We start from the raw sequence: 57,671 nt of genomic DNA on the forward strand, positions 1-57,671 counted from the left end.
TGGCCAGAAGCTTGGCGTAATCAACCAAGGGGTATCCTGGACAATCCATATCTGGGATATGAAGACCAGGACTTTCAAGCCGTTGCGGGCGGCGCGCAATGAGCCCATTAGCTCGCTGGCTTTCAGCGGCGACGGCAGGTACCTGGCCATGGGACAGATGATCAGCATGGGCGGTGTGGATTTCAATACGGTCAAGTATTTGGTTGATGTGGACCTGGTTGATTTGACCACCGGGGGTAGACGAATGTTACAACGCAAAGAACCTCTCAGCTTTTTGCTGAATAAGGGTCCGGAGGTTTTAACGGTGGCGTTTAGTCCGGACAGCGCGTATCTGGCCTGCGCCAGGGGAGATATTGATGTCCAGATTGAGCTTTGGAATACCAACACCTGGGGCCTAACGCGCACCCTGGATACAAAGGCAGTCAATATGGATTATCATCCTATGGCCTACAGCCCGGACGGGAAATACCTGGCCACGGAAATGAGAAAGGCGGCGATCGGCCTATGGGATGTGGCGACGGGCACTCTGGTCAGCACCCTTAGCGAAGGCTATGGCGGATACATCAAAGAAATCGTCTACAGCCCGGACGGCCGCTATCTCGCCGTGGCGTTTAACAAACGCTGGTCCGCGTCCAAGGCCGGTACGGAAAAAGGGTTTATCGACATCTGGGATACAAATACCGGCCAAATCTTCAAAACCATTGCGTGGGATTCCGACAGCAGGATCGGAGGCCTGTCCTACAGCCCGGACGGCAAATATATTGCCGCCTTTTTGCAACGGGAAGATTACGTAAGAATTTGGGATGTGGCCAGCGGCAGCCAGGCAGAGACCTTGCGGGGCCCGGTAATCGACAGCCCGGTGGTTGGGGTGGCGTTTAGTCCGGACGGCAAATACCTGGCGGTGGCCAGTGAGCAATATATCAAATTATATGACGCCCAAAAAATCAGCCAGTGACAGGCTAGTTCGGTGCCGCCAGTCTCAAGGGGGGATTTTACAGGGAAAAACTATATGGCTGTGGCTGACCATAATGGGGGGTAAATGGTTTTATGAAGCGAAACAGGCTGGGACTATGGCTTGTAAAAATTAGCGTTCTGTTGTACGGCGCTCTCATGCTCTACTGGCTGGCCACAGGGGTCAGACACTATTGGGCGGATTTAACGCTGCCGGTCCTGGCAACGCCGGCCCTGTGGATACTGCGGCCGGAAAGCTGGCTGTTTCTGCGGCTTGCGTTCTTCATGCAGTTTTTGTACTACAGTTTCCGTGGCGTCCCATTTTTAATCTACGGTCTCATTGCGGCGGGACGGCCGTTGCCGTTTACCGGGGAAGACAGGATCATTCTCCTCTGGCTGTTTCTGGCTGGCGCGTTTCTTGCCTGCGCCGTATTCATCCATAAAAACCGGAAGCTGTTTGCCGTAGAAGAACAAGAGGCCTCTAGGGAGCCGGAACAAGTTTCGTGGAAGCAGACCGTTGCCGTATTGCTGGCGTTCAGCATGCCGTTTCTGCCGCTGGCGGAACAAACCGCCTGGGCCACACTGGACCCCAGGGTGCTTGACAATCGAGTGAACGTTAACGGGATACGGTTCAGTCCGGATGGCCAGAAGCTTGGCGTAATCAACCAAGGGGTATCCTGGACAATCCATATCTGGGATATGAAGACCAGGACTTTCAAGCCGTTGCGGGCGGCGCGCAATGAGCCCATTAGCTCGCTGGCTTTCAGCGGCGACGGCAGGTACCTGGCCATGGGACAGATGATCAACATGGGCGGTGTGAATTCCAATACGGTTAAGAATTTGGTTGATATGGATCTGGTTGATTTGACCACCGGAGGCAGGCGGATGTTACAACGCAAAGAACCTCTCAGCTTTTTGCTGAATACGACTCCGGAGGTTTTAGCGGTGGCGTTTAGCCCGGACAACACGTATCTGGCCTGCGCCAGGGGAAATGACGATGTCCAGATTGAGCTTTGGAATACCAACACCTGGGGCCTGACGCGCACCCTGGATACAAAGGCAGTCAATACGGATTATCATCCTATGGCCTACAGCCCGGACGGGAAATACCTGGCCACGGAAATGAGAAAGGCGGCGATCGGCCTATGGAATGTGGCGACGGGCACTCTGGTCAGTACCCTTAGCGAAGGCTATGGCGGATACATCAAAGAAATCGCCTACAGCCCGGACGGCCGCTATCTCGCCGTGGCGTTTAACAAACGCTGGTCCGCGTCCAAGGCCGGTACGGAAAAAGGGTTTATCGACATCTGGGATACAAATACCGGCCAAATCTTCAAAACCATTGCGTGGGATTCCGACAGCAGGATCGGAGGCCTGTCCTACAGCCCGGACGGCAAATATATTGCCGCCTTTTTGCAACGGGAAGATTACGTAAGAATTTGGGATGTGGCCAGCGGCAGCCAGGCGGAGACCTTGCGGGGCCCGGTAATCGACAGCCCGGTGGTTGGGGTGGCGTTTAGTCCGGACGGCAAATACCTGGCGGTGGCCAGTGAGCAATATATCAAATTATATGACGCCCAAAAAATCAGCCAGTGACAGGGCTAGTTCGGTATCGCCAGTCTCAAGGTTTTCAATGTTATAGTAAATTGTAGTAAAAAAACACTTAAAGAGTACTTTATTTAGAGAGGAGATTAAAAAAAATGGGTGGAGGCGGATGGGTAGCCCAGGCGCTGGGGATCATATTTCCCCCCTTGCAGCCGATAGTCCAATACTATAGCGCGGCGGTAGCCATAGAACATGGCGATGTACTGGGCCTGATAACCAATATCGGCGCAAGTATCGGCATACCCCAGGAAACAATCAATTATATTGCGGAGGCGCAATCTGTCGTAACTGCCAGTCAGACCAACGATTGGGCGAGTATCCTGGCCGGCACGGTCGGCAAGCAGCTCGGCATTGACGTGGGTACACGCAAATTCATTTCGGAAGCCCAAGTGGTTTATAACACGGCCGAGAACGGCTTGGAAGGATTTCTGGCAAGCGGTTTTGTCCAGCAACAGACTCTGAATTATCTTAGTCATGTTTTTCCCCCGCCGCCGAAAGTTATGCCGGACGGCACTCTTCGGCAGACCTTCTATGACGGCAGCATTAGGGATGTTGCCCCGGACAACACGATAAGAGAGATTTCAGCAGAGGGCGTTATAACGGTCACTGAAACTGACGGCACCAAAACCGTCTATATACCCAACGGCCCGACAACGGTCTATACGCCGGACGGTTCCGTAATCACTTGGAGGGATGGCATTCAAATTTTGACCGGCCCGGACGGCACCACTGTAACGACTTACCTGGACGGCTCCCGGCACACAATTATGCCGGACGGAACGCAATTAATATGGGCGGCCGACGGCAGCCAAACCGTGATCGCCCCGGATGGATCCCGAATCGTGTACGGGTCTGACGGTTCCAGCACGATTTATGCAGCGGACGGCAGCATCGATATGTTTGCGGCAGACGGCACCGAAACGTTGTACGAGATCGACGGAACGACAACAGTGAAGACGTCCGACGGCAGAGTCACAATCACAACAGCCGACGGCGCTGTAACGGTGCTTGACTCCGACGGTAAGCGGACAAAGTATGACACCAATGGCACTACAACGGTGTTTGAGACCGATGGCACGCAGATCAGTACTTTGCCGGGCGGTACTGAGACGGTGGTTGAAGAAAATGGTGCGAAAATGGTGCAAGGGGCGGATGGCAGTACAACGGAGTATGCCGTAAACGGTGACCGAACAATAGCCATGGCGAACGGTTGTCAACTGCTGACAACGGCTGATGGCAACCAAGCATTGACAACGGCAGACGGCAACCAGGTGATATTTGATGACAACGGTAACCTGATGGTGACAACGGCAGACGGCAATCAAATTAATTTGACAACGGTAGACGGCAGTCCTGTATCGACGACGGTGGGTGACGCCCAAGTGATCAACACGGCTGAAGGCTTCCGGGCAGTAGCAACGGCATCAGGCGACTTATTATTGGCGATGGGAGACGATGCCCAGGCGTTGGCTGGGGGAAGTGGCAGCGATGTGGTGACTGAGCAGGATGGTGACCTGCTGGCGACTGCACCGAACTATACCGGGGATGCATCTGATACGACGCTAACGGTGCAGGGAGAAGGAGATGAAAGTAGCCCGACTTATAATTTCCAGATGAAGGTGACTGATCCGGAAGCCATTAGGCAGTTTCTTAGTAATAATAACACCGGTACTGCACCGGAGAACAATAGTGTTAATCTGTTCCAATGGATTGGCGGAAACGGTAAAGATGTAACGACGAATATGGTGTCAGTTTTAGGTGGCGCCCGTGCGGGATTTCTTACTACAGCAACATTGCTGGCATTTGACCCAGCCAATCCCAAACGGGCGGAGAGAGTTGGTGCTGCTGTGGGAGTAACGGCGGCTTATGGGATAAACCTGGGTCTAACGCAGAGATACCATCCGGGTGATAACTGGCTTTTAAGTCAAACGCTCGATCTTGGGGGAACTGCAGTCAAGTTGTATACAAAGTCTGAAACGGTGGCAAGATTTTTCTCGTATCTTTCCGTAGCAACAGATTTAGGTCAGCCTATTCCTGATGATACCGGCACCCAGCCCCCGGAAGCGGATAAACCGACGATTGACATATATGTCGGTGACGATTTACCGCAAACCTCAGAAGGGACTCTGCTTCTTCAGGGCACGTTAACCCCGTCTATTCAAAATAATCAGCCACCTCCGGTTTCCTTCCAGTTGCAGGTAAACTGGCCTGTCCAACAAAATAATATACAATTAAACGGCAATGATGTTGTACCTGATTCTAATTTGCTGTTGAGCGATACCCTGACCAGTTATATCGCCAGCTTTGTGGCGGAGAGTAATGATACGGGAGCATTGCTGACATCCAATAATTCTGGAATACAGGGAGATGGCTCTACCAATCCGCTTATCATTGCTGCTACCGGCGCTGAACTTTTTAACCAAAATCAATCTAAGGTGGCCTAGCATCTTTGGCTGTGTTTCGTAGAACTTCCTTTGCGACTATCGGTAGGAATGCCGGTAAGACCAAAGGAGTTCTACGATTCGCCCTTGGGTCACCAGAGTTGATTTATTTACGGAGGGATTATGATAATTCGCTGGCTTTCTTTTGGCCGTTCTCTGGCCAAAGGTATCGGGCACTATCAAAGAGGCGCCTATACAGAGGCATTAGACGCACTGAACGCGGCTGTCAAAATAAAGGAAAGTGATTTTCTGGTCCAATTCTGGCTGTTGCGGACCAGCGTGCGGCTGGGGCGCCGGGAAGATGCGCGCAGGTATGCGGCCAACTGCATGTCCTGGAGAGTGGATCTTGCTGAGTTGGTCAGTCCCTGGCAACAAGCCGCCAACGGGGAAACTATGTCCGATGACGGTCTGGCAAGACTGGACACGGCAGCAGACCAACTATTGGCTTACCACCAATGGGAGGACAAACCGATAAGCTTGTCCCGGGTAGCTGCAATGTTTGGCCTTTGGCTGGGTTTATTAATGTTAATAAGTGTTGTGTATAACGTAGGCAAATACTTGATTTTTTCCGTTCCTCCATTTACACGTGCGCCGATTCAACACCTTCTTTACATAGAGTTAGTATTCAAAATTCTTTCTATTTTGCTTTATTGGAAATATTTCTGGCGACCAAACATTCGTACGAGTGGATGGCTAACACTCAGACGCCATGTTGAAATCAGCTTTAGTCTTATGCGAAATAGAGCGTTCATACGGCTATGTGTTATTGTGGTCGCGTGGAGTATTATAACAGTGATACTTATGCAATTGTTTGGTGAAGGTCTGGCCCCACAGGGCTATTTGCAGTTTCCGATAATTAACATAATTACAGGATTAATAATAGCTCCAATATGTGAGGAACTAATGTTTCGTAAAGTGCTGTTTACCTATCTGAGACAGTATAGCAGAACAGGAGCCTACGTTGTCGTTACTCTAGCTTTCTATTTGGCTCATGGTATTAATAGTGGATTGTGGCTTATGGTTGCTTCTGTTATTTTGTGTTTTGCCTACGAGCAGCAGAATACTATCGATGCCGCCATAATATCACATATTTTAATTAATTTAGTGATTATTATTCATATTTATCTTTATTATTAACCTGGTTGCAAAAAAACAAAGATAATTCTCGGCTAGCCGTACTATCGCAGTGCTCAGCGGTATAACTAAATCAATCGGAGGAAGCGTAACATTTATTTACGGAGGGATTATGATAATTCGCTGGCTTTCTTTTGGCCGTTCTCTGGCCAAAGGTATTGGGCACTATCAAAGAGGCGCCTATACAGAGGCATTAGACGCACTGAACGCGGCGGTAAAAATAAAGGAAAGTGATTTTCTGGTCCAATTCTGGCTGTTGCGGACGAGCGTACGGCTGGGGCGCCGGGAAGATGCGCGCAGGTATGCAGCCAACTGTATGTCCTGGAGAGTGGATCTTGCTGAGCTGATCAGTCCCTGGCAACAAGCCGCCAACGGGGAAACTATGTCCGATGACGGGCTGGCAAGACTTGACGCGGCGGCAGACCAACTATTGGCTTACCACCAATGGGAGGACAAACCGATAAGCTTGTCCCGGGTAGCTGCAATGTTTGGCCTTTGGCTGGGTTTATTGCTATTGATAAGTCTGGTGTATATCGCAGGCGAATATCTGATTTTTTCAATTCGTCCATTTACCCGTGTGCCAATGCAACATCTACTGTATATTGGTTTAATATTCGAAACCCTCTCCATTTTACTTTACGGCAAATATTCTTGGCGGCCGAATATTCGTACGAACGGATGGCTGACATTAAGGCGCTATGTGGCAGTTACCCTCAGTCTTATGCGAAATGGAACATTCATACGGCTAAGTATCATTGTAATCTTGTTCTATATTAGTAAGGCAGTGCTGGGCAGTTGGGTTGGTGAAGATCAGCCCCCCCCACGCCCATTTTTTGAGTTTCCAATCATTAGCATCTTTTTAGTGTTAGCAACAGGGCCGGTTCAGGAGGAACTGATGTTTCGCAAAGTGCTGTTTACCTATTTGAGACAGTACAGCAGAACAGGAGCTTACATCCTTGTTGCATTAGCCTTCTATTTGACTCACGGTCTTAATAGTGGATTATGGATTATGGTTGCGTCCGTTTTTTTCTGCTTAGCCTACGAGCAGCACAATACCATAATTGCTTCGATCGTATTGCATGTTCTGATAAATACAATGGCAGTTATCAAAATATATTTTTTCCCATAGCCGGAGTCGGGGGCTGATGCTTTGTTCAAGGCTAAAGGTGAATCAGCAGTTCTCTTGTTTACGCTACTGTCGGCGATGAACCCCATGACCAGAACCAGTCTAAGGCTGCGTAGTATTTTTACGGAGGGATTATGATAATTCGCTGGCTTTCTTTTGGCCGTTCTCTGGCCAAAGGTATCGGGCACTATCAAAGAGGCGCCTATACAGAGGCATTAGACGCACTGAACGCGGCTGTCAAAATAAAGGAAAGTGATTTTCTGGTCCAATTCTGGCTGTTGCGGACCAGCGTGCGGCTGGGGCGCCGGGAAGATGCGGGCAGGTATGCAGCCAACTGTATGTCCTGGAGAGCGGATCTTGCTGAGTTGATCAGTCCCTGGCAACAAGCCGCCAAGGGGGAAACTATGTCCGATGACGGGCTGGCTGGACTTGACGCGGCAGCAGACCGTTTGTTGGCTTACCACCAATGGGAGGACAAACCGATAAGCTTGTCCCGGGTAGCCTCTATGTTTGGCCTTTGGCTGGGTTTATTGATGTTGATAAGTGTTGTGTATAACTTAGGCAAATATCTGATCTTTTCAATTTCTCCAGTTACTCCTGCACCGATTCAGGATGTTCTTTATTATGCATTAATATTCAAAACTCTATCAATTTTACTTTATTGGAAATATTTCTGGCGGCCAAACATTCATACGAACGGATGGCTAATATTCAGGCGTCATGTGGCACTTGCCTTCAGTGTTATGCGAAATAGAGCATTCATTCGGTTATATGTTGAGGTAGTCTTGTTTATTATTACCCTAATAATAATTAGAAAATGGGGTGGTAACGATCTATACCCGCAGGAATATTTTCAGTTTCCAATCATTCAGATTATTTTATTATTAATATTAGGTCCAATTAGTGAGGAACTAATATTTCGCAAAGTGCTGTTTACCTATTTGAGACAATACAGCAGCTTGGGAGCTTATATCTTCGTAGCGCTGGCTTACTATTTGTTCCATGATATTAGTAGCAGCGGGATATGGCATTTCGTAGCGTCCATTTTCATGTGCTTGGTTTATGAACAGCAGAATACCATAATTGCCCCTATGATATTACATTTTTTGATAAATTTTGTGATGCTTATCAACATATATATATTTTTGCATAGCCGGGAATATTGGATCAAACCAAGGCAGCATAGCATTTTTTGTGCACAGGCCGTAGAACCTTCTTGGGCCGTTGGCATAGACCAGCAGGAGCAGGGGGGTTCCACGACCGTCACATTTTCAAAAGATTGTTTTATTGTCCGCACGACTATAGATAGCCGTGGCTGACCATAATGGGGGGTAAATGGTTTTATGAAGCGAAACAGGCTGGGACTATGGCTTGTAAAAATTAGCGTTCTGTTGTACGGCGCTCTCATGCTCTACTGGCTGGCCACAGGGGTCAGACACTATTGGGCGGATTTAACGCTGCCGGTCCTGGCAACGCCGGCCCTGTGGATACTGCGGCCGGAAAGCTGGCTGTTTCTGCGGCTTGCGTTCTTCATGCAGTTTTTGTACTACAGTTTCCGTGGCGTCCCATTTTTAATCTACGGTCTCATTGCGGCGGGACGGCCGTTGCCGTTTACCGGGGAAGACAGGATCATTCTCCTCTGGCTGTTTCTGGCTGGCGCGTTTCTTGCCTGCGCCGTATTCATCCATAAAAACCGGAAGCTGTTTGCCGTAGAAGAACAAGAGGCCTCTAGGGAGCCGGAACAAGTTTCGTGGAAGCAGACCGTTGCCGTATTGCTGGCGTTCAGCATGCCGTTTCTGCCGCTGGCGGAACAAACCGCCTGGGCCACACTGGAACCCCAGGGTGCTTGACAATCGAGTGAACGTTAACGGGATACGGTTCAGTCCGGATGGCCAGAAGCTTGGCGTAATCAACCAAGGGGTATCCTGGACAATCCATATCTGGGATATGAAGACCAGGACTTTCAAGCCGTTGCGGGCGGCGCGCAATGAGCCCATTAGCTCGCTGGCTTTCAGCGGCGACGGCAGGTACCTGGCCATGGGACAGAGGATCAATATGGGCGTTGTGGATTTCAATACGGTCAAGGACTTGGTTGATATGGACCTGGTTGATTTGACCACCGGAGGCAGGCGGATGTTACAACGCAAAGAACCTCTCAGCTTTTTGCTGAATACCAGTCCGAAGGTTTTAGCGGTGGCGTTTAGTCCGGACAGCGCGTATCTGGCCTGCGCCAGGGGGAATTTTGATGTCCAGATTGAGCTTTGGAATACCAACACCTGGGGCCTGACGCGCACCCTGGATACAAAGGCAGTCAATACGGATTATCATCCTATGGCCTACAGCCCGGACGGGAAATACCTGGCCACGGAAATGAGAAAGGCGGCGATCGGCCTATGGGATGTGGCGACGGGCACTCTGGTCAGCACCCTTAGCGAAGGCTATGGCGGATACATCAAAGAAATCGCCTACAGCCCGGACAGCCGCTATCTCGCCGTGGCGTTTAACAAACGCTGGTCCGCGTCCAAGGCCGGTACGGAAAAAGGGTTTATCGACATCTGGGATACAAATACCGGCCAAATCTTCAAAACCATTGCGTGGGATTCCGACAGCAGGATCGGAGGCCTGTCCTACAGCCCGGACGGCAAATATATTGCCGCCTTTTTGCAACGGGAAGATTACGTAAGAATTTGGGATGTGGCCAGCGGCAGCCAGGCGGAGACCTTGCGGGGCCCGGTAATCGACAGCCCGGTGGTTGGGGTGGCGTTTAGTCCGGACGGCAAATACATGGCGGTGGCCAGTGAGCAATATATCAAATTATACGATGCGCGAAAAATTGGTAAATGGCTATGAACCGAGACAACGATAGGCCTATGGGATGTGGCGGCAGGCACATTGAAGGCTATGGCGGATTCATCAAAGAATCGCCTACAGCCCGGACGGCCGCTATCTTGCCGTAGCATTTAACAAACGCTGGGTTATTCAGTTCATTTATTAGCGCTTTCTCCGACTCCGCTCCTCCTTTTGGCTGCGGATGGGTGTAAAAGTCTTCTCGAAAGAGAATAAAGAGAATATTGTAGTGGGATTAGAGTAACGTATATAAAACAGAGCATTACGTTTCCGTGTTAGCGTTTTTTATTATAATGATTTTAATGATAGGATTTACAAGATTTGCCAAGTAATAGCGGCTGAGATATTTTACGAACGGAGAAGTCAATAATGGCAGAAAGAACGCTTGTCGACTGGATCAATTAGTATGAAAAAAACCGGCGAAAAGTTTGTTGGTCGGATTTGATGTCTGTTCTGGCAACGCCGGCCCTGCGGCCTGAAAGCATCTGAGAAAAACTACTAATTTTACATTAACTTACAAGAAATTTTTGAGAGGGAGGGAGAATTTTGGGAAATAGAGTTACTTGGCTGCTTTTAATTACGGTTGTACTTTTTTGGGCGAATGCCCCAGTTGTCGCCGCGTACGATTGGTTTACCATGGTAGAGACAGGCGGGGTAGTATACCAGGTTGATAAACAAACAATCAAGTTTTGGGGAGAAGATGCGGAAAGATCGCTTGAAATGTGGATAAGAATAATTGATACGAGACGGCCTGATGTCTATAGTCATGTCCATTACCTTGTCAGACAAAACGATATGACTTTTATGAAAAAAGAACATATCATGTACTCAATTTCAGGTGCGGTCATCATTACAACAGACACCAGTTCGAAAGGCTGGATGCCGCTTTCTGCCGAGTCTCCCGTCGGGATAATGGCAAAACATCTGTTTGCCGATTATCACGAAGACGAAGGAAATAGCGAAGCGCCTGCCGCTTCGGCGATAACAGTAAATCGACAGGAACTGAAACAAGCATTAGAGGATGACAGAATCAAACATAAGGTCCAGAAAGACGGTACTAAGCTGTTTTCTGTACAGGATGCGAAGATACCTGGCCTTTTTAGCGGTATTTCCCACTCTCTTAGAACCGACTATTGCTTATCAATTGATGCCAGCAATTACAGATCCACAACATTTAGGTTTAAGTTAGAAGATACACGTCCGGGTGTCCATTCGCTAAGACAGTCCGTAACCATACAAGTAGATGACAAAGAGTGGGTTCTAACGCTGCCGTTAAGTTTCAATTCCGACGGGTATAGGAGCGTAGCGTTTACAATAGTCTTCAAAATGCCGGATTCTCTGGTAAACGCTATGACGGCTACGAAAAATCCAGTCAAAATAAAGTGGAAGCATTGTTACAACGGAGAGTGGCGGGACTACGAACGGGTAATTCCGGATAAAGCTTTACATGATATTCAACTGATGTATTTAGGGATCCGTTCGTATCAGGATGCCCTATAGAGGCATACCCAATAAGAATAGGGCTTGTTTTATTATCATGATAGCATTCACCAGATTTGCCCGATACTAAAGATTTTGGAGAGATTTATAAATGGAGGAATACATAATGACAGAAAGAACGCTTGTAGACTGGATCAATTGGTATGAAAAAAAGACTGGCGAAAAGTTTGTTGAAAAACCGGGTTTTAATATTGAGTTTCACCCGGACAAAGGATTTATGCAGTGGAAACAATACGGCAAGACCTTTTTAATTGGGCAAATCGCTTCGGCCGACAATGAATATTGGGCCGAGTTCGTCAAACGCAAGGGAAAGGAACTGGGCTGTAAAGTGGCCAGAACCCTTATTCCCCGGAAAAGCCCGGGTAATAACCATTAAGGAGGATACCATGGGAGAAAGAACATTCGAGGAATGGGTTAACTGGTTCGAGCTAAAGAGCGGCGAAAAGTTTAATACGCCGCCGGGCTTTAGCCTGGAGTTTCGCCCGGATAAGGGGTTTGTGCTCTGGAAGCGGAAAGGGGACACCTTTGTGATTAATCAGGGCACAACAGATGACTGGGAATTTTGGGCCGTTTGGATCATAAGCAAAGGACTGGAACTGGGCTGCACAAAAGTAAGAACCCTCGTCAGGCGGAACGCCGCCGGCTACGCCCGCCTAACGGGAGGGAAAATAGTGAAGAAAGGTTTCGACCAAAAGGGCCGGAAGCTTGTCGCTATTGAATGGGACAAGCTTCCGGAAGTGCTGACGCAGTCAATAAGTGATTGCAAGGTAATGGAAAAACTGCGGGATATTGGTGCTGTACGGTAAATTGGACACAGGGGGATAATGTTGCATGCTGAGAGAGGAAATTTTTGATAGGGTAAAAAAAGTCGCCCAGGCTACGCTACCCGATGTAGACGTTGACAGTATTAAATTAAATGCGCATCTGCGGGATCATCTGGGCTTGGATTCGGTTGACGCTATGTCATTAATAATCGCGTTGGAAGAGGAGTTCAAAATAGCCATCCCCGACGCCAGAGTCAGAGACCTAACCACTGTGGAGGCGGCCGTAAATATTATTGAAGAGTATATAAAAGAAGCCTGTTAATCGAATTGCGGGGATGGAATGCTAACGTGACGAATGAAGCAAAAAGAAGAGTCGTAGTGACGGGGATGGGCATTATCTGCTCCATAGGTACAAGCATTAGCGAATTCTGGGAGAACTGCCTTAACGGCTTTACAAGGGTTGAAAACATTCCGGGACATTGGCGTAATTATTCCGCTTTCACATCTACAATTTTAAGCCCGTTGCCTGCCATCGATTTCCGTGCCTACGACATTTCATTAATTGACTCAAACAGGTTGGACTTGTCGACCCAAATGGCGATTGCCTCCGCTTCTATGGCTTTGGAGAATGCCGGCATAGACAAGGAAATAAGAAATGTAAGACATGCCGCCTATATTCTCAAGGGAATTGATCCGGCCCGAACCGGGGTAATTTATGGCACAGGTGCCGGGGGGGTCAATACATTGCTGGCCGGCCACGCCTTTCAAGCCCTTTCGAATCATAAAAAGGCGCTAACCGCCATGATAAAAAGTATCGATGCCGAGAAAAACCGGCTGCTGGCGGAATGTTTGGCGGGAATTGCTAATAAAATGCCGTTGCCCAATAGAGCCAATCCTTTTATCGTATCTATGATCATGCCCAGTGCCTGTTCAGGGAATATTTCTATAAAATACGGACTAACCGGCCCGTCCAATACATTATGTTCCGCCTGCGCCTCGGGAACTGTCGCCATCGGACATGCGTACAGGGCGATCAAATCCGGTATGATTGATGTAGCCGTAACTGGCGGGGCTGAATATTTACACGATGATTATGGTTCAATTTTTAGAGGTTTTGATATGATAGGGGCCTTGGCGCCGGATAACGGGGATAAAGATAAATCTTGCCGGCCCTTTGATAAACAGCACGCGGGGTTTTTATTTAGTGAAGGGGCCAGCGCTACTTTGATTTTGGAGGAACTGGATCACGCCAGGAACCGGGGCGCCGAAGTACTTGGCGAGATAGTAGGGTTTGCGGAAACATGTGACGCCAGTAATATCCTGGCAATTGAAAAAAACGGCGCCCAAATTAAAAGAATGATAATGGCTGCCCTGGATGAATCAGGCTTGCATCCCCAGGCTATCGACTATATAAATACCCATGGGACAGGCACGGTCGTAAATGATGAGGCGGAAGCTCAGATAATAAATGATATTTTTGGCAAGCGGCCGTTAGTTAATTCAACTAAATCAATATTAGGGCATACCATTGGCGCCAGTGGGGCAATTGAAGCAATTGTTTCTATTTTAAGCATTAAAAACAGCAAGACTCATATATGCCGCAACCTGGAAGAACCCATTTTGGATCTGAATTTTGTTACGGAGGTTAAAGAAAGGGAAATAAACACCGCAATTAGTCAATCCTTTGCCTTTGGTGGCCAAAATTCGGTGTTGGTTATGCGGGGTTTTCAATATTAACTGTGGTGATTAACAGCGCTATTCATATTGGTGCTGTATGGGAAACGTCATAGATGGAGGTTGAACATGGATTCGACTCAAAGGATGAGATCTGAAGCAACTAATAGTAATCCTGCTACAAAAATTGATAGCGGTTTAATGTGTTTAGTAACCGCTGCCAGACTTCTTGGGGTTCCTGCCGACTATCAGCAGCTTAAACGGGCCTTTCTGGTGGCCGATGCGCCGGCAGATGCGGTTACGCTTTTGCGGGCCGCGAAAGAACTGAGGCTTAAGGCGAAGCAAACCCGCACAGTGATAACCAAGCTGCCCAAGTTGGCGCTGCCGTCGATTGCTTTGTTGGGAAATGGCCAATTCGTAGTGATTGTCAAAGCCGATGAAAAACGGCTGCTTATTTATGACCCATATAAAGAACGGCCGCTTACCCTTGGCCATGAAGATTTCGGTGCTGTTTGGGACGGAACGGTTATACTTCTTGCGCGCCGGTTTAGCATTGCCAGCCTGGAAAGCGAGTTTAATCTTAGCTGGTTCATTCCTGTAATCATTAGATTTAAACGCTTTTTTGGCGAGGTCCTGATCATTTCATTTTTTTTGCAAAGCTTTGGGCTTATTACGCCATTATTCTCACAGGTCATTATTGACAAAGTATTAATTCATAAAGGGGTAACGACACTGGATATTTTGGCGGTCGGTCTGTTATGTGTCAATTCGTTCGAAAGCCTGTTAGGCGTTTTACGGTCTTATCTTTTTTCTCACACAACCAATCGGGTGGATGTTCTATTGGGAGCTAAACTTTTCAATCATTTACTCGCGTTGCCTCTAAAATATTTTGAGATTAGGCGGGTTGGGGATACCGTTGCCCGGGTGCGGGAATTGGAAAATATTCGCCAGTTTCTAACCGGATCGACGCTCACGGTTGTGCTCGACTTATGCTTTGCAACCGTATTTATCGCCGTAATGTTTTTCTACAGTGTCAAGCTAAGCTTGGTTACACTGGCATCGATACCGCTGTTTGTCGGCTTGTCGTTACTGGTTACCCCCATATTTAAAAGACGCTTAAATCATAGATTTGCTTGCGGTTCCGAAGTGCAATCTTACTTAGTCGAGTCTATTACCGGCATACATACAGTCAAAAGCCTGGCGATAGAACCGCAGCTTAACCATAAATGGGAGGGAATACTGGCTAATTATGTTAAGGCTTCCTTTCAAACTACCATTTTAGGGAATATGGCCAGTAATACGGCGCAATATATTCAAAAAATTTCCAGCCTTGCGATTTTATGGTTTGGCGCCCGGATGGTGATGGATGGAACACTCACAGTCGGCCAACTTATTGCCTTCCAGATGCTCGCCGGCAGGGTCACTGATCCTGTGCTGCGGTTGGCTAATACATGGCAGGATTTTCAGCAAATTCGCCTTTCCATTGAGAGGTTGGGGGATATACTAAATTGTCCGCGGGAACCGGCGTTCAATCCCAACCGGACTTTACTTCCTCCCGTCAAAGGACATGTCGTCTTAGAAAACCTGGCTTTCCGGTATCGTGATGATGGTCCGCTTGTCCTGGAAGGACTTAATTTGGATGTTAAGCCGGGAACTACGGTAGGTATAGTGGGCCGGTCCGGATCAGGTAAAAGCACCTTGACAAAATTGATTCAAAGGTTATATATACCCGAGCGCGGCCGGGTAATAATCGACGGCATAGATCTGGCCCAAGTGGAACCGGCCTGGCTGCGCCGGCAGATTGGCGTGGTCCTGCAGGAAAACTATTTGTTCAATGGCAATGTGCGCGAGAACATCGCGGCCGTTGACCCAGGGGCTCCCATGGAAAAGATTATCCAGGCCGCCAAACTGGCTGGAGCCCATGAGTTTATTCTGGAGCTTCCGGAGGGTTATGATACTGGTGTTGGTGAACGCGGCACGGCTCTCTCCGGCGGACAGCGCCAGCGAATTGCCATTGCCAGAACTTTGCTTATCAATCCGAGGATACTCATCTTCGACGAGGCTACCAGCGCCCTGGATTATCAGTCCGAAAGAATAATACAAGAAAACCTTGAGCAGATTTGCAAAGGCCGGACGGTATTTATTATTGCTCACCGTTTATCCACTGTGCGAAAGGCGGATACCATAGTTGTAGTTGAAAAAGGCCGTATCATCGAACAGGGTAGTCACGAACAGCTGATTAAGCAACAAGGCGCGTATTACAGCCTTTATATGCAACAGGAGGGAAGTAATGCATGCGCCTAATAACCTTTGATTGGTTTAAGCGGCTTCGCAAATCAATTAAATCGACGCAAGAAAAAGTTGCGGCCTCTGAAAAACTTAGCAAAGATGAATTGGAATTTTTACCGGCGGCTTTGGAGGTTGTACAAACGCCGCCTTCACCTGTCGGTCGTTTGACTGCTTGGTTGCTGATTGCTTTATTTTCTATTGCGGTAGTATGGTCTTGTGTGGGTCATGTTGACGAGGTTGCCATAGCCCAGGGAAAAGTAATACCTTCCGGTTATACAAAGACGATTCAGGCGTTTGATACCGGCGTTGTAAAAGCCATCCACGTCAAGGATGGAAGCAAAGTCCAACCGGGAGACGTACTTATTGAGATGGACACCACCTTTACTACGGCTGATTTTACCCGTCTGCTCAAAGAACAAGCTTACTATCAACTGGAGATAAAGCGATTAATTGCAGAACAAACAGGCCAGCCTTTTGTACCGGATCCGGATTCGGCTTTTAACCCCCAGGATCTGCTTTTTCAATTGCAATATTATCGCAGCCGGATGGCGGAATATCAGGCAAAAGCTGCAACTGCGCAGCAGGCTGTTAATCAGGCCCAGGCAGCTATCGAAACGGCGCAGGCGGCAAAGCAAAAACTGACCTTGCAGCTTGAAATTGCAATCGATAAGGAATCTAAAATGGAGAAATTGACGGAAGTTGGCGCTGTTGGTCAATTCCAATACTTGGACTATAAGGAAAAACGGAATAATATCCAACAGGACCTCGTTTCGCAAACAAGTGATATTGCGAAAGCCAACTATGCACTGCTGCAGAGTATAGAATCTCTGAATAATATCGTAAGCGAGCGGGAAAACGATATTATGAGCAAGTTGGTGGAATCCCGCCATCAACTGCAGGCTGTTGAAGAGGAGTTAAGAAAGGCTGAGGAAAAGGATCGTCGGAGCACAGTTACTTCGCCGATTGCGGGAACCGTACAACAGTTGGCGGTTCACACCGTCGGTGGAGTTGTGACTCCGGCGCAGGCGCTAATGCTGGTTGTTCCCGAAGACGCGCAAATGGAAATAGAAGCATGGGTTGCCAACAAGGATATAGGGTTTGTCTATGGCGGGCAAAATGCCGAGATTAAGGTTGAGACATTTAATTTCCAAAAATACGGGACGCTAGACGCTACTCTGGTTGAAATTAGTTCTGATGCCGTGGATGATAAAGATAAAGGCCTTGTCTACAGGGCCTTGTTTCGCACCAATTTAAATTACTTTTCTCTGGCAAATGACAGAACCGTATATTTGAGCCCGGGAATGGCCGTAATTGCCGAGATTAAGACAAGAAAAAAAAGGATTATTGAATACTTCATGGATCCCTTTATTAAATATAGGAGTGAGGGATTACGAGAAAGGTAAGCTGAATTTTAACGTCCAACCTGTACACGGGTTGGACGTTTTAGCATTCTTGCGAAGGATTTTCAGTTAACAGTTAAGTAGGGAAACTGCGTGGCCGTGTAGAACTAAGAATATATATAATTTAACACGAAATACTGGTAAGCCGGATGTATAATCGCACTATATGAAACAGGGGGTAATCACAAGCCGATGTCGCTACATAACGAAAAAGAATGGGAGACTTTCAAGCAAAAATTGTATTCGAAATCCGGTATTAATCTGAACGACTATAAACCGGCGCAAATGCAGCGGCGCATCGGTAATATGATGAGTCGGCACAGTGTGACCGGGTATTTGGATTTTTTTGCCAAACTGGAGAGCGATGCCAAATTATATAAAGATTTTATTGATTTCCTGACAATTAATGTCACCGAATTTTTCCGGACGCCGGAAAAATTTGATGAACTGGAAAAAGTAGTTCTGGCTGACTTGTTAAAGAAAAGCCCCAAATTGAACATTTGGAGTGCCGGTTGTTCCACCGGTGCGGAACCATATTCCCTGGCAATTATGCTCAATGAAATGACGCCTCACACCCGCCACCGGATTTTGGCCACCGATTTGGACAAGGAAATGCTGGCTAAGGCCAAACAGGGATCTTACACCATTAACGAACTGAAGAATATTCCCGCGGCCCGGCTTAACAAGTACTTTAAACAAGTTAACGGCAGTACGGTGATTCATGAGGATATTCGTTCCCGGGTGGAGTTTAAGCAGCATAATCTGCTTGTTGACAAATTCGAATCAGGCTTCGATCTCATTTTGTGCCGCAACGTGGTTATATATTTTACGGAAGAAGCCAAGGACGCTCTCTATCGCCGCTTCTTTGCCGCTTTAAAACCCGGCGGGGTGATGTTCGTCGGCGGCACGGAGGCAATTCTCAATTTCCGTGAAATCGGCTTTCAACACTACCTACCGTTCTTTTATCGCAAACCATAATACTAAAAAAATATATGCTAAATATGCTTAGATTATCAAATGCCACGAACTGATTAGAAATCGTCAGATACCGTTGCATATGAAAAAAGCTTATCGTGATCATATTTGCTAATTATTATTCGGACTGTCATAGTCAGACCGTCTAGGCGTGACGAGAACCGGAACGGAGGCGTACTGGACGTACGTCGAAGTGAGGACCGCAGGAACAACGACGCAGATGGCGGTTTATAATCAGTTCCCCACTTAATTGTGCATAAATTATAAAAGTCCCCAGCCGGCTAATCTGCGCATAAGGTGCATCATATTGCGGAAGAGGATTTTATCGACAGTAAGTTCTTCCACCCCGCTGGCTGCAATCAAATCTACTGTTTTGACGGCTTTGTCCTGTATGTAAAAGATGATTTCGCCAATTTTTTGTCCCTGGTAGACAGGGGCTTTTATTTTTTCCGGCAAATCCAATTCCACGGTGACGTGGTCATAATCCGCAGCGCCAACCGCCAGAGCGGCAACGCCGTCGACAACGGCGTCAACCATATTGTTCATACCGCTTTCCACCGGCAAAGCCGTAAACACTGTTCCCGTTTCGGCGTATTCGTAGAGCTCAAAGTTATCAAAGCCGTATTTTAAGAGGTGCATAGAGTCCTGCCAGCGGGCGTGATCGTGAAGCACCACGGCAATGAGTTTCTGGTTACCCCTGGTGGCGCTGGATACAAGGCAGGGTCCGGCCTGGGAGGTAGTGCCTGTTTTTACGCCGTCGGCCTCTTCCAGCATCCACAGCAGCCTATTGGTGTTGCGTACATTGCCTTCTTGCGACCGGCCGCGACGGTCCAGCCATTCAATGGACGTTTCTTTTGTGCCGACAATTTCGGCGAATAACGGATTGCTGAGAGCATAGCGGGCTATCCAGGCCAGATCGAAAGCGGTGGATAGATGATTGGGGTTATGAAGCCCGTGGGGATTGACAAAACGGCTGTTGCTTGCACCTAATGCCGCGGCCTTTTGATTCATCATAGCAACAAAAGCATCCTCAGAACCTGCCAGATGTTCGGCAATGGCCACTGCCCCGTCATTTCCCGAACGCAGTAAAAAACCTGACACCAACTCCTTAAGGGTCAGCATTTGGCCGGGAAACAAATGCAGTGAGGAACCGGCAGTGGCAGCCGCCTTGGCGCTTACGCGGACCATATCGTCCAAACGGCCGCTTTCCAGGGCAATCAGAGCGGTAAGAATTTTGGTAGTACTGGCAGGCGGCAATTTCTTGTTCATTTGTTTTTCATAGAGTACTTGGCCGGTCTTTGCATCCATCAAAACCGCAGCTTCGGCTGAAATTTGCAGCGGGGCGGCGCTTGCCGGACAGGGACCAAAGCAAATCGAAAAAACAGCGATACAAATCATAAGCATTATGGGATGACTCCGCAATAAATTAGGATTCATGCTAATTCCTCCCTGTTTTGCGCTACTTCATTATATTGCAGTGTTTTTGCTATCATTCCCTTAAAAGGAATATACCTTCTTGTTGGCGCGTAAGATCAAATAGGCGCCTAAAGGTGGAGGTGTTGATATGGATATGAAGGCAATTTGGCGGCGGGGGTTTTTTAGTATTACGGTGGTGGTGACTGGCCTATTGTTGGGAACAGCCCTTGACGTGGTAAAAATGCTCGATGACAACGCGACAGTGATAAAAAAAGTACCGACTACTCACAAAGTAGTGGCACTTTCCTTCGACGACGGTCCCCACTTAAAAACCACGCCGGAAATCTTAGCAGTGCTCCAAGAAAAAAACATCAAGGCCACTTTTTTTGTGCTGGGATCCAACGCGGCGAATCACCCTGAAATTGTAGCCCAAGCGTCTGCCGCCGGTCACGAAATTGCCAGCCATGCTTTTAGCCACAAAAGAATAAACAGTTTGTCGGCAGAAGAAATTAAGCAAGAAATAGAACGGACTGAGGCAATCATCACGGCAGTGGCGCCCAAACCCAACCTGTTTCGCCCCCCGGAGGGGGCATATAACGATAAAATCGTCGCTTTACTCAGGGAAAAAGGCTATACTACCATCCTCTGGTCGGTAGACGCTGGTGACTGGCGCCGGCCGCCTGCCGGTCAGGTTGTGAAAAATGTAATGGATGCCATTGCCCCGGGAACAATTATTCTCATGCATGACGGGCAGCCTGCTTTACCCACCGCCCAGGCGCTGCGGGAAATAATTGATCGTTTACGGGAGCAGGGATACCAGATTGTTACTGTGGGTGAACTCTTAAAATATTATGAGATACGGCAGTAGCCGCGGTAAATGGGGACCGTCAAAAATATTACTGATGATAGGGTTTAAGGTTTTGCCAATGAGACTGAATAAGTTGATCATAGCGATAGATGGTGGCTGTGCGTTCATTGCGTAATGACTGTATCGAACTCAATATTTTTTGATCAAATTTATAGACTTTGACTTTAGGCACGTTCACGGGTTTGGCAAATTCCCTCAGCCGGGTAGCTACCTTGCAATTAGACTTGGCCTCTTTAATAAGCACTGCCGGTTCTAATAGATCGGAGCCTTCGTAACGGTGAATCAAACAGTTGGGTTCAAGCCGATCGATGACCGTTTTATTATCCCCTTCCAGAACTACTTTTCCACCGCAACCGGGGCAATTGCCCAAATCAGCCGGTAAACAACTGAAACAGCTACTGCAAACAACTTCATTCATGGACACATCCCTCCGTCAATTATTTTGTCCGGAAAACCGTCGGACTATAAAAAGTTTTGCGAGTGACTGCCAAATTTTTCTTATTACAATAAGTTTTTTTCATATACAACGGCGGTGTGAAGGTTTTCCTGGGAGGGAGTCGAATAAATATTAGGCCGGAATGGTATTGTAAGGGGAGACAAGATTATGCGAAACATGAGATTGGCGGCAGCGCTGGCCCTGGTATTTATTTTAGTGACAACTGTCTTTTTAGGCGGCTGCGGCCAGAAGCTTGCTGTAGCTCCGCAACAAGGAGGACTACAAGGACTAAAAAAACTTAAAGTCGGTCTGGTATTTGACGTCGGCGGCCGCGGCGATAAGTCTTTTAATGATGCTGCGTATGAGGGTCTGGAAAAAGCCGAAAAGGAATTTGGCGATAAAATAGAAATTAAGTACCTAGAGCCGTCTGCCGGCGGGGAAAACCGGGAGCGGCTTTTAAGGCTTATGGCTCAGGATAAATATGACCTGATTTTTGGTGTTGGTTTCATTTTTACCGACTCCATCGCCAAAGTGGCAAAAGAATTTCCTCAGATCAAATTCGGCCTGATTGATGGCTTTGTTCCCGGCCTGAAAGCTGAGAATAATATTTCGTGCCTGCTGTTCCGCGAACACGAGGGGTCTTTCCTGGTCGGCGCCGCCGCCGCCATGCAAAGCAAGACCGGCAAGATTGGTTTTGTAGGCGGCATGCAAAGTCCTTTAATCGAAAAATTTGAGACCGGGTATATTGCCGGCGCCAAATATATCAACCCCAATATTGGCATATTGTCCGATTACATCGGCACTGCCAGTGACGCCTTCAAAGACCCTGTCAAAGGTAAGGAACTGACATTAAAACAAATCAAAGACGGCGCCGATGTAATTTATCATGCTTCCGGCGCTTCCGGCATCGGTGTATTGGAAGCCGCAGCTTCGCAGCAAAAATTTGTCATTGGCGTTGACTCCGACCAATCTCTCCCCGCTAAGGAAGATCAGCGTTCGTTTGTACTGACCAGTATGCTCAAACGGGTGGACGTAGCTGTATATGAAACGATCCGGAGCCTCGTCACCCAAAAATTCCAAGGTGGTTACCAAGAGTTTGGCGTGCAAGAAAACGGCGTTGGTTATGCCGAAAACCAATACAACAAGGAACTGATCGCTGCAAACAAGGCCAAACTGGATGAACTTAAGGAAAAAATCATCATGGGCGAAATCAAAGTTCCCACCAGCAAAGAAGACCTAAAGTAAATTAACCAGGAAACAGATTGTATACAAGGGGGTGGCCCCTGACAGTCTGTTAAAGTATCTGGGCTTAACAGTAAGGGATGACCGGTGGTTCCCTCATAGAACCACCGGCGAAGAGCTGATGCAGTTTACCGATAATTTCGTCGGGGGATTGACCGGTGGCGTTTAGAACAAAGGCCGGGTGGTAATCATGTATTGCGTGAGTACCGATACTAATATCGGCGTGGAGGAACTCGCCAACCGGCCCGGCAATATCCTGGCGGTAACCGGTGCAGACGACGGCATCCACCGATATTCCGGGACGCATTGCCTCCAGACTGTCGATGACAATATAGCTCGTTTCCCGCAGCTTGGCCGCAAGGCGAGGCAGCTCGGAGGTGAGAACTACTACTTTTGGCATGTGAAATTCCTTTCTTTTAATAATGAAATTATGAATATAAATATAATTGTATTAATTATTATTGCTTTTTATTCGTATAAAATGGGGATAATGTTTTTACAGAGAACAAGGGGGGACTAAATCATGATCAATCGCCGGCGAATGCTTAATGACTTTACCGAGATGGTCAAAATCAAGTGCTCTTCCGGGGCGGAAAGGGAAATCGCCGATCTTTTAAAACAGCGTTTGGCTGAGTTGGGTCTTGCGGTTTCCGAGGACGATGCGGGAAAAAAAATCGGCGGCAATGCCGGCAATGTTTTCGGTTATCTTCGCGGCAACGCAACTTCAGCCCCGACGGTTTTTTTATCTGCTCACATGGACTGCGTTGATCCCTGTGCCGGCGTTGAGCCGGTATTGAAGGACGGTGTCATTGCTTGTGCCGGCGACACTGTTCTTGGCGCTGACGATAAGGCGGGAGTCGCTGCTATCATGGAAGCTGTCCGGGTAATTAAAGAAGAAAATATTCCCCATGGCGATATTCAGATTGTGTTTACGGTAGCGGAAGAGGGTGGTTTGAGCGGGTCAAAAAACCTCGAACCGTCCCTGCTTAAGGCTGATTTTGGCTATGCGCTGGATTCCGGCGGTTCACCCGGGGAAATTATTACCATGGCGCCGGGACAAAACAGTATCAAAATCCTGGTGTACGGCAAGAAAGCCCATGCCGGCGTGGCGCCGGAAGAGGGCGTAAACGCCATTGTTCTGGCCGGAAAAGCATTGGCTGCCGTGAAATACGGCCGCATTGATTTTGAGACAACAGCCAATTTCGGTATTATTAAGGGCGGCATCGCCACGAACATCGTCCCGGACACGGTGGCAATACAGGCGGAAGCCCGCAGCCGCAATTTAGACAAACTGCAGGCGCAAACCGAACATATGCGCAAGACCTTCGAGGAAGTAGCGAGGACCAATGGCGGCCGGGCTGAAGTCACTGTTGATAAAGCCTATGATCCGTATGTGCTGGAGGATTCTTCCCCCGTTGTTGCGCTTGCCAAAGACGCGGCGGCAAGCATTGGACTGACCCCGGTCGTCACTGCTTCCGGCGGCGGCAGCGATGCTAACTACTTTAACAATTACGGCGTTCCGACAGCTGTCCTCGGCGTTGGCATGAGCAAAGTCCATACCACGGAAGAATACATAAAAGAAGAGGACCTGTACAATTCTGCCGCTTATGTCGTGGCCATTATTAAAACAGCCGCCCAAATGAAGAAAAACTAAATCAACCCCGGAGCCAAATACAAAAAGGACGCAAATCCGCGTCCTTTTCTGTATTACCAAGCTGAATTTTTCCGTGCAATGATATATTCCCACCTTGGAGGAGCCGGCCTAATTGCCCCTGTGCTCTTTCTATTTAGATAAAAAGCAACAAGCTACCCAAATGCCACGAACAGCTTAGAAATCGTCAGATGCTAGGCGCGACGAGAACCGGAACGAAAGCGTACTGGTTGTACGCTGTAGTGAGGATCGCAGAAGCACGATTCTGATTTCGTTAGTGTTATCAACGCAAGTTAACTTGTCGCAGATAACAGCAACGCAGATTGTGCGGCGACGCAGCATGGCGGTTTCTAAGCTGTTCCCCCCTTATCGTAAAAAAGTCCACTAAAGTTTTTTCTTGGTTCTTAGATACCGGCAAAGTTGATACATAAAATTTGAATAGAATCCGGCTGATTTAAGGAGCTGCTGCTTAATAGCCTTCTCTGCGGGAGCGTCGGTTTTCGGATCGGATAAGTACATGGCGAACAGGCCGCTAACCACTGTCTCGGCAAAGGCAGGGTGGGGCAGGGTTTTAGCCTGGGTTAACGCCTGTTGTCCAAAGAAACGCAGGCGCGATTTGGTTTCTTCACTGTCCTTATAGTAAGAAACAAAGTTTAGATCGCCGTTTAAACGGTCTTCCGCATTGTCAATAAAGTAATCCAGAAGGATATGTAGCCCGTTTATCCAGGGGAAATAGGCTTGAGCAATCTGACCGGCCTTCTCTTGCGTCAAATCAGAATCGCAGGCAGCGGCGCACAGCATGAACATGCCAAGGGTGGAGCCGGTGGCGGCGGCAAATTCCCAGGGAGAAATACCGGGATAGGAAGGCAAATGAGTATTGATCCAAGCCAGCATCTTTTCTTCCCTGACGTCAGGATGAAGATGCTTATACGTCTGCAGTTCGCTGTAGAACCCGGCCTGCCGTAAAATTTCGGGTTTGACAACAGGATAAGAAGGAAGATTGGTTATTTCCTGCCGGCAAGTCTCCACCAGTCGTCTGAGGTAGCCGCCGTCGTCCTGGTAGGGATAATAGGCATAATAATCATGGATCTGGGCTTCGGGGTCAAGGGCATCCGTCATAGCCAAATGCAACTGGCGAAAAGCCGGTTCATCCGTTATGCCGGCCCGGTCGCACAAGTTGTCCAGGTAGTCGCTGATAGTTTGCAGGGCAACTACCAGCCGCACGAATTTTGCCGTTGGCACTCCTCTATATAAGCTGTAAACACTGCCGCCCTGGCAGTGAAATTTTTTCAGGTGAATGCTGTCTAAAGCCTGCTCGGTAAGTTCCCGCCTGCCGCCGCCTGCCGCTTGCCGCCAGCATTCCAGTTCCCGGTCCACAAGCGGGAAAACGTCAAAGACAAATTTTCTTAAGACGCTTAGACCGGCAGCGGTATTGGCAATGGATGTTAGCACCGCTTAGTCCTCCTTAATACATATTAAACGGAAAGCCGTGTACCTTCTTATAATTTTACCCCTAATCCCTATATTATAGCAAATCATGGAATACGGATAGATACTCAGATTAATATTGTGTAATATTACACTGAATAGTGCAAATAAGCGTACGGATGTATCTGCTGCGGATACAAAATAAAAAAATTGTTCACCAGCAAAAATACAGCAGGAATTTTCAAACTTTTGCATAATAGATATACCCAGTTTGTAAAAAAGACCTTATTATTATTCAGGGGGGATTGATTTGAGCAAGAAAGGTTTGGCACTATTACTTACATTCGTGTTTGTTGCCGGTATCGTGCTTGCCGGTTGTGGCAGCGGCGACAAAAAAACGGCAGGCGGTGCAGGCAATGTGCTTGTATTTGGAGCAGGCTCCGACCCACGGGGTCTTGATCCGGCATTTGTCGATGACGGTGAATCGATGCATGTGATGGATCAGATTTACGAAGGTTTGGTCCGTTACAAACCAGGCAGTACAGAAATCATGCCGTCACTGGCAACTGAATGGTCGGTTAGCCCGGATGGCAAAGAGATTACCTTCAAACTCCGCGAGGGAGTAAAATTCCATGACGGCACACCGTTTAACGCCGAGGCGGTTAAAGTCAGCTTTGAGCGCCAGTTGCCGCCCCAGCGCAAGGATGACATGCCGTACGCCGACTTCACCTTTGACGGGGTAACCAAGGTTGAGGCAGTTGATGAACATACTGTTAAAATTACTTTGAAAGCGCCTTCCGCCCCATTCCTGGCCAACATGGCGATGATGATATCTGCTCCCATCGTCAGCCCGGCAGCCGTTAAGAAGTATGGCGACAAGCTGATGGAAAACCCGGTGGGTACCGGTCCGTACAAGTTTGTCAAATGGGATAAGGGCCAGCAAATCGAACTGGCAGCCTTTGACGGATACTGGGGCGACAAGCCTAAGATGCAGAAAATAGTCTTCAAATTCATTAAAGAAAATTCTGTTCGGGCATCTGAACTTATGACCGGCGCTGTCGACATCATGGACGGAGTGGATACCAACGATGTTAAGACCCTGGAAAGTAAAGGGATGAAGGTTCTCAAGGCTCCGGGCATGAATATAAACTACATGGCTTTTTATACTAATAAGAAGCCTTTTGATAATCCGGACCTGAGAAAAGCTATCAGTATGGCTATCAACCGGCAGAACCTGGTTGATTACCTCTACCAAGGCAATGCCCAACTCCCCAACTCCATTCTGCCTGACTTTATTCCCGGTTATTCCAAAGATGTTAAGCCTTATGACTACAATCCGGAAGAAGCTAAAAAGCTTCTCGCCAAAGCTGGTTACCCCGACGGTTTCGAATTTACCGCCATTACTTATTCCAATCCTCGTCCCTACAACCCGGTTAACGGTGAAAAACTGGCTGCAGCTGTCCAGGCTGACCTGGCCAAAATCGGTGTAAAAATGAACATCAAGTCTTATCCGTGGAAAGAATACAAGCCAGCTTATATCAATAGCGAAGGTGACGCCATGTTCTACGGCTGGATCGGTGACAACGGCGATGCGGACAACTTCCTTATGTTGCTTGAGACTGCCCAGATCAAAGGTAGCCTGAATACTGCCAAGTACTCCAATCCCAAGCTGGACGAACTTATTATGCAGGGCCGCACCACCATAGATCCGGCCACGCGGGCGGCCATCTATGCCGAGGTCCAGAAAATCGCGGTGGAAGACGCTCCCTGGGTGCTCATCAGCCACAGTGTTGACATGAGAGCCGAACGTCCGAACATCAAGGGCGATGCGCTGCACCCGACCAATAATATCTGGCTGGGCGGGGTCAGCAAAGAATAATCAATTTTGTTATATTATGTAAGTCTGAATTAAACCAATACCAAAGAAGGTGATTTCAGCTGAAATCACCTTCTTTTCACTGAGTACACCTTTCTGGAAAATGATGACAATTGAAAACAAGGTGTATCTCCTCTCAGCAATCAAATGCCACGAACTGCTTAGAAATCGTCAGATACCGTTGCATATCTAAAACTTATTGTAACAAAATTTGCTGATTATGGTTTCGATTATCATAGTCAGACCGTCGAGGCGTGACGAGGACCGGAACGGAGGCGTACTGGGGAAGTACGTTGGAGTGAGGACCGCAGGAACAACGAAGCAGATGGCGGTTTATAAGCAGTTCCCACCTTAAAGTAAATAGTTATAGAATGGAGGAAGCGTCAGGTGGCAAAATACATATTCCGCAGACTGCTCTTATTGTTTCCGGTGCTGTTCGGCGTGTCGCTGGCCACTTTTGTGGTCATGCACAGCTTTACCGCTGACCCGGCGGAAATTATACTGGGACAGCATGCGACCACCGATAAAATTGCAGCACTGCGCGAGGAACTGGGACTTAACAAGCCAATGTACGTTCAGTTCTGGGACTATATTTCGAAAACAGCCGGGGGCGACCTTGGCGAGTCGGTTATTACCAAGACGTCCATAACCGAGGAACTGTTAAAGCGGTTTCCCGCTACGGTAGAACTGGCTTTTGCCGCTATTGTCATCGCGTCTGTACTGGGCATTGTATTGGGAGTCATCTCAGCCGTCAAGCAGAACTCAATCTTAGACTACGGCACCATGGTGGCGGCTCTGTTGGGAGTCAGCATGCCGATCTTCTGGCTGGGGCTGATGATGATCATCCTTTTTTCCGTAACCCTTGGCTGGCTGCCGGCCTCGGGCAGGATCAGCATCGGCCTGCAGCCTGAGGATATAACCGGATTTTATATCCTGGATTCTATAATTACCGGGAACATGGAATCGCTGAAGGATGCCCTGCAGCACATGGTAATGCCGGCAGTGGCCCTTGGTTCCTACTCTACCGCCATTATCGCCAGAATGACCCGGGCGGCCATGCTGGAGACCATCCGCCAGGATTATATACGGACGGCGCGGGCCAAAGGGCTTCGCGAACGGGTGGTCATTGTCAAACATGCATTGAGAAATGCCCTTATTCCAATTGTTACCGTCATCGGCCTGCAACTGGGCTCGCTACTGGGCGGCGCCGTTCTCACCGAGACGGTATTTTCCTGGCCGGGAATCGGCTCCTACGTAGTGGAAGGCATACTGGTTTCCGATTATCCACGGGTACAGGGCGTAGTACTGTTAATTGGCGCCATATTTGTCGTTGTCAACTTAATCGTTGATGTACTGTACTGTTACCTGGATCCAAGGATTCAGCATTCTTAATATAGAGGATACATAATTACAGGTGGTGAACAAATTCATGGAATTAAAGCCGGAAACCTCGCCCAAGGCAGACATTTCGGATGCATCAGGACAATCCATGTCGGCTCGCAAACAAAGATATATGGAATTCATTACCCGCTTTCGGGCATCCGGATCAGCTATGATCGGCCTGATCATGCTGGCCGTATTGGTATGCGGCGCAATTTTCGCACCGGTGCTGGCGCCCTACGATCCTTACGAAAGCGATCTGCCCAGCGCCTTGCAAGCGCCCAACGCAGCGCATATTATGGGTACGGATGAACTGGGACGGGATATTTTTTCCCGCATACTGTACGGAGCGAGGATCTCGCTGCTGGTTGGCGTCGAAGCCGTTACCCTGGCCTTGTTATGCGGCGTTATTTTCGGCGCTGTGGCCGGGTTCTACGGCGGAAAAACCGATACCGTCATCATGGGGATTATGGATATTATGCTGGCCTTTCCCAGTATTCTCCTGGCCTTGGCGTTTATGACCGTCCTGGGACGGGGAGTGGAAAAGGCGGTCATCGCCATCGGCATTGTCTCCATTCCCCAATACGCGCGGATTGTACGGGGCAGTGTGCTATCGGTAAAAGAGAATGTATACGTCATGGCTGCCCGGGCCATCGGCAACAGCGACAATGGCCTGATCTTCCGCCATATTCTGCCCAATGTGCTGGCGCCCCTCATTGTGCGGGCCACCATCGGCGTTTCGGTGGCCATCCTGGAAGCGGCGGCATTGGGCTTTCTCGGGCTGGGAGTGCAGCCGCCGACTGCCGAATGGGGGACCATGCTGGGTTCAGGACGCCAGACCATATTCAACGCGCCGCATATTGTAACATTCCCCGGTGTAGCCATTACCCTGACCGTTATGGCCTTCAATCTTTTGGGCGACGGGCTGCGCGATGTGCTCGACCCGCGGCTTAAGTAGGAGGGGTGTTTGTGACGGAAATCTTGATAAATCAGCCATTACTTGCGATCAAGGATCTGAAGACTCATTTTCATGTAGGGAAACGGGTGGTAAAAGCCGTTGACGGAGTTAATATAACGGTACAGCCGGGAGAAATGCTGGCGCTGGTAGGAGAATCCGGCTGCGGTAAAAGCGTAACCGCCATGTCCATAATGCGTTTAGTACCGGAGCCTCTGGCCCAATTGAGCGGTGAAATCCGGTTTCTGGGCCGGGATATACTCAGGATGTCCATGCCGGAAGTGCGGGACATTCGCGGCAAGGACATATCCATGATATTTCAGGAGCCGATGACGTCCCTTAATCCTGCCTATACGGTAGGCGATCAGATTGCGGAAGCGGTACGGGTCCACGGCAGCAGCGACAAGAAAACAGCTTGGAAACAAGCCGTGCGCATGCTGGAACTGGTGGGTATACCGGCGGCTGCCCAGCGGGCGGGGGAATATCCCCATCAGTTAAGCGGCGGTATGCGGCAGCGGGTCATGATTGCCATGGCGCTGGCCTGCAACCCCAAGCTGCTGCTAGCGGATGAACCCACTACCGCCTTGGATGTGACCATTCAGGCGCAAATTCTCGACCTCATACGCAACCTGTCCCAAGAATTTAATACCGCTCTTATCCTTATAACCCACGATCTGGGAGTTGTCGCGGAAATGGCCCGGACCATGGCGGTTATGTACGCCGGCCGGATTGTGGAACAGGGAACTGTGGCCGACATATTTACCGGGCCGCGCCATCCTTACACCGCCGGTTTGATGGACTCCATTCCCCGGCTGGACGGCAAAAAGAAACAAATCCTGCATACCATTGAAGGAGTTGTGCCGGATTTAGCCGCTCTTCCTGCCGGCTGCAGTTTTGCCGACCGGTGCGAGTATGCTCAGGATAAGTGCTCCTTTTGGCCGCCAGCCCTTGTCTGTCAAGCCGACGGGCGCATGGTCGCCTGTCATTTCCCCCTGGGAGGTGCTGACCAATGAGTGCGGCGCAAGATTTGCTGGTTGTTAATAATTTAAAGAAATATTTTCCCATTCACGGTGGATTATTAGGCCGGACGGTTGGCCATGTCCGGGCGGTAGACGATGTATCATTTACCGTAAAAAAAGGTGAGACACTGGGGCTTGTGGGGGAGTCCGGCTGTGGCAAATCAACTACCGGCCTGCTGGTTCTTCGCCTGCTGGAAATGACTGGGGGAGAAGTACTGTTCGCCGGACAGGATGTAGCCGGACTCAACCGGTCTCAGCTTAAAACTTTTCGGCGTCAGGCCCAGATCGTGTTTCAGGACCCTTACGCATCTTTAAATCCCCGTATGCCGGTAGGCGATATCATTGCCGAGCCTATGACGTTGCATGGCATCGCCGCCGGTCCCGAACGCACCAGGCGGGTGGAAAAGCTGTTGCGGCTGGTAGGCTTGGGGCCGCAGCACGCCGGGCGCTACCCCCATGAGTTTTCCGGCGGCCAGCGGCAACGGATCGGCATTGCCAGGGCTTTAGCCGTTCAGCCTAAGCTGGTGGTATGTGACGAACCGGTTTCGGCCCTGGATGTGTCTATCCAGTCGCAAATACTTAACCTGCTGGTGGAACTGCAGCAGGAAATGGGACTTACCTATCTGTTCATTGCCCACGGCTTGAACGTAATTAAGCACATTTCCGACCGCATCGGGGTTATGTACCTGGGCAAGATAGTTGAGCTGGCGGACGGGAATGAACTTATCCAAAACCCGCTTCACCCTTATACCAGAACCCTGCTGTCGGCAATACCTGTTCCCGACCCGGGGGCCAAAAGGAAGCGGATCATTCTGCAGGGCGACGTGCCAAGTCCGGCCAATCCGCCGGCCGGCTGCCGGTTTCACACCCGCTGTCCGGAATGCATGGATATCTGCAGCAAAGAAGAACCTGCATTCCGGGAGGTCGGCCCCGAGCGGTTCGTAGCTTGCCACTTGGTAAAATAGCAGTAAAAACCACTCCGGAATTCACTTTATATGTGACGGAGTGGTTTTTTTGTCCGGCTTTAGCCCGACGAGTTCACTACAATCATTCACCTTTAAGCAGCTTATTTTTGTTTGAATCCTCCGGTACAGTGCGTTTTTCATCTACCGGGCCAAAGCTTTGGGCATAGGCGCGATTTTCTTCGATTTTGGTAACAACATAGCGCTTAAAGTCATCAGAAATATATTCGTCCCCAACAGTTACTTTTACCGAGGAAACGTAGGTCAGGATTTCGCCGGAATCCTGATCGATAACCATGTAATAGTCGTATTTCGGAGTTGTTTCTATCCTCTCGGGTTTGGACTGCGGTTTCGGAGAGAGAGCAGGAATTATATACTGAAATAGAGCGAAGGCGATAATAATGGCGGCGATGATGGCAATAATCAGGTTTACGTGTGATTTTGTGATATATATCCCCCCTATCCAAACATAGTTTATCCGGATTGACTTTTTGTTAATACAATTCCAGGGAAAATTACAAAAAGTTCAAGTTTACATAAAATAAAGAAGTATGATAACATAAGAAGCGATACCTGTTCGTTAATTTATCAAAGAGAGGTGAAAGGATTGCGCGGGAAGTCTTGTTCTCGCCTTTACCGTTTAACTATTAAAATATAATAATGTACAGAAGGGAGAAGGGGGGATATATCATGAAAATAAATAAAAAGCACATTTTCCTAATGCTGTTGGTTTATGCTTTGACAATTCTATCTATCCCGGCAGCTTTCGCACAGTCGGGAGACGTTACGGACCAAAGGTCGCTTAATTTTTTTGCCGCCACATTTAATAACAGGATCAATTTACAAGGTGCAACCGATGTTCTCCTTAACTCTCAATTTATAATGGAATTTGATAAAGATATAGTCGACGACACAATCTGGAACATTAATAAAAACTGTTTCAGCCTTCAGTCTGAAAATAATGAAAATGTATCAATAAATATAACCAGGGATTTTAACCAAAGACAGAAAGTTTTTATCCGGCCTATCCAGGCTTTAAAACCCGGCACCATTTATTATCTAACAGCTTCACCCGGCTTAAAGGCGAAAAATGGAAACTTAACCCTCGGGGGTACTACCGCCGGACAGGGTATAACCATTACCTTTAAGACAGCGGGACAAGCTCCGGCCAATACGCAAAGTAATACCACAATCGCCGATACTTCTTCAACCACCAGTACCGCAACCACTGATACCGCAACCACCGATACCGCAATCACCGATACTACAATCACCGATACCTCACCCAATAATCAAGTCAGCGGTCTCACTAAGGCTACGGTAATTTTAAACCGGACGTCAACACTGTTACAATCTATTTTATTTTTGCTGGATTCCCTGGGTCAGTTGAGGATGCCTATCAGCTATTAACGGTATAAATTTTATTAACATGTGAGTCCGTACTACTTTCGTGTAGTACAGACTCATTTTTTACTGTATCAGAATCTATTAAGGTTGCTACACTACTACCAGATCCACGCCCAATTCCTTTTTAAACCATTTTTTATGCTGAACCACAGCTTGACGTTCAATAACAACCGGATCATCAGTGATCAGTTTTAAGTGAGCCTGATCAGCGGCAATGGTGGCTTCGACCTTGCGCACCAGTCCCATCTGCGTGGTTTCCAGACTTTCGGCGAGAGCTAAAATAAGGGCCAGCCGGCGGGCTACCTGCCAGTCGGCCTGATCCAAAAATTCGCTGTACAATTTATGGCGCACGTACTTGGCCGAATAGCCGCTATGCCAACCGGCAACAACTGCAGCCAGCATTTGTTCCCGGTGGGTTAACCCGAATAGTCGCGCGTTCTCTACCAGATAAGCGCTATGCCGGGCATGGTCGTAATAGTTTATGGCTATACCGATGTCATGGAGCAAGGCTGCTACATTAAGCAAGGATTTCTCGCGACTGCCAAGTTTGTGAACAGGCTGCCAGCCGTCAAACATGGAAGCCGCCAACCCGGCTATATGATAATGGTGAGATTCGTTTCCTTTATAGAAAAGCAGCATATTGTGAGTGGAATGGGCCAGGATATCAGGAATGATTTCCTTTTGGCCTTTCCGTTCCAAATAATATTTGAGAAACATGCCCTCCCGTACGCCGCAGCCGCTGATTGCCAGACTGGTACCGCGGGAGACATCCAATAATGATTTGGCAATTGTAGTGCCGGCAATAATAATATCGGCCCGTTCATTGCTCAGGCCCGGAAACTTGCGGCGCTGAGTCAAATTAGTCTTAATCAGAGCATACCATAATTCTTCGAAAGCCATAGGACCAAGCCGGTAGTTATGCACTTTGGGAAAAGGATAGTTCTTACGTTTTTGATCCATCTTGGCAATGTTCCGGGCGGTTCCGCCGATGCCAACAACAGGCAGCGACAGATTTTTCAACCAAGTATGCCGGTGCAAATATCCCATAACAAAGTTGCGCATTTCATTTAATTTTTCTTCTGTAATCTTGTCGCTTGTTCCGAACATTTCAGTCAGATTGAGAGAACCGTAAGGAATACTCAGCATTTCCAGCGGCTGGCGATCTCGGATAAGGGTAACCTCAGTGCTGCCTCCCCCCAGATCAAAGAGCAACGCGTCTTTTACATCAATCGTGTTAATCACGCCGATATAGCCTAAGAGGGCTTCCGTTTCCTCGCTAATTGCCTGAAGAGGGATGCCGGTATGCTGGTAAACTAACTGGAGGAACTCTTGGCCATTATGGGCATTGCGGACGGCGGCCGTGGCTACCGCCAGGATTTTGTCTGCCTGCACCAATTCGCACATATGAGCAAAAACCTTTAAGGAGTTGATGGCGCGCCACATGGCTTCCTTAGATAAAACCCGGGACTCGCCCGCGCCCTCGCTGAGCCGTACGATTTCTTTCTGGTGATAAACAAGATTATACGCATCATTATGGTAAATATGCATAACAATCAAGCGGGCGGAATTTGAGCCCAGGTCAATAATTGCAAGCCGTTCAGTCAATTTGCCTCAACCCCTCATTTTTAGGAGATACTATATATAACGTTACCCATTTACATATTCGCTATAATTATTAAATTCCTTGTCGAAGCTGTTCGTCTGAAAATTGAAACTTCGCAACCGTGATCGTAAGCATTAAATTTCCATTAAACTTATAGCTACATAAAAATACAACAGGATTTACTCAAAATTTTGTCGAACAATATGGATAAAATTTAATTAATATTTGGAGGTCATGACGTAACTATGGCCAAAAACAGTCCGAACTCTTTCACGGCCATTCATGTTGGATCGGAGCAGATCAGTCTGCAAATCGTAGAGTATACATCATTAGATGATATAAAAATCATTGATCACAGTTCGCGCTCGGTTGGATTGGGTGAGGAAACTTTTAAAACCGGCAGGATTAGTTTTAGTGCCGTCAGTGAAATCTGCGAACTATTGAAAGGCTATCGAAGATTATTAAGGGAATATGGGGTGCGGGATTATCTCCTAGTGGCCACCACCGCCATCCGTGAAGCCCAAAATCAAGCCTATATCATCGACCAGATAAAAATCAAAACCGGGTTTAACGTCGAAATCGTGGACATGCCCCAAGAGATCTTTTATAAATATGTTTCCATATTTAATATTGTTAATCAGCAAGGCTTGACGAATGGACCGGAAGGCCTGCTGTTTGTGGATATTTCCTCCGGCGGCTTGGGTATTACCCTGTATAAGGACGGGGTGCTAAACTACCAGCAAAATATTCACATTGGGGCGTTGCGGATCAAGGAAAGCTTTGATAAGGCCCAACGGGATTCCCGCTATTTTCATCAGGCTCTGTCCGAATATATTTACAGTGTTATTGAGCCGGTTGAACACGAGATGCGGCGGCATGACATTAAGCGGCTGGTGCTGTCGGGAACTGAGACGCGCCTTCTCCTCAAAATGCTGGGCAAGGACCCGGCGCGGCTGGTCTATATCAGCCTGGATGAATTTTCTGAACTCTATCGGCAGGTAAAATCCCTCAACTTGCCGCAAATTATGAATGACTTCGACTTGACGGAGCAAAAAGCAGAGATCGTGTTTCCCACCATAGTATTGTACAAACAGATTCTGGCATTGACCAACGCGGCGGAAATCATAGTTCCCAGCGATCATTTTATTGACGGTGTTACCGCTATTCATATTATGGAAAAAACTCGCGCCCCGCAAAAGACGGTAATCGAACAACAGATCATCAGTCTGGCTCACACGTTAGGACGCAAATATCAGTTTGATACGCTGCATTCAGTGGCGGTGGAAAAATGGTCGCTGCTGCTGTTTGACTGTTTATGCCGCATCAGTGGTTTGGGAGAACGGGCGCGCCTGCTGTTAAGAGTTGCGGCCATACTGCACGATATAGGCAAATACGTGAGCTTAAGACGCCACTATTTTTATTCCTACCGCCTTATTGCCTCCTCGGATATACTTGGTTTCTCCGAGACGGAAAAACAGGTTATTGCCAACGTCGCTTACTATCATTCCACAGGCACGCCTGCCGATAATGATGAGAATTACGCTGTTTTGAGCAATGAGCAGAAAGTCATGGTGTCCAAGCTCTCGGCTATTATTCGCCTGGCTGATGCCATTGACCGGAGTCACAAACAAAAAGTTAAAGAGGCGGATTTCATCCTAAAGGGCGATGAGATGATCGTGACAGTGGCGGCAGAAGATGACATTTCTCTGGAAGAGTGGACTTTCGTTGATAAAGCCGAATTTTTTGAGGCGGTGTTTGGCATACGGGCGACACTAATCAGACGGACAGGGTGACGAAAATGACAGAAATAAACAGCGAAACATGTGACATGAACTTGATTGATCAGCCGGAGAATTTCATCAACCGGGAACTAAGCTGGCTGAAATTCAACCGGCGCGTTTTGGGCGAGGCAGATGCCCGGTATCAGCCGTTGCTGGAACGATTGAAGTTTATTGCCATAACCAGTTCAAACCTGGATGAGTTTTTCATGATCCGGGTTGCCGGCATTAAGCAGCTGGAAGAAAGCGCCGTAAGTAAAATCGACGCAGCCGGATTGACTTTGCGGGAACAACTTGAACGGATAGCGGAAGATACCCATGAGCAGGTCAAAGTCCAGTACAGATATCTTAGGGCCATTCTCCGGGAATTGGAAGAATGCGGGATAACATTAAAAGAAGTTAATGAATTTGATGATAAATCAAAGGAGTCAATAGAAAAAATTTTCCACAACACTATTTTCCCTGTCATAACGCCGATGGCGGTAGATGCCGGACATCCATTCCCCTTTCTGGCTAATCGCAGTCTCAATTTAGCTGTTGCGCTGACCCGGAAAGAAGGGGACTCAAAGACGGCAGTTATACAAGTTCCCGCCGTTCTGCCGCGGATTATCGAAGTGCCGTCTGAGGAGGAAAATAAACGGCAGTTTATTTTCCTGGAAGACATCATAAAGCATTACTGCGCCCATTTGTTTTACGGCTACAAGATACAAGACGTTGTCCCCTTCCGTATAACCCGCAATGCCGACTTGGCCATTGACGAAGAGGATGCGGAAGACCTTTTAGCCGAGGTGGAGAAATCGCTGCGTCAGCGGAACCGGGGCCGGGCTGTCCGCTTGGAGATTGGCAAAACCACAAACCGGCGCTTGCGGGACTATCTGATGCGCACATTGGACCTCATTGAAGAAGAAGTATACGATATTCCCGGTCCCATCGCCGCTACCTGTTTCTTTAAGTTTACCGATTTGCCGGGATTTGAACATTTCCGTTCCAGTCCGTTTATTCCGCAGATGCCGAAGGACCTCCTGGAGGTTGATGATCTTTTTGATGCCATTGGCAAACGGGACATTCTCGTTCATCATCCCTACGAGTCTTTCGAACCGGTAGTGGAATTTGTGCGTCAGGCCGCCAATGACCCCAAGGTGTTGGCCATTAAACAAACTCTTTACCGGGTCAGTGGCAATTCGCCTATCGTCCGCGCCTTGGCGCAGGCGGCGGAAAACGGTAAGCAAGTCACAGTTCTGGTAGAACTTAAGGCGCGGTTTGACGAGGAAAATAACATACTGTGGGCCAGGCGTCTGGAAGAAGCCGGTTGTCACGTAATCTACGGCCTGATCGGCATGAAAACCCACGCCAAAATGGTGCTGGTGGTCCGTAAGGAACACAATGGCATCAAGCGGTATGTCCATATGGGGACAGGCAACTACAATGATGCCACAGCCAAAATTTACAGTGATCTGGGCTTGTTTACCGCCAACGACCAGTTTGGCGCCGATGCTTCCGCATTTTTCAACCTGTTATCGGGATACTCCGATCCGCCGGTATGGAATAAGATAGTGGTGGCGCCTCTAGGTCTCAGAGAAGAGATTAAGAGCCGGATTGATCAGGAAATACAGTTTGCCCGGCAGGGCAAGGGCGGACATATCATCGCCAAAATGAACTCCCTTGTCGATAAGGATATTGTCCTCAAACTATATGAGGCTTCCTGCAAGGGAGTAAAAATCGATCTTATCGTTCGCGGGATTTGCGTATTGTGCTCAGGTGTACCGGGAGTAAGCGAAAATATTACCGTCCGGAGTATCATTGGCACCTTCCTTGAGCATCACCGGATATTCTATTTTGCCAATGGCGGCGATGAAAAGATCTTTCTTTCCAGCGCGGACTGGATGCCGCGAAATCTTAACGACCGGGTGGAACTTTTCTTTCCAATTGAAGATCCGGGGCATATGGAGCGGATTAAAGGGATCCTCAATATTACCCTGGCAGACAACCAAAAAGCTTATATTATGAAAAAAGACGGGAGCTACCGCCGCACCGACAAACGCGGCAAAGCTGTGAACAGCCAAATGGAGTTTTACGCTCAGGCCCAGGTTTTTTCTCAGGTGGGAAATGTCACGCTGGAGCAGAGATTAAAGCCGCTATACCGTAAAACCGAATAGAACCGGGGGATAAAGGCCATGAGGAAACAGTATAAATATCCTATACCCGGAAATAGTATCCTAGTATCATTCAAGAAAAGGGGCGGAGACTTTGGAAAAACCATTTAAAGTTGCAATTCATTATGATAACGACTGCGGCTACGTGGAATATGTGCCGGAGACCAAGAAGATTAGAGTAGTTCTGGGAAATGATCAAAAGCGCGGCGAAATAGAGGAATATCTGGCGAAAGAGCATGTTCTCCGGGTTGCCGGCCAGCACCTGCTGGATTTTTCCGAAACCCGGGTGAAGGCTGCAGATAATGTGGATAATTTACAACTTGTTCTTACAAGGATATGGGAAAAAACCGGCGTATTGGTTGACTGGAGTCGACCGGTGGCTTAACTGGGTTATCCACACATTTATCCCCAGAATGGGTATAAATGTGGATAAGTTCTGTGCATAAGTATGGGATAACCCTAAATTTGCGGTTCCATGTTCCTGGAGTTTGTGGATGAAGGAATGTGGATAAGGTGGATAAGGTGTACCAAATTTTTGTCATGAAACAGAGGTTAGCGCCCACCGATTAAAGAGGATATTTAACATGCCAAAAAGAATAAAGAATATTAGGATAAAGACTAAAAGAATAAACCAAATTACAAAAAAATAGGAAGTGATTTAGGGATGAATTATTTTAGTGACTTAGAAGGATTACGCATGGCCGTGAATATGGAAAAAGAGGGAGTGGAGTTTTACCGCCAGGCACAGGACCGCACCAGTAATCCGGAGCACAAATTGTTGTTCGGCTTTTTAATGCAGGAGGAATTAAACCACGCCGCCAAATTCGAATCTATGTACGAAAGATTGAAACAGAATAAACAGGCCGGTGACGAGGAATACCTGTTCGACGCTGATGTGTCACGTTATCTGCAGACTCTTGTCGAAACACATATCTTTCCCCGCAATAACCCTTTCATAAATGAACCCGACATAGCCAATGGAGTTTTAGAAACGGGCTGGCAAACGCAAATACCGGGGCAAAGCAACGCCGGCCAACTGACAACAAAAACCATTTTATGCCTTGCGCTCCAGGCGGAAAAAGACTCCATCCTATTTTACGATGAAATGATGAATAACGCTAAATTTCCCGATGCTAAACAGATATTTGCCGAATTGAAAGCGGAAGAACAATCCCATGTAGAAAAACTTCAGGAATTAATCCGCACTTTATAATTTACGTCCCGTTATATGTCCCCTGCACTAAGTAGTTTTTCCTTTTCTGACGGTAAAAAAAGCGAACCATAGCAGCCGCTATGGTTCACTTTTTTTTAAAATCAACAGCCATATTTGTTTGGACTAAGGAAGGAATGGCGCTGGTCTAAATCTAAGGAACTGGATTAGGCATCTTTAGCTCGCAGGTTAAGCGGTTTAATAGGTTACTTGCTTACGCAGCCAAACTGCCCCGGCTCCTGAGCAACAGGCACAATTGTGCATTCTCCGCCGCACTTTTCGCAGCGTTCCGGCTTCTTTCCGTCCTCAGGTTCAAGAATCCAGCCGCACTCCAAGCATTTGTAAAAAAAATCAGCCATTATAAACAACCCCTTTTTATATTATAGTTCTTACTTGTTAGTATTAATTCTCTGAAGATCTGGAGAATTCCTGCTAACCCTATCATGTATTTTGTATACATAAGATGAGATAAAACTGTATTCTTATTATCACAATGGCTACACAAAATTATGCACATAAAAATTCCTGCCGGCCATATGCCAAGAGCATCTTAAACAAATTAGAAAGTACTTATACTTTCTGTTAGACCGAAAAAAGCGATAGATAACTATCGCCCTCAATTACTCCAGTTTTGTGACTATGGCTTTATCAATCCGCATTCCATCCATGTCTACTATTTCAAACTTGAGACCGGCCCATTCAAAAGTATCTCCAGTTTTAGGCATACTGCCAAGACAGGAAGTTATGAAACCGCCTAATGTCTGATAATGTTCCTTGTCTTGTCCAGGCATTTCGCCAATATCGAATAGTACCCTAAATTCATCGATAGATAGCAACCCATCCAGCAACCACGAATTTTCGTCTCTTTGGACTATCTCAGGGGTATCCTCCACTTCTTGCGGTAGTTCACCAATCAGCTGTTCAAGTATGTCGTGCAAGGTTACCAGGCCGATCATACCGCCAAATTCGTCCATCACAAAGGCGATATGTGTTCCCGTCTGTTGGAACTGCTCCAGTAGTTTGAAGACACGGAGGCTGCGAGGAATAAACAGAGGTTCTTGTGTGTTATCCTCTATAAGAAGAGTATTGCCACGTGACGATAATACGTCTCTTGCATAGACAAAGCCAACTATATCATCTAAACTTTCTCTGGCCACGGGTAGCCGGGAGTGGTTACTCTCAGTTATTATTCCCCAATTATATTCGTCATCATCTTCCAGGTCAATCCAATCTATTTGAGTTTTTGGTGTCATCAAAGCGGATACTCTCATATCAGCTAAGCGAAATACCCGGTCAACCATGTCTTTCTCAGTTTCCTCAAAAGTTCCAACAGCTGTTCCTTCAGCAATCATAATCTTGATTTCTTCCTCAGTAACTCCCGGCTCCATTGGTTCTTTAACTCTTAGTGCTTTTAGGACAAAATTGGTCGAAACACTCAGCAATCGGACTAACGGCAAGAAGACTTTTGCGAAAAACCGCATAGGGATTGCAACTATTGCCGCAATCGGTTCTGGATTATTTAAAGCTATCTTTTTGGGTACTAATTCACCAATAATAAGGGAAACATACGTGATTAAGGCAATGACACCAACCATACTGACAGCGTTACTGTGCGCTCCAATGAACGGAAGAGGTTTGAGGTAAACAGCGAGTTCCTGAGCAATTGTAGCTCCGCCGTAGGCTCCTGTCACAACACCAATTACGCTAATTCCGACTTGAACGGTAGACAGTAACTGTGTAGGATCATTTGCCAACTCCAAAGCTGCTTTCGCTCCGGCGCCTCCTTCGGCAGCTTTTCTTTCTAAGCGGGCTTTACGGGATGAAACAATAGCTATCTCGGTCATAGCAAAAATACCATTGGCAATAATTAGGACGAAGATTATTGCAATCTCCAAAATTATCGATGGTGAAGGGTCTCCTTCCAAGCGTGGTTCCAACTCCTTAATTCTAAATTCTAGGATTTACCTTATATTATATCAATAATTTGACCAAAAATGAAGGAATAGATATGAATCCGCAGCAACTTTATAATTACCAGCAACGTCAATATTGACATGGAATTTGCTATTTGATATACTTTTTTGAGTGGAACAGACACGGTTGGCAGGAAATTACTGTAAAAGGACATGAAGCCTTGTGGTGTCTGTATTATGTGCGCCCGTAGCTCAGGTGGATAGAGCAGCGGTTTCCTAAACCGCGTGCCGGTGGTTCGAGTCCGCCCGGGCGCACCATTTACATAATAAGCTCGTTGAGACTTCGTAAAGCGAAGTCTTTTTTGTTTTAGTGACTTTATGATGCTAACCGACACGACGGGTAACCCGAAATACTTAAGGTGCCATGCTAGACAGATAAAAACCCCCTTAGTAACAAGTTGTACATTTTAATCATACTTTCCTGTCTACTAAAGAGGTGCGTATCAAGGAGACTTTTTCTTTCATCTTTCATTTTAGGGGTTCAATTCAGAATGAAATCCTTTGTATTATTTCGTTTTTCCATATCTATACCGTAAAAGCTCTTCATATTCCCGTAGTTTCACTTTAGCTTCAAAAGGTAGATCGTCGCCCTGATCGTCTTCGGTAAAGAATTCGGCTAACGTGATACCCAGGCCCATACATATTTTTTCAATAGTTCCCAGCATTACGTCGGCGTTTTGACCCGTTACAATTTTTTGTAAGGTAGACTGTGTTAAATAGGACAAATCCGCTAATTTGTTTATCGACATATTATCGCGTTCTTTACAAAGTTGCAAAATTCGCTTTGCTACGTCCATAGTGGCCCCCCAAGCGTGTTGTTACAAAAATTATAGTAGATTCGGACGTGTAGCGTATAACGCTCTAGTGTTGACAAATTAGTAATGAGGCGTTATGATTATATTACTAGTTTTATAAAAAAAAAACTAAAGGTTGCCATAGTTTGTACCTTTAAAGCGGGAGCTATTATATAAGCAATACAGAAGGTGAATAATGATGAATAAAAGATCGCCAGAATATGTGAAAAGGGAAAACGAGTTATGTAAAAAAATTCAAGAGGTGTCAGAGAAATACGACCAGTTTACAAAAGAGGGGAAAGACACTACCGCTATTCTTCGGCAGCTTGAAACAATTTTAGACGAGATGCAGCTTTTCAAAAAGTCATATGGTATATTCCACCAACCAGTAAACGTAGATGCTTTTGACTAGGATTAGCGACAATAGAGGACGTCAGGCTGTGCGAAAACGGTCAGATTTTATTAATAGTAACATTGACTTAATTTGCTGATTCACAAAAAAAGCGGCATAGTTCGAAAAAGTCTTTGAGAATTTCCGAATTGCCGCAATTAATTTTCCGTTCCTAAGAGATTGAGCACGCATTTTAGGTTATACACTAAAAGTGCATAACCGCCTCGCCCTTTACCTTTTATATTCGGCGCAACAAGAAATGTGTGCGGCGTCCCCCGTTGAATAGACAGTGTATATTCCAAACTGCGCTTTATTGTTCCAAACGGGTGCACCACTATCATTTGCCGTTGTTTATAAAGTTCCATATAGAGGATAACAGGGGACGTTCCTTATTTGACAACTTTGTTGTGACAAACGAGGAACGTCCCCGCAGACGTTCATACTCTATTAATATGACGAAACGCGTAGACAATGTAAAAAAGGATCAATTGAAAAAATTTTTTGGTGTGGATGAATAACGCAAATGGCATTTTACGTAACACATCTTGGCGACATGCTCGAAGCACTAGGAGAGGATAAGTGCAAGGAACTAGTACCTTGACCGAATTAAATTTTAGGATACAGATATTTCAATTTGTCGCGGGCCTGACCCGTAGTAAAATGCCAATCCACTGATTTTTTTTACAGCGTTACGCTGTGCCTCCCAAGCGGATAGTTGCTGCTGAAGAATTTCAATCGAAGGAATCCTTCGATCAAGACATTGCAGTGTCAGTGCGCTCAACTCAATTTCTGCGATATTCAGCCAACTGCCGTGTTTCGGTGTATAGTGGATTTCAAGACGCTTTGACAGCTCCAGTGCCTTTGAAGGCGCAAAAGCTTCGTAAAGCGATGCAACGGTATGCGTATTCAAATTGTCCATGACCAGCCGGATCCGCTTGGCATGTGGGTAATGCACTTCTAACAGGTCTTGTATCCCATATTTCGCAGTCTCGTGAGAAAATACAAAAATTTTTCTAGAAAATACAAAAAGAAAATGGTTTTCAAAGGCCGATGGCGAATCTATCCATATCAAGGAAATGGAGGGAACACCATGGGCTGGAAAGGAACATCAAGCCTGGAGCAACGGCAGCAACAGACGCCGTTTGCTCCGGTTGTCGCAAATCAGTACTTGAATCAATTAGGGTTCGTCGAGACCATTAACCGATCCGTAGAATGGGATTCGAAACAATGTAAAGTTTCTCCCGGTCTTTTGGCCAAGAGTGTAGTATTATCAACATTTGCCGATACACGCACTCCCCTCTATCGCATCTGGAAAACATTCTACGGAACCGATATTGCGATGCTATTTGGCGAAGGTCTAGCGGCAGAAGACTTTTCCGACGATGCCATTGCTCGAACTCTCGATAAAATCAGTGCCTTCGGTACGGAAACCTTGTTTAGCCGGATTAGTCTGGCGGGTCTTGCTGCCTATGATGTTCCTGTAGACAGACTTCATTGTGATACTACGTCGATCACTCTGGCTGGTGCTTACGAAGAATGTGAGGAGGAAGACTATCAAGGTTTATCTGTCTGCCATGGGTATAGTAAAGATCATCGTCCGGATCTTAAACAAGTCGTTTTGGGCAAAGTCGTCAATGAGCATGGAATTCCGCTGGTCAGTCTACCGCTTGATGGCAATACATCCGATACAGAATTCAACCGCTTGGCTCTCAATATTCTAACGGAAACCTATGGAGAGCGGCTTGAGAAGATGGTCTACATTGCCGATTCCAAGCTTATTAATTTGCCAACCCTGAAGATTTTTACAGAGCGGCCTACCCCTGTCCAGTTCATTTCTCGCTGTCCAGATGCTTTCTATCGGAAACTGGCGGTTCGGGTAAAACGACTGGCATTTGAGTCTGATGGAAATTGGGTTTCTCAAGGTGCGATTGGAGAAGGCAAACAGTGCGCCCAGTACCAGACACAAGGATTTCGAGAATGGGTAGATGGATCGGTATACCGTCTAATCGTAGTCAAAACCAGTGCCGGTCGGGAGCGGGTAGACAAGATTCTAGCCAAAGACCGAAATTCCTTGGAGAAGGCCCTAGCCCTTCTGGCGGATCGACCGTTTGCTTGTGAAGCAGATGCCCGTAAAGCAGCCCAGTTATTCGACCAGGAACATAAGAATTCTTGTTATGAATGGGAGTGGAACCTGGACTCTACCACGGTGGAAAAGAGATCACGTGGCAATCCGGGAAAAACACCTAAACCTCCAATCACAGAAACGACTTGGCGTGTGCAGGGCAAGATCTTCCGAGAGAAAACCGACAAATGCGATCTACTCCGTTATAAAGATGAGAGTTTTGTCTTGATTACCAACGTAGCCGAAGAAGCGATGTCTGACCGCGAAGTGTTGCGCCAATATAAGGAGCAGCACCGAGTTGAGGTACAGTTTAGGACGCTCAAGGAACCCGCGCTGGCGGCACAGATATTTCTCAAGAAACCAGGACGTATCGATGCTTTGTTAATGTTATTGTCCGTGGCGCTGTTGATTCGAGGACTGATGCAATTTCGGGTTCGTCAGCAACTGGCAGGATATTCGCAGACTCCGAGAATCGGGATGAATCGGGCCAAGCTGACCCAGCCAACAGCCGAGATGTTGCTGATACTATTCAAGTCCTATGTGCTGATCCGGGAAGGGCCAGATTACAGGTGTGAGTGTCAAAGTAACGAAGATTTGAAAGCGTTTCCCATTTGGATGGATCTACTTGGCATTCAATTTGAATAGTGCCAGGAAAATTTCGTGATTGGCTCATCAAGCATGGGCTTATTCAAGTTGCCCTTGTTATAAAAAAAAGTCTGTGATGCACATTCCTTAGCTCTTCTGAATTACTCGACCATATTACTATTTATTGCTTACATTAGGGTGCGAAAAATGAGTTGTATTTGCAATGCCCAATCTACCTTTGTCCGGCGTTCAGAAGCAAAAACATGTCGCCATCCAGCCAATGGCTCGGTAAAAAGGAAAATGCTGCATGTCCCTCTTCGGACATATTCATGATCTTCCTTTCGAATCTGGCCTGGCTTCATGGGGATTGGCTTTAGCTGGTGATCCAGTAGTTGACAGGGTTGTTCGTCCATACAAATCAGCGGCATTGCCTGGTCATACGGCAACGCATATACCTCGAGGATATCTTCCATCCGAGCAACAAATTCTCCACTGTACTTTTTGGGGATACACCATTGCTTTTTCAAGTGAGGCTTAAGTTGTGTTTTTTTAAAGTAGTGCGGATGGCTTCACGGCCAACCGCCTCTATGATCTCCAGTTCCACTGCTTTTCTCGCGAGAAGTCGGATGGTCCATCGTGAAAACCCTTTTGGGGGCTCACTACAAGCTAACGCGATGATCCTCGCCTCAATTTCTCCGGTTATAATCGGTTTGCGTGGGAGTTGCGCTGGCTTTTGGGATCGCAAGGTATATTCGATTCCTTGGTTACTGTAGTCCTTGATGGTTTGGTAGGCTGTAACATCGGACACCCCACAGCGCTGGGCGATTTCTTCTTGGGTTGGTGGTTTGCCCACAGTTTCGTCGGCCAGTAACAGGATGGTGCAACGTTTTTTTACGCTCTTGCATGTTTTGTCTTGATTCATGACTTGATACACATACTCTTTTTCTCTGTCATTGAGCTTTACATGGTATTTTTTGTTCATTTCTATACCCCTCATCCATCTCTTTTGGGTATAGATTAACTCTAATTTTCATCTCGGTCAAGGTACTAGTCGCCAATTTTTCTTGCCCTATGGATTCTGACATAGAATATTTTTTACATGAAAAGGCTATTCTTTTCCATAAATTAGGGATATCTAGGACATATCTTGTATATACATCGTATAAGGATAAGAAAGAATTGGTTGGATACTTCGCAATTGCACCTAAAGTTTTGAGAATCAAAAATAACGTATCTATTTCGTTGCGAAAAAAATTAGTCGGAACAAAAAGCAATGGTATAAATGAAATACCTGTTTTTTTAATAGGACAGTTATCCAAAAACTATAGAGATGGATTAGACAAGCTTATAAGTGGGGATGAATTGCTCTACCTTACTATGAAAAAATAATTGAAGCTCAACACATAACCGGAGGTAGGATAGTACTAGTTGAGTGTGCCGAACATATAAAGTTAATGGATTTTTACTCGCGGCATGGATTCAGGTTTTATGAAAAAGATGAAAGCGATGGACTATTACGCTTTATACGTGAAATTAACGGTATAAACCTTACATAGAATCTTAAGCTACTTTGCCTCGGGTGAAGTAGCTTTTAATTTTATTTAGGTGGCGCGATGTTAGTGTAATCCCGGAGCAACGAAAACAAATGAACTGAAACACCAACCATTGCAGTTTCCTAGTTTGCCATGTAAAAAAAGACTATACGGATTGTATTACCCATAAGTATTTCATTAAGAGGACAAAAAAACTTGTCCCTTAACTCTTAGGCGACCAGAGGGACGGTGGTACTGTCTTGATAAAGGAAATATTAAAGAAGACGGTACACCGTCCCTACATCTACCCCCTGTGTCTACTCTAAAATATAGATGCATGGAGAAAATTAGGGCGATATACTATTTTCCCCAATATTTTCAATACGGGAAGGAAGTGTTTGATTGTTCGTCAAATACCGAATATATAGAATTATCATATAAAGACAAAAGCCGTGATTTTATTCTTAAGGGGAGGGCAGATGTGAATATAGTTTTGGATACTAACATTTTTATATATCGTGAAGATAATGCAATTCCATCAAACAAGCTTACAGAATTACTTCGAGTATGTGCCGAGTTAAATATTAAGACTATTATTCATCCGTCTTCTATTGAGGATTTGCGGCGGGACAAAAATGAAGAAAGAAAGAAGATCATGTTATCTAAACTGTCAGCATACCCCATTCTATCGGATCCGCCATTAGCGGATAATGATCAGGAGTTTATTGATACTGTTGGGGTAGCGAACAGTCATGATACTATTGATAATAATATTTTATATAGTGTTTACCGGAATGCAGTAGATTTTTTAATTACTGAAGATAAAGGTATATATCGTAAGGCGCGGAAGATTGGCCTTGAGGATCGAGTTTTCGACATTGAAGAGGCAATAAAATATCTAAAAAAGTATTTTCTTAATGAGAACGTTTACCAACCTCTAGCTATAAAAGTAGTACATCTTTATCATCTTGATCTCAACGATAAGATTTTTAATAGTCTTAAGCAAGATTATCCGGGTTTTGAGCTTTGGTGGAGGAAAAAGAGTAGAGAAGGAACTAAAGCAAGAGTAAATATCCTTGAGGATGGATCATTAGGAGCAATTCTGATTTGGAAAGTAGAACGGGAAGCTATTGCGTCTCAACCGCCTTTACCAATAAAGAAGAGGTTAAAAATATCAACTTTCAAAGTTACTAATTCGGGTTTCAAAATTGGTGAACTATTTTTGAAAATGTCTGTTGAGTACGCTATGAAAAACGAAATTGGAGAAGTATACCTTACCCATTTCACCGTTTCTAATGACGAATTGGTAAGACTAATTGAAGATTTTGGATTTTACCGAGTTGCAAAGTTAGGAGAAGAGGATGTCTATTTAAAAAATATTATAGTTACCGAATTTAGCTGTTACACAGAATTATCCCCGGTTGAAATATCCAGAAAGTATTATCCTTCCTTCTATGATGGTGAGGATGTAAAGAAATTCATAGTTCCCATTCTTCCCAAATACCATCAAAAGTTATTTGTTGAAATAGCTAAACAGGATAGCCTTTTTGGGGCAGATGAGTTTTGCGTGGAAGGGAACACTATAAAAAAAGCATATTTGTGCCACTCTCAGAGCAAGAAGATGGAAGCAGGAGATATTTTGCTGTTCTATGAATCAAGAACGGCAAAAGGTATAAGAGCAATTGGTATTATTGAAAATGTGTATTATCGGGTGCAAGACATACAGGAGATCATACGCCTTGTCGGGAAAAGAAGTGTTTATAAGGTTAAAGATATTGAGCGAATTGCCCTGAAGCCAACTACAGTAATCATTTTTCGATGGCATTTCTATCTGCCAAACTTTATAAGCTACCTTTACCTAGTCAGAAATAGAATTTTATCAGGACCGCCTCAGTCAATTTTAGAAATTAGTCATGAAAAATACGAGCTAATCAAACGGGGAGGAGGATTGGATGAGCGTTTTACTGTCAATCAGGCCTCAGTATGTAGATGAGATTCTAAATGGAAATAAAAAGTATGAATTTAGAAAGTCTCAGTTTAAGAATACCGATGTAGAGCGGGTTTACATGTATTCAACAGCACCAATAAAAAAAATTGTGGGTTTCTTTAGGATAAAAAGCATCACCGTAGATGCCCCCGAGCGGTTGTGGGTAAAATTCAGTGACAAGGCTGGGATAAATAAAGACAGTTTTTTTAAATATTTTGGCGACAGACCAGAGGGAATAGCAATAGAAATAGGCGATGTAACTGTGTATGATTATCCAGTTGAACCCCAAGACTATTTTCCAAATTTTGTCCCTCCACAATCGTTTTGCTATATTAATGATTCTTGCTTAAAGCACGAATAATAAGGTGTGTCGGTGCTTCCTTTATAGTTTGAGATAGATCTTTTGGTAGAAGATTAATGTTCGTAAACCCGAAATTTTAAACTCAGCAATGCGGTTGTTAAAGAATTAAACGAGATTGTAAGTCTTATTCTACGAACCCAGCGTGGACATCCTTAAGGTGAACTTTTGTGATGATAGCTTCATTTTGGTGATTTGGGACGACCGAGTAGACAGCTACCCACACGGAAGGCATAATTTGCATTTTGTACTAGATATACGAACTGACACAACAGTTTTGCATCAAGACTTAAAGACTGTATACGAAAAATGTCTGCCCTAAGCAGACAGGCTGTTCCCCAGTCGAAAGGGAGACAAGCCAATAACAAGAGTGCAGGCTATCGAATACTTACTGAGGCTGCTAAAAAAGGTGGGAATCAAAAAGGCGATAGGGATGTATATGCTACGGAAAACGTTTGGTTATTGGCATATCAGAAAAGATGTAAGTGATGCTTTTGTACTTTCCTCACAAACAAAGGAAAGTGTAGTTTTCGGAAAATAGAATTAGGGCATTTGTGAAAGTTATTGAACAGAATAATAATAAACTGGAATTAAAAAGTTGGGTTGATAAATTTAAAGAACGGTATTTGATTGGCTGATTTGGGTGAATAGGTAACGCATTGCAAATGACGGCAAAAATCGAAAACTCCAGAGAATTATTTTATTTGGGATTTCAAGAAGCTTGAGTAGCAGGGGGAATCATATGAAAAATGAAATCGTTAAGCTTATTGTCAGTGCGGCTAGAATTGAGAAGAATACTTTGAAGTTAGCGTCCTATTTTCATAATGTAACAGACAATATAACTGTAACAGGTATTCAGGATGTTTATATTGAGGTTCACGATGCAAATGGCGAATTTGTAGCAGCTACCCATTTTGCGGATGACAGACTTTCTCATTTGGAAATTAGACCCAAAATGCATGTCGATTGGCTCTTTAAAATGGATGGTTCGAATTTAAATGTCGACTTAAGACAATTTACCTGGCGAACAAGACTATCTTATTCATATCGAGAACTCGAAGCTACGCACTATAAAGCTAGAACTACCACAGAAAGTGTTTTTACAACTAATAAGAGCTTTGTTGAGCAAAATTATCCTAATGTCACAGTCTTTCTTCAGGAGGACTACCTGATTAAGTTTTGGCTAGATCGCGACTGGGAAGTTGATGAGTTAGCTAATTTTTTAGAAGCAATAAACAGCATCTACATGACATTCTATATTGTAGATGAGCTAGAGGTTCGTTATAATGAAATAAATGAAATGCCACACTGGATGAAATTTAGACTCGTTTCCGATTTAGTATCTGACCGTTGGTTCATTCCAAAAGAAGACCGATTGTTGCTCAAATGGGTAAAAATGTCGTCCCCCGGTGATATAGGCTTTGAAGGGTTAGCTAAAATTTCTCAAGAAGTACGGGAGTGGGTTAAGGACCTATCTTATAGGAATGACCAAGATGAACGGATGAGAGAATTACTAATCGTTGAAAAAAGATTAGAAATTATTGGAAAAGCAGCTAAACTGGGACTCGGAGGGGGGGACATTCTTAATTTATTGGATCAGAAAATAGACGTGAAGGAAGATGTTGTTAGAAAACTTATAACCGAAGGAAAGATAGGATTGATAATTGATAAGAAATTATAATAGTGACACATTGGTGACAATCTAAAAAAGTGCCTCAAAAAATTCTTAACGGAGAAACAATAAGGATTGTCTAAACCAAGTAATGTCAAGGTTTTTATCAACACAACGAATTTTCTACCAATACTATCTGCAGTCTTCAAAACAGTTATTGTGGCCCTAATCTGTTACGGAATTGCATATCTTAATTGGGGATAGTTTTCTCTACCCACTGTAAGGGATAAAACCAGATTATTGTGAAGTGATATCCGGTAAACCCAATAAAGTCAATCAATTTTACCGCCCCATATTTCGATTTGATCGCCAAATTTGATTATTTAAATAATTGTTAGTACTTTATACTTACTCTAAAGATGAGGAATTAAGCGTAATTTGGGCTTAATACTGAGCAACAAAAAAACTCCCTACACTTTGTGGCAGAGAGTCAATCTCTAATTGAATAAATCCGAATGGGCACCAGTGCGTTCAAAAATAATAGTGTCTACCATAGGTTTATAAATCAATAGTCAATCTGGTTCGATGTGACATTTCCTGCGGTTTTTATATGTCCGATTAACGCATGGTCTCTGTGGCATAGAGCAAGAGGTTTTTCCTTGAGTAGTTAATTGATAATATCCTACTTATTTGTGCACCATAAGAAAAATAGAAATCCGTAGATATCGTAGTCTGCGGATTTGTAGACCGTATCCCTCGGGGTACGGTATTTTTAATTTTTCTGTGAAGCAAAAATACCTGATTAGTCATAGTCTGCACTATACGCTAGTGGTTTGTAAACTCTAAAGCTATAGGATGAATTGCGAGAGGTTTTTCGTCCTGCGAGGCGGAGGAGGCGCGCATATCGGGAATATGTAAGCCGACGACAACAAAGCAGGACGGAAAACCTCTCGCAAGAACACTATAGAATTAGGGTTTACAGACCACTGGAATCAAGACCTAAAGGAGGGAGAGCTTGATGAGGTTTAATGATTGTTTTAATAGCTGCGGAAAATTTGATGTTTGCCTGTGGCCTTTCTCTAATATTAATTTTTTGATCTTAATCATTTTTGTAATATTATTTTGTTTAGTTGGCATTTAAAAAATTAACTTTTGATTCGAACGTGCCGGTGGTTTGAAATCCTCCTGGGTTTTAAAGTAAAAATATAGTATAATTGGGCCGTCCCTGTATCATATTATAGTTGTCATTAAATGCTAAATGGATGTAGACAACACAATAAATATTCCATAGGGGAGGCGGCACAATGGAAACAATGCAAGAAACAAAACATGATATGCTGGAAAAAGGCGCTGTACTGCAGCGGGATAAAAGAACCTACGCCATAGCACCGCATATACCCGGCGGTATAGTTCTGGATTTTAATGTCATGCGTAAAATTGTTGATACTGCGGAAAAGTACGGGGCGCAGGCGCTAAAGCTGACAAGCGCGCAGCGGATTGCCATTGTTGGTATTGAGGAAGATAAGGTTGATCAGGTATGGAAGGAACTTGGCATGAAAAAAGGCCATGCTATTGGCTTATGTGTGCGCAGTATTAAAATATGCCCGGCAACTCATTTTTGCAAACGGGCCCAGCAGGATGCCGTGACACTGGGGCTTGCATTGGATGAAAAATATCATGGCAAGGATTTGCCCTCAAAGTTTAAAATGAGTGTTGCCGGCTGCCCAAATTCTTGTAGTGAACCAGCGGTAAGGGATATAGGAATTATGGGTACCCCCAAAGGGTACACCGTTATGATCGGCGGAAATGCCGGCATCAAACCGCGGTTGGCCGATATATTGGCGGAAAATGTTCCGCAAGAAGACGTTATTCCTATGGTTGATAAAATTATCAACTACTACAGCGAACACGCAAAAAGTTATGAACGGTTGGGAAACATGATTGAACGCCTGGGATTTGAAAGGATAAATCAGGATTTGTCAAACTAAGATCGAGTCCTCCCGCTCACCGTAGTACAATAAAAAACCGTAGACGCTGGGTCTACGGTTTTTTTGTTGGTGCGCCCTGCAACCGGCAAAACTGGATGCGATTGAGAGACAGTGTCAGTAATTGCCAGGCAAGATTACTAATCAAAATAGACTTGCGCGACGCATTCTTTTACGCTATAATATCACAGTGACGCAAACACTTGTCTTGTATTTATCAACAAGGTTAGAACAAATAGTTGCAACCCTGCCGGATTGCCGGATGCAGGGAAATATAAAATTCAAGTGTGCGCATCATAAGGGTCAAGCGTGGTGAACAGGATAGTGGATGACAACTGTTATATGGGGTTGGCGCTTTTAGAAGCAAGGCAAGCTTACGATATTGGCGAGGTGCCGATCGGTGCGGTGCTTGTCCTGGACAATGAAGTGGTTGCCAGAGCTCATAATATGCGCGAAGCCTGGCAGGATGCCACCGCCCACGCGGAAATGTTAGTGATCCGTGAGGCCTGTCAGCGGCTCAAGCGTTGGCGGCTGACGGGTGCTACGCTTTATGTTACCATCGAGCCCTGTCCCATGTGCGCCGGAGCGCTGATTATGAGCCGTGTCAACCGACTGGTATATGGCAGTTCCGATTATAAAGCCGGTGCCGTTGAATCGATTTTTAACATTGTGCAGAATCCGGCCCTTAATCACTGCCTGGAGGTTACCGCCGGGGTCCGGGCCGATGAATGCGCCGCGATTATGAAGGACTTCTTTCGGCAGCGACGCAAATGATGAATGTGGAGAGGTGTTCTCGGAGGCGTGCCGAAGCGGTCATAACGGAAACGACTCGAAATCATGTAATGGGTGCATAAAAACTGAATATTTATACACGGAGGAGTATCGAAGTGGTTGTAACGAGCCGCACTCGAAATGCGGTTGTCCGCAAGGGCACGTGGGTTCGAATCCCACCTCCTCCGCCAAAAAGCCTTGAAATAAGCCCATTTTAGGTTTTTTTTCTTTCCCTTCTTCAAGGTGGAACATCGTCCCCGCCTGAATTGTTATCAAAATCCATCCTTTTTCTAGAATCCGCACGACAGCCATGTTCATTGACTATAAAGCCGCAACTTGTTTACGTATTTGCCGTCGCGCATAGAAAAAGATGATTACTTGACCGACTCCTGCTAACGCCAGGTGATGGGATGTCGTCTGCAGCGCGCAGAATACCGCACCGAAGTTGAATACCATGCTGGCTGGCATGCTGATGAGGTAGATTCTCATATATAGCAGTTGCAGTAATGTTCATGGCCATGATAGGCAGGGAGAAGATCAATATTTTTCTGAATAGCGGTCCATTACCAATATCCGTATCGTGGTGGCTCTGTGGGGTCAAATGGAAATACGTTTCTTTTGCAATTTTTACAATCAGCGGTGGCATGACATTGTGGTTCCCTTCAACTATGACTTAAAGCATCAAAAATCCGAACCTTTCTCAATCAGAAAGAGATTCGGATTTTTGATGTTCGTGCGCCTGACAGAATTCGAATTTGTGACCAGTCCGACGCGCCTACCCATCTGGGCCACGAGTGCCTATTCCTAAAAGTTTGCAACCCGGTGCTTTACTCTTTTCTGTGCGGATAGGCTCTTTTGTACGGTTCTGGAACGTATCCAGGGACATCATATTTTTCGGCTGCCTGAACGGCGAAATACGGATTGCGCAATAATTCCCGGCCAAATGCAACTAAATCAGCGCGTCCGTTTTGTAAGATTTCCTCGGCCATTTCCGTGTTTGTAATGAGACCAACAGCAATGGTCGGTTTTTTACACTCTCTGCGGATCTGTTCGGACAGACCCACCTGATAACCCGGATAATCCCTGACGCCAGCCGGCAGCAAGCCGCCTGTACTGACATGAACAAGGTCGGCAAGAGCGGCGATCTCGTTTATGATTTGCACCATCATGCCGCCGTCGATACCGCCTTCGGCATAATCATGCGCCGACACACGCAGCCAGAGCGGCTTTGTCGCTGGCCATACTTTTCGGATTGCTTCCAGCACTTCCCGTAGGAACTGTGCACGGTTTTTAAGGCTCCCGCCGTATTCGTCCGTGCGCCGGTTGGTAAGCGGAGATAAAAACGAGTGAAGCAAATACCCATGCGCCGCATGCACCTCCAGCGCATCGAAGCCGGCAGCATTTGCCCTCTCAGCCGCTTTTTGAAAAGCCGTTACGATCGTTGAAATCTGATTTTTGGTTAATTCATAGGGCGTGCGATCCTTGTCGCTGAACGGTATCGCACTGGGGCCAAATGGTCCACCGGCAAGAGAGGTACTTTTCCTGCCGGCATGATTGATCTGAACGGCAATTTTAGCCCCTTCCCGGTGGCAAACATCGACAATCTGCTTCAGGGCCGGTATGTGGTTATCATCCCAAATACCGAGATCCTGATCTGTAATTCTGCCCTCCGGCGTTACACCCGTCGATTCCACGATAATAAGTCCTGCTCCGCCGACCGCTCTGCCGCCGTAGTGAGCAATATGAAACAAAGTCGGAAAGCCGTCCGCAGCCGCTTGATACATGCACATGGGTGGCATAACGATTCTGTTTTTCAACGTTACATTTTTTATATTATAAGGTTCAAATAATTTCATAATTTCTTCACACGCCTTTCGTCTTTTTAGCTATTGTACGCCTTTTGCTTTTTCTGATTTATCCATATTTTCCGCTGCGGGCGATTTATCCGGACACAGCCCAATCAGCCCAATCAGCAATGCCCACGCCAGGATGCCCGCCGTGACCAGAAACGTATTGTGGATTCCGGCAGCAATCTTTTGGGGGCTGGCACTGCCGGCTTTTCTATTTTATGCATTTATCTTTTTCAGAAGCCAAGCCATGTTCTCGCCGCCGCCCCGCATATTCTCCATGCCTTCGCTGTCGTTCAATACTTCTCCCGGTTCCTTGCCGTAAACCATGTTCCAGTAGCTGCCCCCGACTAAGTACATCTGCATGTAATGCAGGAAGTGGTTCATCGTGTCAAAGGCCTGCATGCCGCCGCCTTGTGTTTGAATATGTTGCCGTTTGCCGCGGATACCATGCCCGACCGCTCGATAAAGGCCTTCATCTCCGGCGTCACGTCCGCGTAATAGACGGGTGAGCCGAGGACGATCCCGTCCGCAGTTATGTGAGTCGTGGAAACGTCGTCACACTTTTGCCTTCGATTGTAGCGGCGGGGATTCAGACCCCGTCCGTCGCCGTGCGGGAAATCAGCCAGATTCCAATTTACCGGGAGATTTCCGTTGCCATGAAAAAAGAGAATGTCCCCTCTTATCTGCCCATGTTTTCCGAGGAGGCTGCAACACTCTAAATTTCCGGCATGCTGTTACGCACCCATTACTGAAAACAAGGTACCCCGTTCTGTTCAAGCTCCAGCAGGGCTTTTTTCATGTCAAGGCCGCCTGCATAACCGGTGAGAGCGCCGTCTGTTCCGATTACCCGGTGGCAGGGGACGACGACCATCATCGGGTTTTTGCTGTTCGCCAGGCCCACTGCGCGGCTTGCTTTCGGACTGCCGAGGACCGCCGCTATCTGTTTGTAGGTACGGGTTTCCCCATAGGGAATCTGACAAAGCGCGTTCCACACTTTTTTCTGAAACTCCGTACCATGGAGCACGTATGGGAAGTCAAAGGTGCGGCGCTGTCCTTTGAGATAGGCGCGTACCTGGTCAAAAGCCAAATCGGAAAGCGCGGAAGGCTCGTTATCAGCGTCAATCTGATCCGCTTGTTTCAAAAAAATGATTGCCGTAGCGGTATACCCGATCTTCAAAATTCCAAATTCAAAATCATAGAAAGCGTACTTGCTCATTTTCCATGCTCCTTTCTGTAGGCGGCAGGAGATAACCCTGCTGTTTTTGAAAAAGCGATAAAAAGATCATTTCTTCGCCGCCTCCTTTCTCTTTTGGGGTGCATAGTCCCGCATTTCCGGAATCTCACCACTGGCAATTGCCCAAAGATACAGGCTTGCCACCGTTCCATAGGGCGAGTATCGCCTGGCGTATTGCGCAAAATTTTTTTTGTCGATGCTTCTGTGATGATACAGCATCCGCATGCCGCGGTGAATGGCAAGGTCCCCGAAGCTCACAATATCGGGACGCTGCATACAGAAGGTCATGATCATTTCCGCAGTCCACACGCCGATGCCTTTTAGAGCGGAAAGCTCTTTGATAACCTCAGCATCTGGCAGGCTGGTGAGCGCAGCGATGTCAAATTC

56 protein-coding genes and 2 tRNA genes (2 of these 58 cut by a window edge) are annotated in these 57,671 nt (G+C 46.5%); 40 read left to right on the forward strand and 18 right to left on the reverse strand.

Annotated elements, in window-relative coordinates:
• The 16 genes from MAMMFC1_RS07140 to MAMMFC1_RS07215 all read left to right on the forward strand — a co-directional run.
• Positions 1–955 carry the 3' portion of a WD40 repeat domain-containing protein gene (locus MAMMFC1_RS07140; RefSeq protein WP_126307717.1) on the forward strand. The gene continues 545 nt to the left of window position 1, outside the view, so 955 of the gene's 1,500 nt are visible here — the last part of the coding sequence; its start codon lies off the left edge, out of view; its stop codon occupies positions 953–955.
• A gap of 92 nt (positions 956–1,047) precedes the next feature.
• Positions 1,048–2,547 (forward strand): WD40 repeat domain-containing protein, encoded by a 1,500-nt coding sequence (locus MAMMFC1_RS07145; protein WP_126307719.1) that lies wholly within the window; start codon positions 1,048–1,050, stop codon positions 2,545–2,547.
• Between the two features lie 104 nt (positions 2,548–2,651).
• A complete protein-coding gene (locus tag MAMMFC1_RS07150; protein ID WP_126307721.1) occupies positions 2,652–5,000 on the forward strand; it encodes an autotransporter outer membrane beta-barrel domain-containing protein in 2,349 nt (782 codons plus the stop codon).
• A gap of 120 nt (positions 5,001–5,120) precedes the next feature.
• Positions 5,121–6,134, forward strand: a complete 1,014-nt coding sequence (locus tag MAMMFC1_RS07155) for a CPBP family intramembrane glutamic endopeptidase (RefSeq protein ID WP_126307723.1) — start codon at positions 5,121–5,123, stop codon at positions 6,132–6,134.
• Positions 6,135–6,243: 109 nt separating this feature from the next.
• Complete coding sequence (locus MAMMFC1_RS07160) at positions 6,244–7,260, forward strand: CPBP family intramembrane glutamic endopeptidase (RefSeq protein WP_126307725.1); 1,017 nt, start codon at positions 6,244–6,246, stop codon at positions 7,258–7,260.
• A gap of 131 nt (positions 7,261–7,391) precedes the next feature.
• The gene (locus MAMMFC1_RS07165; protein ID WP_126307727.1) at positions 7,392–8,576 is read left to right on the forward strand and encodes a CPBP family intramembrane glutamic endopeptidase; all 1,185 of its coding nucleotides are present in this window, start codon (positions 7,392–7,394) and stop codon (positions 8,574–8,576) included.
• 24 nt (positions 8,577–8,600) lie between these two features.
• Positions 8,601–9,107 (forward strand): hypothetical protein, encoded by a 507-nt coding sequence (locus MAMMFC1_RS07170; protein ID WP_126307729.1) that lies wholly within the window; start codon positions 8,601–8,603, stop codon positions 9,105–9,107.
• On the forward strand, positions 9,100–10,107 hold the full coding sequence (locus MAMMFC1_RS07175; RefSeq protein WP_145987622.1) for a WD40 repeat domain-containing protein: 1,008 nt from the start codon (positions 9,100–9,102) through the stop codon (positions 10,105–10,107). The genes MAMMFC1_RS07170 and MAMMFC1_RS07175 overlap by 8 nt, the downstream gene beginning before the upstream one ends.
• A gap of 543 nt (positions 10,108–10,650) precedes the next feature.
• Positions 10,651–11,604, forward strand: coding sequence for a hypothetical protein (locus MAMMFC1_RS07180; protein WP_126307733.1), 954 nt, complete (start codon positions 10,651–10,653; stop codon positions 11,602–11,604).
• Positions 11,605–11,710: 106 nt separating this feature from the next.
• A complete protein-coding gene (locus MAMMFC1_RS07185) occupies positions 11,711–11,980 on the forward strand; it encodes a hypothetical protein (protein ID WP_126307735.1) in 270 nt (89 codons plus the stop codon).
• A 10-nt stretch (positions 11,981–11,990) separates the two neighbouring features.
• Positions 11,991–12,410: a hypothetical protein gene (locus tag MAMMFC1_RS07190; protein WP_126307737.1), complete on the forward strand. Its 420-nt coding sequence runs from the start codon at positions 11,991–11,993 to the stop codon at positions 12,408–12,410.
• A gap of 25 nt (positions 12,411–12,435) precedes the next feature.
• Complete coding sequence (locus MAMMFC1_RS07195) at positions 12,436–12,690, forward strand: acyl carrier protein (RefSeq protein WP_126307739.1); 255 nt, start codon at positions 12,436–12,438, stop codon at positions 12,688–12,690.
• Between the two features lie 26 nt (positions 12,691–12,716).
• Positions 12,717–14,105 carry a beta-ketoacyl-[acyl-carrier-protein] synthase family protein gene (locus MAMMFC1_RS07200; RefSeq protein ID WP_126307741.1) on the forward strand — a complete coding sequence of 463 codons (1,389 nt, stop codon included), beginning with the start codon at positions 12,717–12,719 and terminating at the stop codon, positions 14,103–14,105.
• Between the two features lie 66 nt (positions 14,106–14,171).
• Positions 14,172–16,346 carry a type I secretion system permease/ATPase gene (locus tag MAMMFC1_RS07205; RefSeq protein WP_232035722.1) on the forward strand — a complete coding sequence of 725 codons (2,175 nt, stop codon included), beginning with the start codon at positions 14,172–14,174 and terminating at the stop codon, positions 16,344–16,346.
• Positions 16,337–17,734, forward strand: a complete 1,398-nt coding sequence (locus MAMMFC1_RS07210) for an HlyD family type I secretion periplasmic adaptor subunit (RefSeq protein ID WP_126307743.1) — start codon at positions 16,337–16,339, stop codon at positions 17,732–17,734. The genes MAMMFC1_RS07205 and MAMMFC1_RS07210 overlap by 10 nt, the downstream gene beginning before the upstream one ends.
• A 189-nt stretch (positions 17,735–17,923) precedes the next feature.
• A complete protein-coding gene (locus MAMMFC1_RS07215; RefSeq protein WP_126307745.1) occupies positions 17,924–18,709 on the forward strand; it encodes a CheR family methyltransferase in 786 nt (261 codons plus the stop codon).
• A gap of 258 nt (positions 18,710–18,967) precedes the next feature.
• Here the strand turns inward: MAMMFC1_RS07215 and MAMMFC1_RS07220 are convergent, their stop codons facing one another.
• The gene (locus MAMMFC1_RS07220; RefSeq protein WP_232035723.1) at positions 18,968–20,143 is read right to left on the reverse strand and encodes a D-alanyl-D-alanine carboxypeptidase family protein; all 1,176 of its coding nucleotides are present in this window, start codon (positions 20,141–20,143) and stop codon (positions 18,968–18,970) included.
• A 127-nt stretch (positions 20,144–20,270) separates the two neighbouring features.
• On the opposite strand from MAMMFC1_RS07220, the gene MAMMFC1_RS07225 reads away from it, so the two are divergent.
• Positions 20,271–20,990, forward strand: a complete 720-nt coding sequence (locus MAMMFC1_RS07225) for a polysaccharide deacetylase family protein (RefSeq protein WP_232035724.1) — start codon at positions 20,271–20,273, stop codon at positions 20,988–20,990.
• Between the two features lie 28 nt (positions 20,991–21,018).
• On the opposite strand, the gene MAMMFC1_RS07230 is transcribed toward MAMMFC1_RS07225, so the two are convergent.
• Positions 21,019–21,408 carry a hypothetical protein gene (locus MAMMFC1_RS07230; protein ID WP_126307748.1) on the reverse strand — a complete coding sequence of 130 codons (390 nt, stop codon included), beginning with the start codon at positions 21,406–21,408 and terminating at the stop codon, positions 21,019–21,021.
• 186 nt (positions 21,409–21,594) lie between these two features.
• On the opposite strand from MAMMFC1_RS07230, the gene MAMMFC1_RS07235 reads away from it, so the two are divergent.
• Positions 21,595–22,671, forward strand: coding sequence for a BMP family lipoprotein (locus tag MAMMFC1_RS07235; protein ID WP_197723937.1), 1,077 nt, complete (start codon positions 21,595–21,597; stop codon positions 22,669–22,671).
• A gap of 64 nt (positions 22,672–22,735) precedes the next feature.
• On the opposite strand, the gene MAMMFC1_RS07240 is transcribed toward MAMMFC1_RS07235, so the two are convergent.
• Entirely contained in the window at positions 22,736–23,068 is a 333-nt protein-coding gene (locus MAMMFC1_RS07240; RefSeq protein WP_126307750.1) for a hypothetical protein, read from the reverse strand.
• A 123-nt stretch (positions 23,069–23,191) separates the two neighbouring features.
• Here MAMMFC1_RS07240 and MAMMFC1_RS07245 point away from each other — a divergent pair, with 123 nt between their 5' ends.
• Complete coding sequence (locus tag MAMMFC1_RS07245; protein WP_126307752.1) at positions 23,192–24,322, forward strand: M20/M25/M40 family metallo-hydrolase; 1,131 nt, start codon at positions 23,192–23,194, stop codon at positions 24,320–24,322.
• Positions 24,323–24,703: 381 nt separating this feature from the next.
• On the opposite strand, the gene MAMMFC1_RS07250 is transcribed toward MAMMFC1_RS07245, so the two are convergent.
• A complete protein-coding gene (locus MAMMFC1_RS07250) occupies positions 24,704–25,771 on the reverse strand; it encodes a tetraprenyl-beta-curcumene synthase family protein (protein WP_126307754.1) in 1,068 nt (355 codons plus the stop codon).
• Between the two features lie 286 nt (positions 25,772–26,057).
• Here MAMMFC1_RS07250 and MAMMFC1_RS07255 point away from each other — a divergent pair, with 286 nt between their 5' ends.
• The 5 genes from MAMMFC1_RS07255 (at position 26,058) to MAMMFC1_RS07275 (ending at position 31,942) form a co-directional block, all read left to right on the forward strand.
• The gene (locus tag MAMMFC1_RS07255; RefSeq protein WP_126307756.1) at positions 26,058–27,626 is read left to right on the forward strand and encodes an ABC transporter substrate-binding protein; all 1,569 of its coding nucleotides are present in this window, start codon (positions 26,058–26,060) and stop codon (positions 27,624–27,626) included.
• Between the two features lie 384 nt (positions 27,627–28,010).
• Positions 28,011–29,015 carry an ABC transporter permease gene (locus tag MAMMFC1_RS07260; RefSeq protein WP_126307758.1) on the forward strand — a complete coding sequence of 335 codons (1,005 nt, stop codon included), beginning with the start codon at positions 28,011–28,013 and terminating at the stop codon, positions 29,013–29,015.
• A 37-nt stretch (positions 29,016–29,052) separates the two neighbouring features.
• On the forward strand, positions 29,053–29,961 hold the full coding sequence (locus MAMMFC1_RS07265; protein ID WP_232035725.1) for an ABC transporter permease: 909 nt from the start codon (positions 29,053–29,055) through the stop codon (positions 29,959–29,961).
• Positions 29,962–29,972: 11 nt separating this feature from the next.
• Complete coding sequence (locus MAMMFC1_RS07270) at positions 29,973–30,971, forward strand: ABC transporter ATP-binding protein (RefSeq protein WP_197723938.1); 999 nt, start codon at positions 29,973–29,975, stop codon at positions 30,969–30,971.
• The gene (locus MAMMFC1_RS07275) at positions 30,968–31,942 is read left to right on the forward strand and encodes an ABC transporter ATP-binding protein (RefSeq protein ID WP_126307760.1); all 975 of its coding nucleotides are present in this window, start codon (positions 30,968–30,970) and stop codon (positions 31,940–31,942) included. The genes MAMMFC1_RS07270 and MAMMFC1_RS07275 overlap by 4 nt, the downstream gene beginning before the upstream one ends.
• 82 nt (positions 31,943–32,024) lie before the next feature.
• Here MAMMFC1_RS07275 and MAMMFC1_RS07280 read toward each other — a convergent pair whose 3' ends face one another.
• Positions 32,025–32,237, reverse strand: coding sequence for a hypothetical protein (locus MAMMFC1_RS07280; RefSeq protein ID WP_126307762.1), 213 nt, complete (start codon positions 32,235–32,237; stop codon positions 32,025–32,027).
• Between the two features lie 392 nt (positions 32,238–32,629).
• On the opposite strand from MAMMFC1_RS07280, the gene MAMMFC1_RS07285 reads away from it, so the two are divergent.
• Positions 32,630–33,349, forward strand: a complete 720-nt coding sequence (locus MAMMFC1_RS07285) for an Ig-like domain-containing protein (protein WP_126307764.1) — start codon at positions 32,630–32,632, stop codon at positions 33,347–33,349.
• An 87-nt stretch (positions 33,350–33,436) separates the two neighbouring features.
• Here the strand turns inward: MAMMFC1_RS07285 and MAMMFC1_RS07290 are convergent, their stop codons facing one another.
• Positions 33,437–34,951, reverse strand: coding sequence for a Ppx/GppA phosphatase family protein (locus tag MAMMFC1_RS07290; protein WP_126307766.1), 1,515 nt, complete (start codon positions 34,949–34,951; stop codon positions 33,437–33,439).
• Between the two features lie 243 nt (positions 34,952–35,194).
• On the opposite strand from MAMMFC1_RS07290, the gene MAMMFC1_RS07295 reads away from it, so the two are divergent.
• From MAMMFC1_RS07295 to MAMMFC1_RS07310, 4 genes are all read left to right on the forward strand, one after another.
• Complete coding sequence (locus MAMMFC1_RS07295) at positions 35,195–36,742, forward strand: Ppx/GppA phosphatase family protein (protein ID WP_126307768.1); 1,548 nt, start codon at positions 35,195–35,197, stop codon at positions 36,740–36,742.
• 5 nt (positions 36,743–36,747) lie between these two features.
• Positions 36,748–38,883, forward strand: a complete 2,136-nt coding sequence (locus MAMMFC1_RS07300) for an RNA degradosome polyphosphate kinase (RefSeq protein ID WP_126307770.1) — start codon at positions 36,748–36,750, stop codon at positions 38,881–38,883.
• 91 nt (positions 38,884–38,974) lie between these two features.
• On the forward strand, positions 38,975–39,265 hold the full coding sequence (locus MAMMFC1_RS07305; RefSeq protein ID WP_126307772.1) for a hypothetical protein: 291 nt from the start codon (positions 38,975–38,977) through the stop codon (positions 39,263–39,265).
• A 279-nt stretch (positions 39,266–39,544) separates the two neighbouring features.
• Positions 39,545–40,093, forward strand: coding sequence for a ferritin family protein (locus tag MAMMFC1_RS07310; RefSeq protein WP_126307774.1), 549 nt, complete (start codon positions 39,545–39,547; stop codon positions 40,091–40,093).
• A gap of 203 nt (positions 40,094–40,296) precedes the next feature.
• Here MAMMFC1_RS07310 and MAMMFC1_RS21390 read toward each other — a convergent pair whose 3' ends face one another.
• A complete protein-coding gene (locus MAMMFC1_RS21390; RefSeq protein ID WP_158618678.1) occupies positions 40,297–40,449 on the reverse strand; it encodes a hypothetical protein in 153 nt (50 codons plus the stop codon).
• A 261-nt stretch (positions 40,450–40,710) separates the two neighbouring features.
• A complete protein-coding gene (locus MAMMFC1_RS07315; RefSeq protein ID WP_197723939.1) occupies positions 40,711–42,015 on the reverse strand; it encodes a hemolysin family protein in 1,305 nt (434 codons plus the stop codon).
• A 229-nt stretch (positions 42,016–42,244) separates the two neighbouring features.
• Here MAMMFC1_RS07315 and MAMMFC1_RS07320 point away from each other — a divergent pair.
• Positions 42,245–42,321: transfer RNA gene (locus tag MAMMFC1_RS07320), tRNA-Arg, on the forward strand.
• 248 nt (positions 42,322–42,569) lie between these two features.
• Here MAMMFC1_RS07320 and MAMMFC1_RS07325 read toward each other — a convergent pair.
• A complete protein-coding gene (locus MAMMFC1_RS07325) occupies positions 42,570–42,860 on the reverse strand; it encodes a helix-turn-helix domain-containing protein (protein WP_126307775.1) in 291 nt (96 codons plus the stop codon).
• A gap of 193 nt (positions 42,861–43,053) precedes the next feature.
• Between MAMMFC1_RS07325 and MAMMFC1_RS07330 the strand changes: the two genes are divergently transcribed.
• On the forward strand, positions 43,054–43,269 hold the full coding sequence (locus MAMMFC1_RS07330; RefSeq protein WP_126307777.1) for a hypothetical protein: 216 nt from the start codon (positions 43,054–43,056) through the stop codon (positions 43,267–43,269).
• A gap of 592 nt (positions 43,270–43,861) precedes the next feature.
• Here the strand turns inward: MAMMFC1_RS07330 and MAMMFC1_RS07335 are convergent.
• Positions 43,862–44,320: a transposase gene (locus MAMMFC1_RS07335; RefSeq protein ID WP_158618679.1), complete on the reverse strand. Its 459-nt coding sequence runs from the start codon at positions 44,318–44,320 to the stop codon at positions 43,862–43,864.
• An 18-nt stretch (positions 44,321–44,338) separates the two neighbouring features.
• Between MAMMFC1_RS07335 and MAMMFC1_RS07340 the strand changes: the two genes are divergently transcribed.
• Positions 44,339–46,015, forward strand: a complete 1,677-nt coding sequence (locus MAMMFC1_RS07340; RefSeq protein ID WP_158618614.1) for an IS1634 family transposase — start codon at positions 44,339–44,341, stop codon at positions 46,013–46,015.
• A gap of 128 nt (positions 46,016–46,143) precedes the next feature.
• Here MAMMFC1_RS07340 and MAMMFC1_RS07345 read toward each other — a convergent pair whose 3' ends face one another.
• The gene (locus MAMMFC1_RS07345; RefSeq protein ID WP_126307781.1) at positions 46,144–46,428 is read right to left on the reverse strand and encodes a transposase; all 285 of its coding nucleotides are present in this window, start codon (positions 46,426–46,428) and stop codon (positions 46,144–46,146) included.
• A 50-nt stretch (positions 46,429–46,478) separates the two neighbouring features.
• A complete protein-coding gene (locus tag MAMMFC1_RS07350; RefSeq protein WP_126307783.1) occupies positions 46,479–46,937 on the reverse strand; it encodes a helix-turn-helix domain-containing protein in 459 nt (152 codons plus the stop codon).
• Between the two features lie 89 nt (positions 46,938–47,026).
• On the opposite strand from MAMMFC1_RS07350, the gene MAMMFC1_RS21135 reads away from it, so the two are divergent.
• From MAMMFC1_RS21135 to MAMMFC1_RS07380, 7 genes are all read left to right on the forward strand, one after another.
• Positions 47,027–47,344 carry a hypothetical protein gene (locus MAMMFC1_RS21135; protein ID WP_145987623.1) on the forward strand — a complete coding sequence of 106 codons (318 nt, stop codon included), beginning with the start codon at positions 47,027–47,029 and terminating at the stop codon, positions 47,342–47,344.
• Positions 47,345–47,824: 480 nt separating this feature from the next.
• Positions 47,825–49,480, forward strand: a complete 1,656-nt coding sequence (locus tag MAMMFC1_RS07355) for a PIN domain-containing protein (RefSeq protein ID WP_145987624.1) — start codon at positions 47,825–47,827, stop codon at positions 49,478–49,480.
• The gene (locus MAMMFC1_RS07360; RefSeq protein WP_126307787.1) at positions 49,440–49,835 is read left to right on the forward strand and encodes a hypothetical protein; all 396 of its coding nucleotides are present in this window, start codon (positions 49,440–49,442) and stop codon (positions 49,833–49,835) included. The genes MAMMFC1_RS07355 and MAMMFC1_RS07360 overlap by 41 nt, the downstream gene beginning before the upstream one ends.
• Before the next feature lie 739 nt (positions 49,836–50,574).
• On the forward strand, positions 50,575–51,513 hold the full coding sequence (locus tag MAMMFC1_RS07365; protein ID WP_126307789.1) for a hypothetical protein: 939 nt from the start codon (positions 50,575–50,577) through the stop codon (positions 51,511–51,513).
• A 1,235-nt stretch (positions 51,514–52,748) separates the two neighbouring features.
• Complete coding sequence (locus MAMMFC1_RS07370) at positions 52,749–53,432, forward strand: nitrite/sulfite reductase domain-containing protein (RefSeq protein ID WP_232035728.1); 684 nt, start codon at positions 52,749–52,751, stop codon at positions 53,430–53,432.
• A gap of 321 nt (positions 53,433–53,753) precedes the next feature.
• Positions 53,754–54,203: a tRNA adenosine(34) deaminase TadA gene (gene tadA / locus MAMMFC1_RS07375; RefSeq protein ID WP_408631232.1), complete on the forward strand. Its 450-nt coding sequence runs from the start codon at positions 53,754–53,756 to the stop codon at positions 54,201–54,203.
• 99 nt (positions 54,204–54,302) lie between these two features.
• Positions 54,303–54,391, forward strand: a tRNA-Ser gene (locus tag MAMMFC1_RS07380).
• 130 nt (positions 54,392–54,521) lie between these two features.
• Here the strand turns inward: MAMMFC1_RS07380 and MAMMFC1_RS21395 are convergent.
• From MAMMFC1_RS21395 to MAMMFC1_RS22880, 4 genes are all read right to left on the reverse strand, one after another.
• A complete protein-coding gene (locus MAMMFC1_RS21395) occupies positions 54,522–54,689 on the reverse strand; it encodes a hypothetical protein (protein ID WP_158618680.1) in 168 nt (55 codons plus the stop codon).
• 338 nt (positions 54,690–55,027) lie between these two features.
• Positions 55,028–56,056, reverse strand: a complete 1,029-nt coding sequence (gene namA / locus MAMMFC1_RS07385) for an NADPH dehydrogenase NamA (protein WP_126307791.1) — start codon at positions 56,054–56,056, stop codon at positions 55,028–55,030.
• A gap of 210 nt (positions 56,057–56,266) precedes the next feature.
• Positions 56,267–56,413, reverse strand: a complete 147-nt coding sequence (locus tag MAMMFC1_RS21980) for a hypothetical protein (protein ID WP_197723940.1) — start codon at positions 56,411–56,413, stop codon at positions 56,267–56,269.
• 17 nt (positions 56,414–56,430) lie between these two features.
• Entirely contained in the window at positions 56,431–56,643 is a 213-nt protein-coding gene (locus MAMMFC1_RS22880; protein WP_408631243.1) for a flavodoxin family protein, read from the reverse strand.
• Here MAMMFC1_RS22880 and MAMMFC1_RS22305 point away from each other — a divergent pair.
• A complete protein-coding gene (locus MAMMFC1_RS22305; protein WP_126307793.1) occupies positions 56,587–56,769 on the forward strand; it encodes a type 2 periplasmic-binding domain-containing protein in 183 nt (60 codons plus the stop codon). The genes MAMMFC1_RS22880 and MAMMFC1_RS22305 overlap by 57 nt on opposite strands.
• Positions 56,770–56,795: 26 nt before the next feature.
• Here the strand turns inward: MAMMFC1_RS22305 and MAMMFC1_RS07400 are convergent, their stop codons facing one another.
• Both MAMMFC1_RS07400 and MAMMFC1_RS07405 read right to left on the reverse strand, forming a co-directional pair.
• Positions 56,796–57,266, reverse strand: coding sequence for a methylated-DNA--[protein]-cysteine S-methyltransferase (locus tag MAMMFC1_RS07400; protein ID WP_126307795.1), 471 nt, complete (start codon positions 57,264–57,266; stop codon positions 56,796–56,798).
• A gap of 66 nt (positions 57,267–57,332) precedes the next feature.
• Positions 57,333–57,671, reverse strand: the 3' portion of a protein-coding gene (locus MAMMFC1_RS07405; RefSeq protein WP_126307797.1) for a DNA-3-methyladenine glycosylase family protein. Its footprint extends 318 nt past the window's final position; only the last 339 of its 657 coding nucleotides appear in the window; its start codon lies beyond the right edge, outside the window — the gene reads right to left on this strand; its stop codon occupies positions 57,333–57,335.

The organism is Methylomusa anaerophila, from assembly GCF_003966895.1.
In the GTDB taxonomy this organism is placed as follows: domain Bacteria; phylum Bacillota; class Negativicutes; order Sporomusales; family Sporomusaceae; genus Methylomusa; species Methylomusa anaerophila.

Bases quoted from the DNA above. Each gene is read 5' to 3' on its own strand.
- MAMMFC1_RS07285 (WP_126307764.1), top strand. From the start codon at position 32,630: ATGAAAATAAATAAAAAGCACATTTTCCTAATGCTGTTGGTTTATGCT.
- MAMMFC1_RS07160 (WP_126307725.1), top strand. From the start codon at position 6,244: ATGATAATTCGCTGGCTTTCTTTTGGCCGTTCTCTGGCCAAAGGTATT.
- MAMMFC1_RS07165 (WP_126307727.1), top strand. From the start codon at position 7,392: ATGATAATTCGCTGGCTTTCTTTTGGCCGTTCTCTGGCCAAAGGTATC.
- MAMMFC1_RS07220 (WP_232035723.1), bottom strand. From the start codon at position 20,143: ATGAATCCTAATTTATTGCGGAGTCATCCCATAATGCTTATGATTTGT.
- MAMMFC1_RS21980 (WP_197723940.1), bottom strand. From the start codon at position 56,413: ATGCAGATGTACTTAGTCGGGGGCAGCTACTGGAACATGGTTTACGGC.
- MAMMFC1_RS07225 (WP_232035724.1), top strand. From the start codon at position 20,271: ATGGATATGAAGGCAATTTGGCGGCGGGGGTTTTTTAGTATTACGGTG.
- namA (WP_126307791.1), bottom strand. From the start codon at position 56,056: ATGAAATTATTTGAACCTTATAATATAAAAAATGTAACGTTGAAAAAC.
- MAMMFC1_RS07275 (WP_126307760.1), top strand. From the start codon at position 30,968: ATGAGTGCGGCGCAAGATTTGCTGGTTGTTAATAATTTAAAGAAATAT.
- MAMMFC1_RS07230 (WP_126307748.1), bottom strand. From the start codon at position 21,408: ATGAATGAAGTTGTTTGCAGTAGCTGTTTCAGTTGTTTACCGGCTGAT.
- MAMMFC1_RS07205 (WP_232035722.1), top strand. From the start codon at position 14,172: ATGGATTCGACTCAAAGGATGAGATCTGAAGCAACTAATAGTAATCCT.
- MAMMFC1_RS07355 (WP_145987624.1), top strand. From the start codon at position 47,825: ATGGAGAAAATTAGGGCGATATACTATTTTCCCCAATATTTTCAATAC.
- MAMMFC1_RS07170 (WP_126307729.1), top strand. From the start codon at position 8,601: ATGAAGCGAAACAGGCTGGGACTATGGCTTGTAAAAATTAGCGTTCTG.
- MAMMFC1_RS07235 (WP_197723937.1), top strand. From the start codon at position 21,595: ATGCGAAACATGAGATTGGCGGCAGCGCTGGCCCTGGTATTTATTTTA.
- MAMMFC1_RS07360 (WP_126307787.1), top strand. From the start codon at position 49,440: ATGAGCGTTTTACTGTCAATCAGGCCTCAGTATGTAGATGAGATTCTA.
- MAMMFC1_RS07400 (WP_126307795.1), bottom strand. From the start codon at position 57,266: ATGAGCAAGTACGCTTTCTATGATTTTGAATTTGGAATTTTGAAGATC.
- MAMMFC1_RS21390 (WP_158618678.1), bottom strand. From the start codon at position 40,449: ATGGCTGATTTTTTTTACAAATGCTTGGAGTGCGGCTGGATTCTTGAA.
- MAMMFC1_RS07340 (WP_158618614.1), top strand. From the start codon at position 44,339: ATGGGCTGGAAAGGAACATCAAGCCTGGAGCAACGGCAGCAACAGACG.
- MAMMFC1_RS07155 (WP_126307723.1), top strand. From the start codon at position 5,121: ATGATAATTCGCTGGCTTTCTTTTGGCCGTTCTCTGGCCAAAGGTATC.
- MAMMFC1_RS07195 (WP_126307739.1), top strand. From the start codon at position 12,436: ATGCTGAGAGAGGAAATTTTTGATAGGGTAAAAAAAGTCGCCCAGGCT.
- MAMMFC1_RS07370 (WP_232035728.1), top strand. From the start codon at position 52,749: ATGGAAACAATGCAAGAAACAAAACATGATATGCTGGAAAAAGGCGCT.
- MAMMFC1_RS07350 (WP_126307783.1), bottom strand. From the start codon at position 46,937: ATGAACAAAAAATACCATGTAAAGCTCAATGACAGAGAAAAAGAGTAT.
- MAMMFC1_RS07185 (WP_126307735.1), top strand. From the start codon at position 11,711: ATGACAGAAAGAACGCTTGTAGACTGGATCAATTGGTATGAAAAAAAG.
- MAMMFC1_RS07150 (WP_126307721.1), top strand. From the start codon at position 2,652: ATGGGTGGAGGCGGATGGGTAGCCCAGGCGCTGGGGATCATATTTCCC.
- MAMMFC1_RS07365 (WP_126307789.1), top strand. From the start codon at position 50,575: ATGAAAAATGAAATCGTTAAGCTTATTGTCAGTGCGGCTAGAATTGAG.
- MAMMFC1_RS07190 (WP_126307737.1), top strand. From the start codon at position 11,991: ATGGGAGAAAGAACATTCGAGGAATGGGTTAACTGGTTCGAGCTAAAG.
- MAMMFC1_RS07295 (WP_126307768.1), top strand. From the start codon at position 35,195: ATGGCCAAAAACAGTCCGAACTCTTTCACGGCCATTCATGTTGGATCG.
- MAMMFC1_RS21395 (WP_158618680.1), bottom strand. From the start codon at position 54,689: ATGAGAATCTACCTCATCAGCATGCCAGCCAGCATGGTATTCAACTTC.
- MAMMFC1_RS07325 (WP_126307775.1), bottom strand. From the start codon at position 42,860: ATGGACGTAGCAAAGCGAATTTTGCAACTTTGTAAAGAACGCGATAAT.
- MAMMFC1_RS07265 (WP_232035725.1), top strand. From the start codon at position 29,053: ATGGAATTAAAGCCGGAAACCTCGCCCAAGGCAGACATTTCGGATGCA.
- MAMMFC1_RS07310 (WP_126307774.1), top strand. From the start codon at position 39,545: ATGAATTATTTTAGTGACTTAGAAGGATTACGCATGGCCGTGAATATG.
- MAMMFC1_RS07345 (WP_126307781.1), bottom strand. From the start codon at position 46,428: ATGGAAGATATCCTCGAGGTATATGCGTTGCCGTATGACCAGGCAATG.
- MAMMFC1_RS07240 (WP_126307750.1), bottom strand. From the start codon at position 23,068: ATGCCAAAAGTAGTAGTTCTCACCTCCGAGCTGCCTCGCCTTGCGGCC.
- MAMMFC1_RS21135 (WP_145987623.1), top strand. From the start codon at position 47,027: ATGGATTCTGACATAGAATATTTTTTACATGAAAAGGCTATTCTTTTC.
- MAMMFC1_RS07280 (WP_126307762.1), bottom strand. From the start codon at position 32,237: ATGGTTATCGATCAGGATTCCGGCGAAATCCTGACCTACGTTTCCTCG.
- MAMMFC1_RS07215 (WP_126307745.1), top strand. From the start codon at position 17,924: ATGTCGCTACATAACGAAAAAGAATGGGAGACTTTCAAGCAAAAATTG.
- MAMMFC1_RS07210 (WP_126307743.1), top strand. From the start codon at position 16,337: ATGCGCCTAATAACCTTTGATTGGTTTAAGCGGCTTCGCAAATCAATT.
- MAMMFC1_RS07330 (WP_126307777.1), top strand. From the start codon at position 43,054: ATGATGAATAAAAGATCGCCAGAATATGTGAAAAGGGAAAACGAGTTA.
- MAMMFC1_RS07145 (WP_126307719.1), top strand. From the start codon at position 1,048: ATGAAGCGAAACAGGCTGGGACTATGGCTTGTAAAAATTAGCGTTCTG.
- MAMMFC1_RS07300 (WP_126307770.1), top strand. From the start codon at position 36,748: ATGACAGAAATAAACAGCGAAACATGTGACATGAACTTGATTGATCAG.
- MAMMFC1_RS07245 (WP_126307752.1), top strand. From the start codon at position 23,192: ATGATCAATCGCCGGCGAATGCTTAATGACTTTACCGAGATGGTCAAA.